This is a genomic window from Mucilaginibacter aquatilis, from assembly GCF_009755275.1.
GTDB lineage: Bacteria > Bacteroidota > Bacteroidia > Sphingobacteriales > Sphingobacteriaceae > Mucilaginibacter > Mucilaginibacter aquatilis.
Genome location: NZ_WQLA01000007.1, coordinates 173,015 through 230,685, shown reverse-complemented (window position 1 = coordinate 230,685; position 57,671 = coordinate 173,015). Strand labels below are relative to the sequence as shown.

The following is a 57,671-nucleotide window of genomic DNA, read 5'->3' as shown; positions in this document are numbered from 1 at the left end:
CTTAGGCTTCTGATTACTATCGAGCGCTTTTTTGTAGGCATCCTGAATATCAAAGCTCATTTGCAAACTTTTTGGAAACTTAGCCTTCAAATCAGCCGGTATAGGATGCGCTTCACTTTCTGTTTGCGCGTGCAGGCTTTCGGCAAAGGCTTCCGGGCGTTCAAAAATCAACTGCCAGTCCAAAGGCGTTTGCCACTGACCAAACCGGTCGGTGTTATTTCCCAAATCTATTATGGTAAATGTTTTTTTGTTGGGTAATCTACGAGCTCCACGCCCAATCATCTGGTGGTAAAGGGTTATTGATGTGGTGGCGCGGTTTAATATTACCGTTTGAACGGTAGGCTCATCAAAACCGGTGGTTAATATGGAAACAGATGTTAATATAGCTCCTTTAGTCTTTTTAAACCATTTTAAAATTTCTGCACGTTCAACAGCAGGAGTGTGGTTATCAAGATGCCTTATGTTATAGCCGGCTTCTTCAAAGTACTGGCAAACGTTTTTAGACGTGAAAATTCCGTTATTGAAGATCAGCGTTTTCTTGTTTTTGGAATGCGCCTCGTATGCATGCAACAGCAATTCGAGCATAGCAGGTGAGGAGTACAGCTCATCTGATGTGCTAATGGTAAAATCACCATTTATGCCGGTTTTTAAAGAATTTAGTTCAACATCATAACGCCAGTTGGCAGGTTTTGCCAAATACCCTTGAGCAATTAAATTCTGGATGCTTTCGCCTACAATAAGATGCTCATAGTTTTTGTACATGGGCATATCGGCGTTTGAGCTGAACGGAGTAGCTGTTACGCCAACAATATATGCGTTTGGAAACTTGCCCAGCAGTTTTTGAAACGAATTGTGATGCGCTTCATCAATAATTACCAAGCCAATATCAGACGTGTTCATCATGCCTTCTTTGATGCGGTTACGCAAGGTTTCAACCATGGCCACAAAGCACGAGCGGCAATCTTTAACTTTTAGTCGTTTAACGGTACTGTCAATTACCTTATTGGTTACCCCCAGTTTTTTTAAAGTATTAGAGGTTTGACTGCAGAGTTCTTTACGATGGGTAAGTACTACTACCCCTTGATTATAATCGGCAATAAAACGTTTAGCTATTTCGGAGAATATCCGGGTTTTGCCGCCGCCTGTTGGCAACTGATATAGTATTCTTTGCTTTTTATTAATCTGCAACATCTTTTCAAAGAGCTTGCTTAAATCTCTTTGCTGGTAAGGATATAAATCTGATGTGCTCTCTTCGTCGGTATTCAATATTGTACTGCTGATCATAAATATATAGTTAGATGTTGCTGTTACTGCTTTTTAAAATTCCAGGTTTTTAACTCCGGAATGCACTCATTAAAATTTTTTTTAAACTCCTCATCACTTTTAAAAGACAATTGCTTAATGGATCTGGCTTCGCATTGAACCGTGAATTGATCCTGTTCAAATGGCCAAGGATCAATTGTCAGATATTCTTTATCAACTGCTTTAAGTTTATGCAGGTTGCCATCAGGCCCTTTGCTAACTTCAAGTGAACGCCCTTCAGGCTGGCACTTTTGTGTGCATAGTAAAAGCGATAAAGCATCACACCATTCAAACAGCCGGTAATCATGTTCAAGATCGTTGTCTGTCATGCCTAGTAGTCCTATCCACTTTTTGCGTAAAGCCTTTTGTTCATTTAGGAATGCTTTTAAACTAGCGTCATCGTTTTGGTCTTTACACAAAAAGTTTAAATGGTAGGAGCAGAGCAGGGCTATGTAAATACTTTTGCTGCAGGCGCGGGTCATTGTTTCGCGGCAATGTGATAGTTCCATGCCACGCATTGCGAAATTAACAGGACCACCTTGAGGGGTAAGCAAATTATTTTGCTCCATCTCAAGTTGGGCATCATCATGCTCGGCAATGGCAATAAGCGTTTCTACCCAACGATGGCTTTGTACACTCTTATTCCAGTTGCTTGCTAATGCAGCGGCAAGTAATCCGTGCGCCCGCTGTGTTATAATTTCCCAACCACCTACGGTGTAGTTAACTATCATTTAATGTGCTGTTTTCCTTACAATGTTTATCAACAAAAAACGCCGCAATGCAAGGTTTACAGTGCGGTTTGAATGATTTAGCTTTTACCGGTTAAGGTATGCCAATGCTATGCCAAAAGCATTATTGACGAAATTTATAAGTCACGATTACTAAGTAAGACGATTTTCAGAAAAGCCTTAAAAAAAGAAAAGCCAGCTTTTCAGCTGGCATTTTCTCACTATATGATCAAAAAACAACACCTTTTAATATCCTGGGTTCTGTACCAATTTTGAATTGGTTTGAAAACCTGAAGTTGGGATAGGGAAAATACGACGGTAAGTGTCGGCATTGTTCTTACCTAAACCATAGGTATTTTCATATTTACCAAATCTGATCATGTCGTTACGGTGCCATCCTTCGTAAGCCATTTCTCTAGCACGCTCGGCGTATAGACCTTCTAAGTCAATAGTAGTTAAGGCAGCAGATGTTGTACGGTTAGATCTGATTTGATTTACCAATGATAACGCTGTTGCACCTAAAGTTGGCGCGCCACCACGTAAAATGGCTTCAGCTTTCATCAAAAGGATGTCTGAATAACGGAAAACAGGGAAATCATTGTTTTGATTACGGTTGATTGGGTTGGTGTTATCAGCCAGGAATTTATTGTTTCGGTAACCAGTGTTCCATGCAATCTCATCACGACCTAAATCATAATCAGAATTGGTACCGGCGCGCGGCCTGAAAGTTAATTGGCTTAACACCAACGGATAAACAACTTTACCACCTGGATCTGATCCTGTATAAAACTGATTATAACCGATATTGGTAGTACTTACCATAATTGGGCTACCATCTGGCCAGGTTTGCTGACCGGTTAACCATTGTTTGTTACGGATATCGTTTGGATCATTGAAGTAAGCGTAGTATTCAGCTGTGGTCATTGACGGTCCGCTCGGTCTGTTATTAACCAAGCCATTACCCGTGTTTTGGTTTATTACAGGATTTGTATATCCACCCGCGGTAGAACCTGAATAACCGTAACGTATACCTAAGTTACGATTGAGGTTATACCTTGCAAAGATTAGATTTCCCGAAGTGAGTGATGCGTCATACGGTATGGCGAAAATGAATTCTTTCTGCGTTGTTGGACCGTTGGTTGGATAAAACATTTGCAGGTAAGAAGCCATAGGCTCTACCGAGTATTTGTTGTCTCCTATAATTTTGTCACAGGCTGCAATACAATCATCGTAACGTTGCGTTCCGGTGTAAACGGCAGCGTTCAAGTACATTTTAGCTAATAAGGAGTATGCAAAGTACTTAGTTACTAAGCCATAAGTTGTAGGGTTAACGTCAGATTTAAGGTAAGGAATAGCAGCCTTAAGCTCACTTTCTACAAAATTAAAAACCTGCGCACGGGTAGATTGGGGTTGTGACTCCTTGGTTCCGTATAAGGTATCCAAAGGAATATTTCCAAAACTATCCATACCTATGTAATAAGCAAATGCACGAAGAGTTTTTAACTCGGCAACACTAGCTGATTTTGCCGCACTTGCGGGAGCTGATTTAAAAATAGATAAGGTTTGATTAGTAACCCCTATCATATTAGTATAATAGTACCAAACAGCATTAATACCAGAGTTATCTTTTGTCCAGGTATGGCGGTGTAATTCCATATACCTGTTTCCGTCAATCCAGTCAGGGCCGAATACAGCCAACAAATTTTCGTCGGTTGTATGGCTTTGCGAAAAAAAGTATGCACCGGTATAATCAGAACGTAATGCAACATACACTGAACCGGTTACAGCCTGGTATTGAGCTGGTGTCTGTGGAAATACATCTGGTGTTAGCTGAGTATTTACCTGAATATCTGTTTTATGACAAGATGAAAAAACTACAGCCATGCATGCGGCAGATGCGATAGTTAAAAATATATTTTTCATGTCTGTTGATGTTATAATGATACGTTTACGCCCAATAAGAATGTACGTGTTTTCGGATAAAAGTTATTGTAATCTATACCTGGCGACTGGCCACCTTGGTTAATCTCAGGATCAACACCTTTGTAACCTGTAATAACAAATAAGTTGTTGCCGGTTAAGTAAACGCGTATGTTGCTGATAGATTTAATTGGTTGTTTAATGTTATAACCTATTGTAGAGTTATCCAATCTTACGTAAGATCCACTTTCAATATACCTGTCTGAATAAAAATAGTTGCGGGTATCAGTAATTTTGTCGTCTGCAGCAGAACGTAAGATGTTGTTAGCATTCGCAGCAGCTACGTTTGATAAGTCTGCGCGGGTTGCGTTAAATATTTTACTACCAAATGTACCTCTTAAAAATATATTAAGGTCGAAGTTTTTGTATCGGAACGAGTTATTCCAACCCATTAATACTTTTGGCTGCGGGCTACCTGCATAAAAGTAGTCAACACCGGTAAGTGGCTGATTAGTAGTAGAACCATCGCGCTTGTAGAACAACGAGTTGCCATTAGCATCTTTGCCTGCATATTTGAAAGTAAAGAATTGTCCTAAAGGATAGCCTACTTTTAATATTTGCAAAGTAGAGCCCGATTGGCCCGGACCTTCCGGCGAGGTGTACAGGATTGAGTCTCCGTTAGCATAAACGCTCTTTAAACTAGTGATCTTATTTTTGTTATAAGCCGCGTTTATAGTACTCGACCAATTAAAGTCTTTTGTTGAGACTGGATTTGCTGTTAAGCTTACCTCAATACCCTTGTTGTTAATACTACCGCCGTTAGCAACTATATTACCTCCAGGTACCAAAGCTGATGATACGCGGTATCTGAATAACATATCGCGTGTATTTTTATTATACACATCTACCGAACCGGTAATTTTGTTATTAAACATCGCAAAGTCCACACCGATGTTGGTTGATGCTGTACGTTCCCACTTCAGATCAGGATTTTGTCCTTGTAATGGCGCTAATGCTTGAGCCAAGGCTCCACTGTTGTAATATCTATCGAAGCCTCCGTAAAGTAACTGAGCAGAGAAGGCACCTATACCAAACGAGTTACCTGTAACACCATAACTTGCACGTAACTTTAATTCACTAAATAAAGACTGGCTTTTCATGAAGTCTTCCTGAGTTATACGCCATGCAACACTTCCTGATGGGAAATATCCCCAGCGGTTGTTAACACCAAATACCGAGCTACCGTCTCTTCTAACAGAACCTTGTACCAGGTATTTGTCTTTATAGCTGTAATTAAACCTGAAGAAATCAGAAAGTAACAACGTTTTGCCATAAGTTTGGGAGTTACCGAAATCAATAATATAACTGCGAACTTCGTAAGGGTTAGACAATGCGAAATTATTGTAGCCAACGTTATCTGTTGGAAAGTTAATTGTTGATGCCTGAAGGCCATCGCCTACTACGTTATCCTGGTAAGAGTAACCTAATACAGCTGTCAAAGAATGCTCACCGAATTTCCTGTTCCAGGTAAGATAGGTTTCAACCGTTTTAACTGTATTTGATAGTTCACTACGATATGCTGTACCGTTTTTACCCAAGTTAATTAATGAGTGAGATACACCAATTGCCGGGTCAGGGTTATTATAAAAGCCACTTCCTGCGTAAAGGTTGTAATATGAACCATAATATTCACCATGTGACGCACTTGTTTTTTGATATGACAAGTTTACATTGTAAGTAAGTCCGAAAGGTAATTTTACTTCAGTAACAAATGAACCTAACAACACATTGTATTTGGTATTATCTTTTGCGTTATTGGCAATTGCCAATGGACTATAATAACCCAAATTGCTAAAGTTTTCAAAATAAGATCCATCGGCATTATATAGTGGATTTACAGGTAAATGCTTAGCTGCTTGTAATAAAACTACGTTTTGTAAGGGTACGTTATTAGAATTACTAGTAGAATTCGACAGGTTCAAGCTAAACTTTAACTTATCATTTAATGCATACTGATCAACCGCTAAACGGCCAATTACACGCTCTAATGAACTACCTTGTAATATACCGTTCTTTTTAAAATAATTTACACTTGCACTGTATGTCCCATGCTCTGATCCGCCGCTTAATGATATGTTATGATTTTGAGAAAATGCCGAAGAGCGCTCGATTGCTTTCATCCAATCGGTATTAGCACCTAAGTCATTACCGTTAGAAAAATTAGTATTATTTCTTGTTAAAAATGCACGTATTTCATCTGCATTCATCAAATCTAATTGATTACTTACTTTTTCAACACCTGCATAACCGCTGTAAGAAACTATTGAAGAGTTTTTCTTTCCTCTTTTGGTAGTTACCATAATTACACCGGCAGATGCACGGTTACCATAAATAGCGGTAGCAGCGGCATCTTTAAGTACGTCGATGGTAACAATGTCATTAGGAGCTACTGCAGCTATATCGGCACCCGGAATACCATCGATTACATAGAATGGAGAACCAGGGCTATTCACAGTAGAAGCACCACGTAATATTACAGATGCGGGTTTGTTTGGATCACCGCTTGCAGTAATATTTAATCCGGGTACCTTGCCTTGTAATAATTGGCCAACGTCGGCTATTGCTCCACGATTTAGGTCCTCTTGTTTTACTTGCGTAATAGCACTTGATATAGCTTTACGAGAACTTGTACCGTAGCCAATAACTACGGTTTCTTTAAGTGCCTGGCTTGATTCTGTTAATTCTATTCTGTAGGTTTTTTCAGAAGTTACGGTTACTTCTTTAGCGTTGGTGCCTATGTAAGTAAGTACTAAAACGTCACCTGCACCTGCGGTGATGCTGAATTTACCGTTAGCATCGGTTGATGTGGCTCTTGATTTGCCTTTAACGCTTACGGTTACTGCGGGTAAGGCTTCGCCCTTGGTATCAACAACCACACCTGTAATGCGGCCGTCTTGTGCAAAGAGGGGCTGAAAGCTAAAAATTAGTGCAAGAAGCAGCATTAGGATAACTGGCTTATCCTTGCAATTAAGGTTCAATCTCATAATTAGCGTAAATTTAAGTTCATATTTGGTTATTGTTTATTTGTTTAAAAACTCAGTGTTTGCGGGAGATACTTGGCAACCAAATTTTCATAATAAGGCTTCAATTCTTCCCAGCTTTTTTGATTTGGGTTTTTAGAGTACAAATCATAAGGGTTAAATAGGTTTACCCATTTAAACATGTCGCGGTCATGATCATTCATCAAATGGTCGTAAGCGTTTTCACGGTGTTGTGAGTAAAACGAGTGGTAGCGTAGCATGTATAACCCAGGCTCTGGAATAAAGTCTTTCATCATATGATAAACATACTCATCATGACCCCATGACATATGCACATTATCTAAGCCGCAATTAGGGCTGTAAATGCCATATTTTGTATTGTAACTTGAATTGTGGATATCCGGGTTATCTTTAAAAAACTCAGGGAAAACGATTTTGTCAGAAAAAGCACAACCTACCGGGAAGGTGTCGCCAACAACGGCCCACTGTGGCTCGCCAAAAAGGCAAAGTACTTTACCCATGTCGTGTATGAGCCCTACCAATACCATCCAATCCGGATGTCCGTCGTTTCGTATGGCTTCAGATGTTTGCAGTAAATGCTGCATCTGGTCAAGATCTGTGTCAGGGTCAGAATCATCTACCAGCTTATTCAGGAAGGTAAACGCATCCCAGATGGGCATTTTGTCTTTCGAGAAGCTTAAATATTTCTTTTTGTGCTCCAATACAAAATCAAATGTTTGATAGCGATGATTTAAACGGTAGAACTCACGTACCGAATCCTTTTCCGTTGCATTGTAATCTCTAAACGCCTCTTCATCTTTATCAGCATTTATTTTGGATGGATCAGGGTACCTGCGCACTACATCGTCCTCCCATTCATCCAGATTAGAAAGCGGAGCCGTTTGATCTACAGCAGGGATGCTATCTTTCAAATTCATATCGTTTGGTTTTAAAATATCACTTATGCGCCTGAGGCTCAGTAAGCCGTAAATAATTGGTTGCACTGATTTTGCAGTACTAAAGTGATACATTTCAGCATGAACTCGTAATGGTTGAACGATATTTATTTACGTAAACGATTAAGTAAATGTTAGAAAGTTATTAGAGAATTTTAACGTTGCTGAGCTGATTGAGAGAGGTACTTATTAAAAACATGGCGACAAAACTAATCAATTTTTAATTCAAATACATTGTAGGGTAAACCAAAGCTGTTCAATTCCTTTAAAAATGGTTATAAACACCAGAGTACTTTGTTGTTATTTAATTATTAAATTTTAAAAAAAAAGCCAATCTTTATTTCGGTATTTAGATGCAAAATGGAAACTGTTACTATCAAGTTACTTGCCGAACGACTTAAATTATCAACCGCTACAATATCAAAAGCTTTAGGCGATAGCCACGAGATTAGTGAAGTAACCAAAAAGCGGGTGTTTGACCTTGCCAAGGAGCTTAACTACGTACCAAATGCTTATGCAAGCAGTTTGCGCAAAAATAAAAGTAAGACGATAGCCGTACTCATACCCGAGGTGGCCGACAGTTTTTTTTCAATTGCGCTAAATGGTATTGAGGAAGTTGCCATCGAAAAAGGTTATCATACCCTAATATATCTTACTCATGAGAAGCTGGAACGCGAAAAGGCTATTTTAAGTGAGTTGCTATATGGCAGGGTAGATGGCGCACTGATGTCAGTAAGCTCGGAAACAGATTCATTTGAGCATATTGAAGATTTTGGAAAAAAGCTACCCGTTGTATTTTTTGACAGGGTTGCCAGCGCGCCCGCTACCGCAAAAATAACCACAAACGATTTTGAATGCGGCTACCTGGCCACCAAGCACCTTATTGAGGCGGGTTGCAAGCGCATTGTAATGCTGTCTATTTCAAAAAGCCTGTCAATAATATCAGAACGTAGCAGTGGCTTTCAAAAGGCGGTTGCTGATCATCAGCTTGATCCTGCAACCTGTGAAGTGGTTAACTGTATTGGTGAGGGCAAAACGGTACATACCACCCTTACCAGCATATTACAGGGAAACAACAGGCCCGACGGAATAATTGCAACAGTCGAAAGACTGACTACCGACATATATTTGGTGTGCCAGCAGTTAGGTTTGCAAATTCCCGATGATGTAAAGGTTGTTTGCTTTTCAAATCAGGCATCAGCCGTAATATTAAATCCAAGCCTTACAACCATTACCCAACCAGCATTTGAAATGGGTAGGGCTGCTGCTAAAGCCCTGCTTAAACGCCTTAAAAACCCTTACATTAATCTTGAAGAGGAAAGTGAAATAATTCCATCAGTACTTACCGTACGTAGTTCTACAGCTGGTAAAAATTCTACTTTTTAATGATAGCATCTAACTTATCAGGGAAAGCTGCTGTACCGTTGAAACCTGTAACTTTTACATCCTTTACGTTGTGGCTTTCAATAGCATGCTTGAAATAGTCGGGCCTGTTTGCGCCCCATATAACGGAGCTGTTTCTTACGGTTATATTGCCTGCGTTTTCAAAGTAAAAGCCCGATGTGGTGCCGGTAAGTAACCCGTCGACCTTGGCTGGCCTGCGGTCGTAAATGCCGCCGGTAATATTGCTTGTTTTGTTGATGTGAAGGTCAATTTGGTCAAAGTAAATTTCGTCAACCTTTTCGGGTGACTCAGCGCCTACGTAAACACCATTTTCACTACTTGCTTTGATGCCCGAAAAGAAAATTCTGCTTACTTTTCCTACTTTACCTTCCTTTACACCCTTTGGAAAGCGCCAGTTAGCATCTTTGTTGTTTGCACTGGCACGGGTATAGGCTGTTACGTAAATTGGTTCGGCTTTTCCCCACCATACGTCTGTAAATAAATGCGACTCAATAAGGATATTATTAAAATATACATCACTCACTGTTCCTTCGTCGCGGTTCTGAATGCCAATACCACGGTTGCTTGCACGTATTATACAATTGCTGATGATGACATGGTCAATCGAATCCATATTTTCTGAGCCAATCTTAATAGCGCATGATCTGGATGTCATGGTACAATTAGTTACCACAATGTTCTGGCAGGGACCGAACTCTTCATACTCACGTCTGTTTTTTAAACATATACAGTCATCGCCCGATTCAATGTAGCAATTGCTTATGCGTACATTTTTGCAATGGTCTAAGTCAATACCATCACTGTTTCTAACTTTCAAATCATTGAGTAAGGTGATATTATCAATAGTGACATCGTTGCAGCCTATAAGGTGAACCGTCCAGTATGCTGAATTACGTATGGTTACATCTTTTATCCTGATGTTGTGGCCGCCTGCAACTGTTAGTAAATGAGGGCGGGGGTCAAGCTTATCAAAAGGTTTAAGTATGTAAGAATCGGTTATTGGGGCACCCATAAAAGAAACGCCGTTGCCGTCAATAATGCCTGTACCGCTTATGGTAACGTTATTTAAGTTATTGCCTCCAATCCAAATGGTCCCCTCGCCAACGTTATCTTTAAATGCGCTTTTTTTGTAGATGCTTTCATTTGGGTTTGCAATAACACAGGCACCTGCTTCCACAACAAATTCAATGTTTGATTTCAAGTCGAAAGGTCCGCTCATAAAGCGTTTGCCCTTTGGAATAATAACGCGCCCGCCTCCGGCTTTTGCGCATGCATCAATAGTGCGCTGTATGGCAACTGCATTGTCTTTGCTGGCATCAGCTGTTGCACCATAATTGGTGATTACATAATCGGTTCTGTTAGCTGTTGTTGACTGTGCGTAAACTAAACCACTAAATAGCGAGCATAAAAGGCAACTAAAAGCCAGAAGGTTATATTTTTTCATGATATCAACGGGTAAGAGAAGCAGGTTTATGCTGTTTAGCAGTGCCCCACAATTTGTTGGGCGTACTTCGCAGGTATATGTCTAATTTGCCTCCCTGTGTAATAGTTTGGTGAGTTAAGTAGGTAAAGTTATAAGGCTTGCCGTTGTACGTTACATGGTCAATGTAAAATGCATCAGAAGTGCTTTTATGACACTTCACTTCAAAAACCCTATTTTGATTGAGTTGTATTTTGCAGCTGTTAAAAACCGGTGCCGTAATAAGGTATTGGTTTGCTGCCGGGTTAAGTGGGTAAAATCCCATGGCCGAAAAAACATACCATGCTGATACCTGGCCCGCATCATCATTGCCGCTTAAACCGCCAGGTCCGTCGCTATATTCTTCATCCATAGTGTTTTTAACCCAGTACTGCGTTTTCCATGGCGAAGCGGTGAAGTTATACATATAAGGTGTTTGCTGCCCCGGCTCATTGCCGTGCCAATACTCGCCTGTTTTAAAAAGCGTATCTAATTGTTGCTCCAAAACCACCTGGCCGCCCATAGCTTTTGCCAGGCCATTTACATCATGAGGTACGTAAAAGGTATATTGTTGCGGTGTTCCCTCTGTAATGTAAAATTCTTTATTTTTAGGATTATATGGTGAGTGCCAGCTGCCGTCACTTTTCTTAGCTCTAACCATTTTGCTGTTACCATCCAAAACGTTTAAGTAGTTTTTACTTCGGTTGAGTAAAACGTCTTTGTCCTTGTTCAAACCCAGCCCGGCGGCAACCATTGCAAGTGCATAATCATCAAATGCATACTCCAGCGTACGGCTTACCTGTTCTTTTTTATGGAATGCTTCAGGTACCGAATCTTCAACCGGGATATAGCCATAATTTAAATATGATTGGATGGCCCGGCGTCCTTTTCCGTCGCGGTATTCCTGCGGTGATGGAACTTCAAATGCATTACGCCGCATAAGGGCATAAGCTTTTTTTACATCATAGTTGCGTATGCCCCTAACATAGGCCGATGCTATAAATGCGGTTACATGATCGCCTATCATGGCCGCTGTATAGCTGTTCCAGCATGGAAAAATCGGTAACCAACCGCCCTGTTCACCTTTTAAAATCATTGATTTTACGCAGTCATTTACAAAGTCGGGCTTCAAAATCTCAAAAAGTGGCATTTGCGCCCGGTAAGTGTCCCACATTGAAAAATCATCGTAGTAGTTACCGTTGTTGAGTTTTTCGTTTTTATAGTAGCCGCCAAAGCGTGGATAAAGCCCATTTACATCATTAAAGCATCGCGGCTGTTGCATAGTATGGTAAAGGGCAGTGTAAAATATGCGTTTATGCTTTTCATTATTGCCGCTAACGCTTACGCGGCTTAATGCATTTTGCCATACTGTAAAGTTTGATTTTACCAGGCGTTCAAAATTCCAGTCTTTAATTTCGCTTTCAAGATTAAGCAGTGCGCCTGCAAAACTGGTAAAGGAAGTACCAACGCGCATCTGTAAATGCTCCCCGGCTTTAAGTTTAAATCCTATATAAGCACCTGCCTCGTGCTGATTTTTAATACTGTCTCCGGGCGTAACTCTATTATTTGTAAACAAGCCTGTAGTGGTCAAAGGCTGATTGAACTGAATGACAAAGTATCCGTTAAAGCCTGCTTTCTCGCCCCAACCCTGGTAAATTCGATGAACGGGATTGTACCCCCAGATAACTCCCCGCTGGCGGTCTACTTTAACAAAACCCTCATTGCGGTCGCTATTCGGCCGTATAGTAAAATAAACGCTATCTGCGCTTTGACTGGTAAACCTTAGCATTCCACACCGGGTAGTTGCTGTTATTTCGGTTGTTAAATTTCGTTCGGGTAGGTTTACTTTGTAATAATGCGGTGCTGTAATTTCGTCTCTATGCGAAAAAGGTGTGTATCCAGCCTCCGGAATTAAATTTAAACGCGAGCCGACAGGCGTAATAGTAACGCTTCCGTAGTCCTGAGTACACGAACCGCTTAACCAGTGCGACGCTCTGAAACCGCTGATTTTACTATCAGTATATCTGTAAGGGGGAACACATTTATTCTCCGATCGCTGCGTTTCGGGTGTCCACTGCGTCATTCCAAACGGCAACGTTACTGCAGGAATGGTGTTTGCATTAAGTTCGGTACCGCTTCCATGCTTTTTTGAGGATGGCGTAGTTGACGGAGCAGTGCCGGATAAAGGCTGAACATATCTTACAAGGTTTTGCGCTACACACAGATAAGGTAGTAAGCACAAAACTGAAGCAAACAGATTTAGTATAACTTTCTTCAAATGCTTAAGCAGGTTAAACTGTAATGGGGCAAAATTACAGCCTTTTTTGGTTTAAAAATTAAACGTCTAAGTTATTAAGTTGCATTAATTATAGGCTTAACAGCTAAACTTTAAATACGAAAACGATTAAGCAGATTATATTTGCTGGTAGGTTTATTACCAATAACTTCGGCTTGGTATATCCATCTCACCATACTGTCAAAAGTTAATTCATGAATTTCAGGTACTTTTTTTTCTTTGTTTTATTTGTTTCCCAATGGGCTGTTGCGTCGCACAGGGATACCAGCCGCAACACATCATTACCACCTGAAATTGAAAATCCGCAATGTATTGGTATTAATAAGGAAGCTGCGCATGCTGCCTTGATGCCTTATCAAAATATTCAGGCTGCACTAGCGGGCAAGCAAAATGCATCTGTGTATGCCATGAGTCTTAATGGCAACTGGAAATTTAACTGGGTTAACACGCCTGACAAACGGCCGCTTGACTTTTATAAAACCAATTTTAATGATGCTAAATGGGCAAGTATCAAAGTGCCATCTAACTGGCAAATGCAAGGCTATGGCATTCCCTTTTACCGTAACATGGGTTATACATTTAAAAAGGATTTTCCGCATGTAATGAGTACGCCGCCTGAAAATTATACTGCGTATACAGATCGCAACCCGGTAGGTAGTTACAGGAAAGAGTTTACGCTTCCGGCAACATGGCGGGGCGGGAAAATTTTCCTGAAGTTTGACGGCGTTGATGCCGGTTTTTTCCTTTGGGTGAATGGCAAAAAAGTTGGCTACAGTGTAAACAGTCGTAATGCAGCCGAATTTGACGTAACGCGGTATTTACAGTCTGGTAAAAATCTTATAGCCGCCGAGGTATATCAGTATACCGTTGGCAGTTATCTTGAAGATCAGGATATGTGGAGGATGAGTGGTATTTTTCGTGATGTAACACTTTGGCGTGCACCTACTCAGCACGTGCGCGATTTTTCTATTAAAACACAGCTCGATAAAAGTTATAAGAATGCAACACTAAAGGTGTCAACCAAAATTGCCAATTATGATAGTCAAACGGCAAAAAAGCTTACTGTTTCTGCATCGCTTTATAAGGGTAAACAGCTTATTAAACGTTCGGAAGCTCGTTCTGTACTTATCAATCCGTCATCAGAAAAAGCCGTAAATATTGAATTGCCGGTGCCTAACCCTGAAAAGTGGACCGCAGAAACACCTAATTTATATACCACCGTAATTACGCTTGAGCAAAATGGTAAGGCAATTGAGTATTTATCAAGCCGTACAGGTTTCAGGCAAATTGAAATTAAGGGCCGTAGCTTTTTAGTAAATGGTGTGCCTATAAAGTTAAAAGGCGTTAACCGGCATGAAAACTGGCCCAATGGTGGTCACGCCATTACCGAGGCGCAAATGTTACGTGATATTATGCTTATAAAGCAGGGAAATTGTAATCATGTGCGTACTTCTCACTATCCTGACATTTCACGCTGGTATGAGTTGTGTGACGAGTATGGCCTTTACGTATTATCAGAAGCTAACGTAGAATGCCATGGCTTAATGGATAGATTTAACAATGAACCGCTCATGAAATCGGCCATTATTGACAGAAATGTGGCTAACGTTGAGAACTTCAAAAACCATCCCTCAATCATAATCTGGTCGTTAGGTAATGAGTGCGGCTCTGGTGGCGAAAACTTCAGAGCGGCTTTAGCCAAAGTGAAAGAGCTGGACAACACCAGGCCTACACATTATGAGGGTTTTGGTATAGGCAAAGGTAACCCGGCAGACTTAGACAGCCGCATGTACTCGCCGCTAATACCCAACAACTGGCCGGGTGCCGATGCAAAACGTCGGGCACTGCGGCCGGTAGAAGAAACTGCAACCAACCCCGATTTAACCAAGCCTTTTTATTTATGCGAGTTTGCGCACGCTATGTTTAACTCCATGGGTTCGTTAAAGGAGTACGGTGAACTTTTTGACAAGTATCCTTCCATACTTGGCGGAGCAATATGGGAGTTTCAGGATCAGGGAGTGTGGAACAAACGCAACCCGGCTCGCCCAATATTAGCTTTTGGCGGCGGTTTTGGTGAATTTCCAAACGATCATTACTTTATTCATAAAGGTGTGGTGTTCTCTGACAGGTCACCCAAGCCCGGCTATTTTGAGATGAAGCGTATATACCAATGGCTTGATATAAACCCAGTTGAAGGTGAAAAGGGGGTATACACGCTCAGGAACAAGTACCAGTTTGTAAATCTTGATAAATTTGACCTATTTTGGACTGTTTTAAAAAATGGAGTGGCGGTTGATTCAGGTAAGCTTATCATGCCGTCAGTTAAACCGCTGTCTAATGGCTCTTTTAGCTTTAATTATAAGGGTAAAACAGATGTTGCGGAATACCACATAAACTTTTCTGTTAAACTTAAAGCCAATAGTAATTGGGCAAAAACAGGATTTGAAATTGCAGCTGCACAGTTTGCCTTACCAGTTGCAGTTGCCAAGCCTATGCAGCAAACAGTTGCTTATTCAGATTTAAGCTTATTTGAAAAAGACAGCAATGTTGTTATTACAGGTAAGGGGTTTGAGTTATTATTCAGTAAAGCTTCGGGCACAATAGCTAATATTCGTGTTCACTCCAAAGAACAGCTTAATAACGGTGGAGGGCCAAGGTTGCATTTGTGGAGAGCACCACATCAGCAGGATGATATATACGCTTACAAAGGGTGGGATAGCACCGGTATCACTTCTTTAAAGTGGGTAACCAAGCAGGTTTCAATTAAGCGGGTAGATGCAGGTAGTATAAACATAACTGCAAAGTTGCGCGGTTTAGGCAAAAACGGCTTTTGGGTCGATCATAAAGCGGTATACGACATTAAAGGCGACGGCAGCATAGTTTGCAAAAATGATATTAGTGCAAGCGATACCAACATTGTTATAGCCCGCATGGGGGTAAGGATGCTTTTAAATCAAAAACTGCAGAACCTTAATTATTTTGGCCGCGGACCAATGGAAAACTATCCAGACCGTAAAGCCGGGTTTAATGTAGCGGTTTACAATAGTACAGTGAAGGCGCAATTAACACCTTACGAAAAACCGATGGAGAGCGGAAATCATGAAGATATAAGATGGCTTAAGCTCACTGATGTACCGGGACAAGGGCTTGAGTTTAGAAGTGATGCATTATTTCAAATGTCGGCTTTGCCATATACTGATGAGGTGCTTAACGCAACCGAATATCGTATAGACTTACCCAAGCCAGCGTCAACGGTGCTCTGCATATCAAGCCGTACACTTGGTGTCGGCTCACATTCATGTGGTCCGATGCCGTTGCCTCAATATATGCCTCATTTAAGCAATAGCACTTTTAGTTATACAATAAACATGCTTAAATAATATGCTGTTAAAAAGGCCGCTGAGCCTAAAATGTAACTGTTGATGTTCAATTTTGATTGCTGTACCTATAGGTAGAACGCATTTTTTTAAACTCGTTAGAAAGAAGATACTTAGGGCAAAGTGTAACTATTGTGGAATAAGATGTCTTGAATGTATTTAAATGCAGTATTTAAGGCTATTTATACAAACATCTTATGCGTCATTTGGGTAAGGAACACTAAAATGAGGTGATAGCTTTTTTTACCTATGTTGGGCAGTACAATTAAATCTTTATAGGCCAGGCTAAGCAAGTCTTGTACGTTGTTAACCTTTTGCCGCTTTAAGGCTAATATTAATCGTTTTGGGAACATATCAATGTCCTCAATTTGTACTTTAAAATAACTTAACTCAGGCTGGCTCTTCCATTTGCCTGTTAACCTTTCGTGTAATTCTGCTTTCTTGGTATGTTCCAATAGCATCAAATCAACAGAATCCTCTGTAAACGACCGGATCATAATACTCGTAAAAATGTAAGTTTAATTTGGGGAAAGGGGAATAGTAATTAAGCTACTGCAGCATTCTTATGTACTAAGTAATGGCTTGTTCACTATCTTATTCAGGCCAATAATCGCTATCTTTTTATACGTTTTATTTAATAGCTGAATCTTTATTTACGAAAACGATTAAGTTTGAGCCCGCAAAACCCGCAAGGTTTTGAGTTAATAGGTTGCATCAAGCTTTAAGCCTGGTAATAGTTGCTGGTCGGAAAATTACAGATTATAGTCCATTATGGTCAAAGTATTAATTTTGAGTAGCTTTAAGTTTGAACAACCAATTTTTACACCTTGATATCTGTTCTGCATAATACGTACAGCGCAGACTAATTATTTTTTGATCGTAAATGAACCATTTAGAACTTACTGATTATATAGTCTTTCTTGTTTACTTTTTTATAGTTGCAGGCTATGGTTATTATATCTATCACAAGCGCAAAACTAAAGAACTTGATGCTAAAGAATACTTTCTGGCAGAAGGCTCGTTAACCTGGTGGGCCATAGGCGCATCACTCATCGCTTCTAATATATCGGCCGAGCATTTTATTGGAATGTCGGGTTCGGGTTTTGCTTTAGGGCTGGCCATATCCTCGTATGAGTGGATGTCGGCAGCAGCATTAATTATAGTTGCCGTGTACATTATACCGGTTTATTTAAAAAACCGCATTGTAACAATGCCGCAGTTTTTGTCGCGCAGGTATAATGACCAGGTTAGTACGGTAATGGCTGTATTTTGGCTGCTTGTGTATGTTTTCGTTAACTTAACATCCATCATATATTTAGGTGCGCTTGCTATTTCATCCATTTCCTCGCTCGATTTTGGCTGGTGTATAGTGGCCCTATGCGTTTTTGCCATGTTTGTAACACTTGGTGGCATGAAGGTTATTGGGTATACTGATGTTATACAGGTGGTAGTATTAATACTCGGCGGACTTGTAACTACGTACCTGGCGCTTAACTTACTTAGTGATACCTACAATACACACGGTATATTCCCCGCATTGAAACTATTAATGAAAGAAGCTCCGGAGCACTTCCACATGATATTTGGCCCTAAAGATCCGTATTATAAAGATTTACCCGGAACGTCGGTAATTATAGGGGGAATGCTGGTGAATAACCTGGCATACTGGGGGTGCAATCAATACATTGTTCAACGTGCGTTAGGCGCCGATTTAAAAACTGCACGTAAGGGTATACTGTTTGCAGCTGTGCTTAAGCTAATGGTGCCGCTTATAGCCGTATTGCCAGGTATAATAATGTATGTGCTGTACCACAATGGCATGTTTGCAAATGAAATGACGGTTAACGGTGTTTTAAAGCCCGATCATGCTTATCCAACGCTCATAAACTTGCTTCCAACCGGGCTTAAAGGTGTTGCTTTTGCGGCACTCACGGCGGCTATTGTAGCCTCACTTGCAGGTAAAGCAAACAGTATTTGTACCATATTTTCGCTTGATATCTATCAAAAATACATCAACAAAAACGCAAGTGAGCAAAAGCTGGTTAGAATTGGCAGGTGGGCGGTAGTAATTTCGTTAGCCATTGCAGCTGTGGTAACACCGGCGCTAAAGTCGTTAGATCAGGCTTATCAGTTTATTCAGGAATACGTTGGGTTTGTATCACCGGGTGTACTGGCTATTTTCCTGCTGGGTTTTTACTGGAAGCGTACTACAGCTTCAGCCGCTATGGCAGGTGCGTTAATTACCATACCACTATCAACAGTATTGAAGTTTTTACCGGTGTGGACCAACGGTAGTTTTCCTGATTTTCCTTTCTTAGATCGTATGGCAATTGACTTTGTAGTAATTGTAATTATTATGGTGTTGATGAGCTTGTTCGGTACGGCAAAATCAAAATCTGAAACAGAAGGCGAGATTATTGTTGAGCCGAGCATGTTTAAGGTTGATAGAGGTTTCCAAATCGGTACTGTCATCATACTGGGCATTCTGGCTGCCTTATACACAGTTTTCTGGTAGGCAAGTCTACTGAGGTCTTCTAAATTAACAAAGAATATTATGAATAAATATATACGTTGTTTAACACTGCTGCTTTGCGTGTGCTGTTATGGCGCATTTGCACAAAAGCAGGCACACACATTTGCTTTAGGCAATACTGATTTTTTGCTTGATGGGAAGCCTTTTCAAATGATTAGCGGGGAAATTCATTACCCACGTGTGCCACGCGAAGCCTGGAGATCAAGAATGAAGATGGCCAAAGCAATGGGTTTGAACACTATAGGAACTTATGTTTTCTGGAACGTACATGAGCCTCAAAAAGGTGTGTTTAATTTTACGGGGAACAACGACATAGTTGAGTTTGTGAACATTGCACGCCAGGAAGGCTTATGGGTAGTTTTAAGACCAAGCCCTTATGTATGCGCCGAGTGGGAGTTTGGCGGTTATCCGTATTGGTTACAAAATGAAAAAGGACTGGAAGTGCGAAGCAAGGAAGCGCAATACCTTAATGAATATCACACTTACATAAAGGAAGTGGGAAAAAGGTTAGCGCCATTACAGGTGAACCACGGCGGCAATATACTAATGGTTCAAATTGAAAACGAATACGGCTCTTATGGTAATGATAAAGACTATTTAGCCATTAACCAGCGTATTTTTAAAGAAGCAGGGTTTGATGGCATATTGTACACCTGTGATCCTGCTAATGATGTTAAAGATGGTCATTTGCCGGGCCTGATGCCTGCCGTTAACGGACTTGATAAACCGGCTAAAGTTAAAGAACTTGTTAATGCTTACCATAGCGGCAAAGGGCCGTATTATATTGCCGAATGGTACCCGGCTTGGTTTGACTGGTGGGGAACCAAACACCACACTATACCTGCGGAAGATTACGCCGGAAGGTTAGATTCGGTACTGGCAGCCGGAATGTCAATAAACATGTATATGTTTCATGGAGGCACCACCCGCGGCTTCATGAACGGTTCAAACTATAAAGATAAAACAGGTTTCGAGCCTCAAATAAGTAGTTATGATTACGATGCTCCGTTAGATGAAGCGGGTAACGCAACGCCCAAATTTGTAAAGTTCAGAGAGGTAATTAAAAAGTATTTGCCCAAGAATGTAAACCTGCCCGAGGTGCCCGCTGCCAAGCTAGCCATCACTATACCAACATTTAGTTTAAAAAGCTCGGCGGCGTTATTGAGTAACCTGCCTGTGCCGGTGACTAATAAAACACCACTTACATTTGAAGATTTAAAACAGGACTACGGTTATGTGCTTTATCGCACTAAAATGAAAGGCGGAACCAGTGGAATACTGGCGTTAAAAGAGCTGCGTGATTATGCTGTTATTATGGTCAATGGTAAAGCGATAGGTACCTTAGATCGTCGGCTGAAACAAGATAGCTTAAACGTAACCCTTCCGGCAGGCGAAGCTGTAATTGATATTTTGGTTGAAAACATGGGCCGTATAAACTTTGGTAAGTATTTATTGCAAAACAAAAAGGGCATTACCCAAAGTGTTACCTATGCAGGTAAGGAAGTAAACGGTTGGCAAATGTACAGCCTGCCTTTTACTGATACAAAGTCGTTTACAAAAACTACTTCTGCAGGCGTTACTTCGCCTGTAGTTCGCAAAGGAAGTTTCAAATTAAATAAGTTGGCCGATACCTACCTTGATATGCGCCGTTGGGGCAAAGGCGTGGTTTGGGTTAATGGTCATAACTTAGGAAAATACTGGAGCATTGGTCCGCAGCAAACGCTTTATTTGCCGGCAGAGTGGCTGAAAAAAGGGAACAACAGCATTGAGGTTTTAGAATTACTGAAGCCCGAAGTTGATATATTAAGTGCGTTAGATAAGCCGATTTTAGACGAGGTAAGAAAATAGCAAGTTGCTTTATAATCGCAGTTTTACCCTGTTGCGATAATTACTTCCATCAAATATAAAAGTCGGATTTTTACATATCGTGGTCAGTTATTATCAATGATTTTGTACGTGCTTCAACTAGTTTTGAAAAAGCCAATTGAGTAATCACTAATTGAATCAGCAAACCTCAAAAAAACGAGTACCCGATAATCGAAGCTTTGTTTTTGGTGCGCAATTTTGTTAAAGCATAGTTATTTATGAAGAGAAGAAGTTTGATTAAAGGCACGTTAACAGGTGCTGCATCCCTTTACCTTGCTAAGTTACAGGCGCAAACCATTGGTTCGGGCCTGGCCTATGATGGCATGGCAAAAGGACCTTTTTTACCGTCATGGAATTCATTGGAACAATACCAGGTTCCGGATTGGTTTCGTGATGCAAAATTTGGTTTATGGGCACACTGGGGTCCGCAATGCCAGCCGGAATATGGCGACTGGTACGCAAAGGGGATGTACGAGGAAGGTAGTTCGGCTTATAAATACCACCTTAAAACTTACGGCCACCCATCAAAATTTGGCTTTAAGGATGTGATTAACGAATGGAAGGCAGATAAGTGGGACCCGGCCGAACTGGTATCGTTATATAAAGAGGCTGGCGCAAAGTATTTTGTGGCGCTAGCCAATCACCATGATAATTTTGACCTATATCCTAATAAATACCAAAAGTGGAACTCAACCAACATTGGGCCTAAAAAGGACTTGATTAAAGGGTGGGAGAAAGCAGCACGTGATAATGGTTTGCGCTTTGGGGTAAGTGTTCATGCAGCTCACACCTGGACCTGGTATGAACCATCGCAAGGAGCAGATAAAACAGGCCCTATGGCTGGTGTACATTACGATGGTAATATTCAAAAAGCTGATGGTAAAGGCAAATGGTGGGAGGGATACGACCCACAAGAGCTTTACTCACAAAGGCATCCTTTAAGCGCGCCTTACAAAGACGGTTTGCAACAATGGGATTGGAAGGACGGTGCAAGCATTCCGTCAAAAGCTTATAATGAAAAGTTTTTGAAAAGGACGTTGGCTTTACTTGACAACTATGATCCTGATTTGGTGTATTTTGATGATACAGCGCTACCGCTATGGCCTGTTAGTGATGTGGGGTTGAAAATTGCTGCTCACATGTACAATAACAGCTTGAAAAAGCATGGTAAAATGGAGGCCGTAATTACCGGCAAAATACTTGACGAGCAGCAACGCAAATGTATAGTTTGGGATATTGAACGTGGGCATAGTAACCGTATTGAGCCTTTGCCTTGGCAAACCTGTACCTGCATTGGCAACTGGCATTATGATAAGCGTGTTTACGATGGCAACAAGTACAAATCGGCGGCTACCGTAGTTCATATGCTGGCCGATGTGGTGAGCAAAAACGGCAACTTGCTGCTTAGCGTACCGGTAAAAGGCAATGGTACCATTGATGTAAAGGAACGTGCAATTGTACAGCAAATTACTGCATGGACCAAGCAAAATGGTGAAGCCATTTATGGCACCAGGCCATGGAAAGTTTTTGGCGAAGGACCAGCAATGGAAAACGTTAAGCCATTAAAAGAACAAGGTTATAACGAAGGCACGGTTTATAAAGCCGGTGATATTAGGTTTACTACTAAAAACAATGCGTTGTATGCTATTTTATTGGGCTGGCCACAAGACGGCAACCAAATAAACATTAAAAGTGTTGGAGCCGGTGGTAAAGTTGAAAGGGTTACGCTTATAGCAAACGGCAGCAGCTTAAAATTTGAGCAAAGCGGTCAGGGGCTTAAAGTACAGTTACCTGCCGAGGCACCCGGGACTATGGCTTACGTACTTAAAATAGAAGGCGCAGTAGTTTAACTAAATAAGCAAAACAAAAAGGGCCGGTTAACTAAGTGTTAGCCGGCCCTTTTGTTTTTATAGAAATGCTCGGTTGAGCTTTAATCGTATTTTATATCAATGTGTGATCAGCTTTAGAAGCAAGCATTTGACAGTTAATTCCGCATCAAATGCTTGCTGGGTTTCATGTGGAAATTACAAAGCTTTTCGTATTAATTAGCCTTATTTATTGCCGACCAGTATTTACTGTGAAGTTGGGTTGCAACAGTTATGGTATTTTCTTTAGGCGTTGCCGGGTAATCTTTCCTTGCGTTTACCCACGCCCATTCCCAATCCTTAATTTTGCTGGTAAAGGCTTTGTAATCCATGCTTTTTTGTCCGCGTAGGTCTAAGGTAAGCTCATCAATAAATTGTTTCCACCGAGGCTTGTAAAAGTCGGATAGCAAGCCATTCCATTGCCTGCAGGCATACTCATTTAAAGGGCAATCCTTGTCTCCCCAAAGGGTAATGAGGTCTTTGGCATTTTGTTCGTACAATGCCTTTTCTTGTGGTGTAACGCCACAGGCACGTGCGGTGTTTATCCACTCGCCCAGCATAAACTCTTTACGTGTGCCAAGTAAACGGTCCATGTCATCTATTAGGCTTAAAAACTGAGCCGATTGGCGGTTGAATTCGGCTACATTTTTATTTTTATATGCCGTAACCATATCTCTTTGAACTGTTAAAGCATAGTTTGCCAGCACTTGTCTGGTTATGTCAACCAAATCATATTTAAAACCGTCACTCTTGCTGTATTTTGCTGAGGATTTAATTAACGCATCCCAGGCAGGTAGTAAATCTTTAGCGTTGTAGTTTAGTTTGGTTTTTGCCCAGCGCGTGGCGCTATCTAAGGTTGGGCGCGCCTGTATAATTGATTCCGCACCGTCACGTATATACTTGTCTTTAGGTACCGAATACACGGTGTTACGCAAAATATTCCATGCTTTTAAAGTTAATGGATCAGTTGCACCATAACGATTTCTGATGTAGCGTGGCAGCCACTTGTCTAGGTTGATAGCCTCGCTGGTCCAGGTATTGTCAGTAAACAGTTCATAAATTACCGGGTTTTGCTCTATACCTTCCATGGTTAGGCCTATGCCTGTAAGTTTACCACTGTTAGGGTCTTTTAAGGCCATTGAAGGTTTAATTGCAGCACTGTCTAACCGACCAAATAAGTTGGTGTTTCCACCAAAATTGTTAAGCATCGACCATATCCAGGGTTTACCGTAAAACGCTTTTGTTCTTTTCCAAATCGGTTCAATTTCTGTTGCTAAGTCCAAAATAATCATTTTATCGTCCGGAACAGCTTTAAGCAAAGCCTCAGTTTGCGGCGCACGCCAAAATTTTCTGTCGCTGTAAAACAGCCAGCCCTGCATCACCCAAACTGCCTTAGGATCGGCCTGACGCATGCCGTCGTAAACACGGGCACTTAATTTGCCAAGCTTTTCAGGATCATCATACGGTGGTTCGTTTTCATTAAACGTATCGGCCGAGTAGTAATGATCCGTGCCCAGTAACTTGGTTTGTTTTTCTAAGAAAAGTTTACCTATGCGGGCGAATAAAGGGTCTTCCGAATCAAGAATGTACGTGTCGGCAAAGCCGTTTTGCCAGTTAGTGGTTTTAAGCTTTGCATCCGGAAAACGATTTTTAAAAGCTGGAGGCACGTGACCCGTAAAGGCAGGTAGAACTGGTTTCATGCCCAACGCACGTTGCCGCTGTAAAATCTTTTTTTGCAGGTCAAAATGTGTACGCATCCAGTTGAGTGGCAGCGGTCCGCCCCATGCATCCATGTTGCCCATCCAAAACCATGAAAAGTAAGCTGGCCCTGTAAAGAATCCTTTCAAATCTTCATCAGTGAAGCCCATTTCCTTGTACACCAAATACCAGGTATATTCTTCGCCCGTAATAGCCAGGGGCATATTTATGCCATGCAGGGCCATCCAGTCAATCTCTTTTTCCCACCGTGCCCAGTCCCACCAGCTCATGCTGTAGTTGAAAGTGCAATAGTTAAGGTAATAGCGTAACTGGTAAGGCGATGATTTTTTTACCTTTTGCGGAACCTTTGGAAGAACGGCAGGCAGGTTAAGATTACTTGCATTCCATGTTACCTGGCAATGCGCATATTCAGTTAAATAATAATATAAAGCCGAAGCAATAGCTACACCATTGTTTCCTCCAAGCACAATTTTATTTCCGGCGCTTTCTACTTCGAAAGCGTCTTTATTAGTTGTGTTAATTTTTTTTACAACAAAACTTTTGGCATGGGCAGGCAGCAATCTTTTAATGAGTGCATAGCTTTCACTTTCTACCGTTTGTGCCATCGCCATGCAGGATATAAGCAGGCCGGTGAATGCAAAAAATACTTTTTTGAAACTGAAATTCATGTATGTAAAGTGCTTGTTGGTTGTATAATGATTGTTGTATTTGCTATAATTTTAAGAATATTTTCCTGTTTGATAGTTCACGCAAAAGCCATAGTTGTATGAGTAAGACACCTGTCCACAACACGGGCCGGTGCCAATCCGGATCTATGAACTTTAGTGCACCTCCTAAAAAAAACTCCGACGATGATACCAGGTTGAGCATGCCATGTGCAGTAAGGTATATAAGTATGGAATTCATACCAATCCAGGTAAATGGCTTACTCCAGGCAGCAAAGCCGGCAACATCAATTACACCATAAAAAAGTGCAAACAGCAGCAAGCTCCATCCACCTGCGTAAAGTACAAATGAGCTTGTCCATAAGGTTTTATTGATTGGTAACCAAATATTCCATAAGGAACCTAAACCTAGCAAAATCAAACCCGAAACCGTGAGGTATACCAGCTTACGTACAGGCGTTAAGTTATGTGCTTGCATGGAAAGTAGCGTGCCGGTAAATACACCAAGTAATGCCGTTGCTACTGCGGGGATAGTGCCTAAAATACCTTCGGGGTCGTAAACGGTGCGGTGTAGCTTGCCCGGTAAAAATAGCTGATCAATATAACTTGTTAAACTGCCCTCGGGGGTAAGTACATAAGCGCCGTGACCCGGTACGGGTATAAATAATAACATTGCCCAATAACCGGCTAACAGACCAATGAACCACGTTATTTGTGCTCTTAAGCTGAAATTTAAATAAATAAGTGCTGCAAAGAAACAGGAGAGGCCTATACGCCCTAGAACACTTGCAAAGCGGGTATGCTCATAACCTTTGAATTGGAGAGCACCATTTACCAATATGCCAAATAGTACAAGTAATAAGGTGCGCTTTATTAAACGGCTGTAAACCTGATGCTTTACCTGGCCATCGACAATAAATTGCGTTTTGTTTTTATAGGCAAATGGCATTGATATACCTGCTATAAATATAAAAAGCGGAAAAATAAGGTCATAAAAAGTAAAACCGTTCCATACGCTGTGATGTAACTGATTGCTTAAGCCCAGTATAAGGCGTTCAATGAATGATAAATTGGAGTTGGTGCTTATTTGCCAGTTAACCGGATTTCGGTATAAATGATATTTATGCTGAACAACCTCTGCCAATCCGTGAAATATTTCTTCGCCACTGATAATCCAAAACATATCAAAACCCCTGATGGCATCAAGAGAACGGAGCCTTTCGGGTTTTAACACAGATGATACCGGCGTAGACATGAGCGCATTTAAATTAAATTAGAGTTTAAAATTATTACAAAGTTGTAAAGCTTCTTGAAGGCAAAATAGGTTTATTGAAGCAGCAAGCCCTGGCCGGCTAATGCATGCTAATTTCTTACAATATACTGCAATAAACAATGCACACCCCGAGCTTTTTACTTAAACGATTAAGCCACATATTTTGAGCAATAGGTTAATTTTTGTAAACTAATGTAGTAACCGATCGCGGTTTGAGTTCAATTGCGTTTGCATCTACGGGCAGTTTGCCGGCCTTCAAATTATCACCCGACTCGGCCGATGTAACGTAGGAGCTAAGCTGCCTGTGTTTGTTAAAGTGTTGGATATCCAGTTTTACTTTTCTTGGCTGTTGCGTATAATTAATCAATACGGTAACCAACTGACCTTTGCCATCTTTGAAAGCTGAAATCATAATATCCTGGCCAGCCTTAACATCATCCATATCATCATTACGACTCACTTTTAATCTTTGCATTCCGGGCCTTACAAACCGGCTGTAGTTGCCCAATGCCCATAGGTTTTTTACGGGAGTAAAGTTTCCGTTTTTAAATCCTTTGTCAGGATGCAATGCTATCAGGAAATACCGCGTATCTATGTTAGCGGGGCCGGGTTCGTAAGCGTTCCAAAAGTGCCAGGCAGCAGCGTTTGCAATGGTTAAATCGCGGTTAATCACTTTGGCTAAAAACAAGGCGCAATCCATGGAGCTTCGTTTACCGGTTGCCGATTCACTAAAGCCATTATCAAGCATTGAATACTCCGACTGCCAGTATTCAATTCCATATCTGGCAGTAGTGTCGGCCAGTTGTTTTCTTATAGCAACCATCATGCTGTCGCCTTTTTCAGTAAAATAGCTATGCCCGGCTACAAAATTAGGTACATGGGTTAGGCCTTTAATATTTTGCGGACTACCGTCACCAAATAATTCCTGAATTTGCCTATATGAACCTTTACCTGTTTTATATAAATAGGTAAGCATAGCCGCTTCGGTTGTCATAATTGAAACGGGTAGTTTTTTCGCTTTAAGTACAGAGTCAAGCGCAACTATTTCATCGTGAATCTCTTTGTTTGTCCACGGACTACCTTCCTGGCTGCCTTCCCCAAACTTATTCGACCAATCCCACTGTGGCTCATTTATCGGGCTTATGTATTTAAAGTTGACTCCTTCTTTTTTAAAATGAATCAGCACATCGGCTAAAAATGAAGCAAAGGCGGTGTATTTGTCCGGCTTTAGGTTCGATATAAAATCTTTATCGGTTTTATAACCTAACCCGTTCTTTGTGAACCACACAGGTGGCGTGTTTGAGAAAGCAATTAAGTCTTCAACGCCGTACGTTTTAGCCTTTTTCAAAAACCATTGATAGCCTAACTGTTTGTTCCAGTCATAAGTACCATTACTGTTTAAAAAGCTCTCCACCCGTCTTAGCGGATCTTTGATGCCACTTTTTTCGCCTTGCTCTGCACTGCCACCTCCAATGTTAAAGCGCCATGCCGATAGGCCTATTCCTTCGGGGCTGCCATCCTTGGTTATGCCTTTGCTAAACAACAGCTTTGCAATTTCCTCTTTCTTAGCTTCAGGCCAGTGCATGCCAATAGGTTCTGAATACCAACAGCCCGATGCTCCGATATTATGAATGGTTTGTGCTGTTGCCCGGGCGTCAATTTTAAAAACTACGGTTTGTGCGCTTGCTTTATTAAGCGTCATGCAAGTTGCAGTTAGTAGCAGGTAGTGTTTGATAGAAGATGATAGACGCATTTTGAACGGTTATTTCAATTGGTTTATAAGCTTTGTTTGCTTAACCGGCTTATAATTTTTCAAATCTATTGCTTGTAAATTAACAATCATCAAACAACGTTTAAATAATTGCCTGTTTTGTCGTCATTGGGCAAAAGTAGGTCGGCTTTGTACAAGTTGTGGAAGTGCCGCATGTGAGTGGTGATGTGTAATTCCAAGGGTTACTATTAACCTCGTTTTTACAACAATCGGATTTGAGCAAAAAATGGTCTGATATTCTCAAACATACACTATATGCAGCTCAATACTTTTGTAAAAACCAACTAGCCTGCAACCAAGCCATTTATACACGCCAACATATTAATACTGCATTAAGTAATGAATAAAGCATTTAGCTGTGAGCAGCCCCAACACTTCATAGGTATTTGTGGTACAGATTTGCATGCTTACGAGAGCACGCAGCCTTATTTCAGTTATCCTCGAATATTAGGGTACAAACTATCTGATACCTTGAATAATGTTTACGGCAACCTTGATTTTTTTGGAAGCGAAAGGATAATCTTATTTCTTACTTCAATTGCGCGACGTAAGCAAAGCAATGGTTGAAATGATACCACTTGTCTCGCCTCCAATCAATAAACCAATTTATTAGCAACCAAATTATGAATAAGAAGAATACGCTACCGATTATTTTATTAACCACCTTGTTTTTTTTGTGGGGCTTTGCTCACAATTTAGATCCTATTCTTATTCCGCATTTAAAGCGTTCATTTACGTTAAGTAACGTACAGGCAACATTGGTTGATACCGCCGTTTACGCAGCCTATTTTGTAATGGCAATTCCGGCTGGTCTCATCATGAAGCGCTTTGGTTATAAATCGGCAATTGTAACAGGACTTGTTTTTTTCGCTATAGGTTGTTACCTGTTCATTCCCGCAGCCAATACTCAGCAGTATTCTTTTTTCCTGATAGCGCTTTTCATAATAGCCTGCGGGTTGGCAACGTTAGAAACGGTAGCTAATCCGTTTATGACGTTGCTTGGCTCACCCGAAACTGCGGCGCAGCGGTTAAACCTTGCCCAATCATTCAATGGTTTTGCTACCATGCTTGCACCTGCAATTGGCACCGAGCTTATATTAATACATTCAACACCTGATGAACAGCTAAAACTGATGCCTGCGGCCGCACGTAAAGCTGCTTTGGCTGCGGAGGCTGCATCTGTTAAAGGCCCTTATATGGCTTTGACTATTATATTGGTAATTATAGCAGTGGTGTTCTTATTTGTTAAACTTCCAAACGTTCAGGCCGCTGAAAATAAATCAACTTCCAAACGTGGTTTTTTAAGCATATTGCGTCATCGTCATTTATCATGGGGCATTGCTGCACAGTTCTTCTACGTTGGCGCCCAAACATGTATCATCAGCCTTTTTGTGCTTTATGCAGTAAGTGTAGCCAATTTAACTGATCGCGAAGCTGGTCACCTGGCAAGCATATGCGGGTTGGTATTTTTAGCTGGACGCTTTATTGGTACGTTTTTAATGAAGTATATTAGTTCAAACCGTTTGCTGGGTATATATGCCATTATTAACACTATACTGTGTTTTGGGGCAATCTATCTATCGGGTTCATATGCTATATACACAGTAATTGCCATATCCTTCTTTATGTCAATAATGTTCCCTACCATATTTGCACTTGGAATTAAAGATTTAGGACCTGAGCGCGAGCTGGGAAGCAGTCTGATCATCATGTCGATAGTGGGAGGGGCAATAGTGCCGCGTGCATTTGGTTACCTGAGCGATGCAAGTCATGATATAAGAATGGGTTACTACGTGCCTATGGTATGCTTTGTGATTATTGCGCTGTTTGCATTCAGAGGGCACCGGGTTGTAGTGCGAACCAATGAGCAAAGTGTAAACGCTATATATTAGTTATGAGCACCTGCGCATTACCGCCATTAATATACGGCACCAGCGTATTGGGCAATTTATACGAGGCTACATCAATCAATCATAAACTTGAAGTTGTTAAGGCTTGCATGCAGCATCAAAACGCACCGGTTTACTTTGATTCGGCCGGTAAGTACGGTGCGGGTCTGGCGCTTGAGTCGCTTGGGCAAAGCCTGGAGCATTTGCAGGTTAATCCAAATGATGTAGTCATCAGTAATAAGTTAGGTTGGTTTCGTAAATCATTAACATCTTCAGCGCCTACGTTTGAGCCCGGCGTTTGGAAGGATTTGAAACATGATGCCGAACAAAAAATTAGCTACCATGGTATATTAGCCTGCTACCTGCAAGGTAATATGCTATTGGGAAAGTATAAGGCAAAAATGGTTTCGGTTCATGATCCTGATGAGTACTTACAGGCCGCGGCCGATGTGAGTGAAAGGAAAAAACGGTACCGTGACATCATTGGAGCATACAAAGCACTGCTTGAGCTTAAGGCCAAAGGTGAGGTAGCATCAGTTGGCATAGGTGCAAAAGACTGGCGTACCATTGCCCGTATATGCCGCGATGTGCAGTTGGACTGGGTAATGCTTGCCAACAGCCTCACCATACACAGTCACCCACGAGAAGTGGTTGAATTTATGGAACACTTGAGAGACAACAATATAAGTATAATTAATGCGGCAGTTTTTAACGGAGGTTTTGTTGTTGGTGCCGATTATTATAACTACAGCTCAATTAACTCTAAACATAATAGTGCATTATACCAGTGGCGCAGCGCCTTTTTTAATATTTGCAGCAAGCATAATGTAACTCCGGCTCAGGCAGCTGCAGCCTTTGCATTCCGTGCACCGGGTGTAAACTCAATAGCCTTAAGCGCCGGCAACCCCGGCAATGTGCATGAAAACAGTATGTTATTGGGTGCTACCATTGCTGTAGATTTTTGGGCTACCCTTGTAAAAGCCGGGTTAATTGACGAACAATATTTTAAACGCTATTTGAAGAATAACTAATATGGAACGATTTTGCTACGCGCTTGATTTAAAAGATGATGAAGCGCTGATAAAAGAATATGAACGCTGGCACTCAAGTGAACATGGCTGGCCAGAAATAAAAAAAAGTATAAAAGATGCTTCGATAACATCAATGGAGATTTACCGTACCGGTAACCGTTTGTTTATGATTATGGAAGTGAATGAAAACTTTTCGGCTGAAAAGAAAGCGGCAATGGATGCGGAAAACCCTAAAGTACAGGAATGGGAAGAATTGATGTGGAAATTTCAGCAGCCTTTGCCCTGGGCAAAAGATGGCGAAAAATGGATTCTCATGAACCGCATATTTGACTTAAACGCTTAAATAAATACAAATTTTAACTAAGGCCTGTCATTAACGGTATTATAGCCCTACGCTAAACATCTGTTTTTTATAATCTTTTGGTGACAGGCCGGTAAAGCGTTTAAACGTTTTTGAAAAGTACGATAAATCTTCAAAGCCTATTTGCTTACTTATTTCTGAATAGGTCATGCGGCTTGTGGCCATTAGATATTGTGCGCGCTCAACACGTTTTTCGTTAATGTAATGTACCGGTCTGGTGCCTGTATAAAGTTTAAACTGCCTTGAAAAATAATCGGCGTTTTGGTTTAAACGCAAAGCCAGTTGTGCAACAGAAAGATCAGTGTGGAGATTTACCTGAATGTAATTTAAGGTTTCGGCAATTTTGTTGGGTATAACTTTTTTTAACGCAGGTTTAAAAAACTGGGGCGTTAAAAACCTTGATGTAAGTTGCAGTAATATACCCTGGGTTTCCATAAATACACTCAGGTTTTGTTGATTGTTCAACTGCTGGTATTCTTTATAAAAAACATCCTTTTCGTAAATTCTTGGATTATCTGACCGGTTAATTCCTCTTCCCGGATTTATTTCCAGCAGCCTGGCAAATATGCTCTGATCAAGGGCAGAGGCTTCTGCCTTCATTATTTTACGATGATCGGCAAATAGTGAATTGCCGTCGGCAGAATCTTCAAAAAACTGAACAAAGTACTGACCCATGTTTTGCTTGCAAAGCATATCACAAAGGGTAAAGCTCGGTACAATGTAAAGGTAACCGGCTTCAAGTTTATAGGTGCCGTATGAATCTGATAACTCACCCTCACCCTCATTAATATAATAAATGCGATTGTAAGGACTTATTACATTTTTGTAATTCCATTTCGGTCCAAGTTTTACATAATCAACGTTCAGTAGTGAAAATGTATGCTGAAAATTTCTTTTAATCATAACGGTACCGGAATGCTTAACAAAAATATAATATTAATGCATAGTTAGATACGTATTGTTTCGTGAAGTTTAGTACGTCAAATTGTATAATGGATTTAAATGCTGATGTATTGAGGCAGCACGGCATTTTTTTAATTAAAACAACTATCTAACTTTTTTTTAAAATGATGGTTCATTAGTTATACAGTAACAACAAATGAAAGTATTATTGGCAATAATGGCAGCTGTAGCTTTGAGTTTAACAGCGTGCACTACTGATAGTAATATAAAAGCCGATATAGCCGTAAAAGCACAAACTGAGGTGGCTTTTATGGGTGTGAATTACGCGGTTAAAGATAAAGTTGTTACGCTAACAGGTGTTTGCCCGTCATATAAATCAAAGCAGATTGTGTTGCAAACGGTAAAATCAATACACGTTATAAAAGGCGTTAATGAATCTATTGCAATAGGTCCGGTAACACTTACAAACGATTTGCCCATGAAGCAAAGTGTCGATAGTGTTTTGAGCCGGTACCCGCAGGTTTGGGCAAGCGTAATTAATGGAAAAGTTAGCTTAAAGGGAGCAGCTACAAAAGAGGATTTAAATAAACTTTTACCCGCCCTGGCTATGTTGAAACCCGCAGGTTTAGAAAATGCAGTTGTGGTACCAAGGTAACCTTACTAACATTTTGTGTTTTACTTATAATTTTATCGCTGGTTGAATATTTCGCAAAGTACTTCTATCTTACAACCATTAAATCATATCATATATCCATTGCGCAATTACCAGGCTATAATTATACATCCTGATGTCCCTGGCGGAAGATGTTCAGGCTCACTGCATATAGACACATTAGCGGCCGTATTCTCGTCTGATGCATTTACTTATAAAATACCCTTGTCGGCATTAAACATAAGTGCAGGCGGTGCGGGCAACCGTTTTATATTCCTTAAAAACGAAAGCCAAAGTCAAATTTCAATTTATACCTCTGATAAGGCTATACTAAAAGATCCGGTGTTACAGAGTGACAGCCAGTTTAGCCCACAAATAAATGAGGCCCGCAAAACCCTTGGTAGCTTGATTACAGGCAGTTTACTAGTTGTTGTATTGCTGTTGGGCTTAATTGGCGCTTTGTATTTGCTTAAAGATAAAATGGTAGAAGGCTTAGCATCAAGAGTCCCTGCATCATGGGAAAGAGCTGCCGGCGACAAACTTTTTAATGCGCTATCGCTGCAATACAAGTTTATTCAGAATGATTCGCTTAAAAAGGAATTCATGCGTGTAGGTGCGCCATTATTTAAGCAGGTTGAAAAAGAAGGCTATCCTGTTTCATTATACTTTGTTAAGGATCCGTCCATTAATGCATTTGCACTGCCTGGGGGTAAAGTAATTATACAAAGCGGCTTAATTGATAATGCCAAATCATGGGAAGAAGTGATGGGCGTACTCGGGCACGAGCTGGCACATGTTACCCGCCGTCATCATATAAGGGGGATAATTAATAATGTGGGTATTTATACCATACTTGCCGCAACCCTGGGCGATGTTAGCGCACTTGCAGGTACATTTGCCTCTTTTGGCGGCGATTTAGCTTCGTTATCTAACAGCCGCACTTTTGAGAACGAGGCTGATGAGACAGGTTGGGATTACCTGGTAAAAGCCCGTATTAACCCTAAGGGCTTAATCAGCTTTTTTGAAACACTTAAAAAAGATAATCAATCAAAAATGGACACGTTGGTAAACAAAAATGTCGATCTGTCATTTTTATCAACTCACCCAAATACTGATGATCGTATAGCTCATCTCAAAAAAAAGCAAAAGGAAACAAAGGGAAGTTTTAACCCGCTTCCTGATACGTTTGCCGATTTCAAAAAGAAATTACTCAACAAATACTAAGCAAATCATAAACCTCAACATGAACATTAAAATTGAAGGAAAACCTGTTTTTGCCCACGTTATAGTGGAGCTTGACCCGGGTGAAACCATCGTGGCCGAGTCAGACGCTATGTCAAGCATGGCTGCTGATTTGGATATGAAAGCCGCTTTAAACGGTGGTTTTTTTGGTGGACTTGCCCGTAAGTTTTTTGGTAAGGAAAGCATGTTTATAAACTATTTCAGCAATCCAACTAACCAGCCACTTACCATACATTTAACCCAGCCCACGCCTGGCGATATTGAGATAAAGGAGCTTAACGGCGAAAGTTATTGCCTGCAGCAAGGTGCCTATATAGCATCTGAGCCCGGGGTTAAGCTTGGTTTAAGATGGGCAGGTTTGGGCTCATTTATTGGTGGCGAAGGTTTATTTAAACTGGTAGTATCGGGCACCGGAAGGGTGATTTTTGGAGCCTATGGTGGTATAATTGAGCGCGAGATAAACGGCGAATACATTGTAGATTCAGGACATCTGGTTGGATATGGTCCAAATATGAAACTTAAACCTCAGCTTGCCGGCGGCATATTCAGCAGCATTTTTGGGGGCGAGGGTTTCGTAACCCGCGTTGAAGGAAACGGAAAAATTTATATGCAAACCCGAAACCTTGCCGGCCTGGCATCGTGGATTAACAGGCATTTAAGATAACCTATGGAACAGTACTTCACAACAAACGGCAATACGCTTGATGTAAATCTTCAATTGCAACCGGGTTCATCAGCGGCCGAAGTAAAGCTCAACCCGGGGCAGGAATTTACTGCAGAAGGGGGAGCCATGATAGCGATGAGCCCAGATATAACAATGGCTACCACAACTCATAAGAAAGGGTCGGGTAGTATTATGAAGGGTATAAAACGCATGCTTGGCGGCGAAAACTTTTTTCTTAATCATTACACCGCAGGTAAACAGGGCGGAACTGTATGGCTTGGCGCTGTGCATGCCGGCGATATGCTTGTTAAAGAACTTAACGGCGAAGGCTTAATTGTACAGGGTGGCTCCTACGTGGCCAGTACTCCGGGTATTGAAATTGATATGAACTGGCAGGGTTTCAAATCGTTGATATCAAAAGAAGGCTTGTTTTGGCTTGACGTGCGCGGAAAAGGAACCATAATTATAAATTCATTCGGAGCTATTTATCCTATAGATATTGATGGCGAATATATAGTTGACACCGGCCATATTGTTGCATTTGATGAAAGTTTAAACTTTTCACTTACAAAGGCAGGTAAAAGCTGGGTGAGCTCATTTTTGGGTGGCGAAGGCTTTGTTTGCAAATTCAGAGGCAAAGGCACCGTTTGGATACAATCACACAATACATCATCATTTGGATATAGTTTAGGTCCAAGATTAAAGCCAAGATAGTATGGAATTAACAGAAAAAAAAGGATTTGATTTCAGGATGGAATGCAAGCCCGATTATGGCTTTCTTTCAGTTACCGTTCCATCAGGGCATAAATTAAAGGTTGAAGCAGCGGCAATGGCTGCTATGGACACCAACCTGGAAATGAAGACCAAGCTAAAGGGCGGCTTCGCTCGTTTTTTAAGCGGAGAATCTATATTTATAAATGAATTTACTGCAAACAACGGTGATGCGGAGATTCAGATAGCGCCTGCCTGTCCGGGTGATGTTGAACATATTTATTTACAAAACGAGACCATTTACCTCCAAAATACCGCTTTTTTAGCCTCAGCCTATAATATTACGGTTGAAAGCAAATGGCAGGGTTTTACAAAGGGTTTCTTTTCGGGCGAAAGCTTTTTCCTCATCAAATGTTCGGGTACAGGCGATTTATGGTTCAACTCATACGGCGGCATTATACCTATTGATGTTGAAGAAGGTTATGTGATTGATACCGGTCATATTGTAGCTTTTACAGATGGACTTGCGTATGAAATAGCCAGAATAGGTGGCTATAAATCGTTATTCTTCTCGGGCGAAGGTTTGGTGTGCCGTTTTAAAGGTAAAGGCCGTGTTTGGATACAAACGCGTAAAATATCACCATTCATATCATGGGTAAATCCATTCAGGCCTGTAAAGTCAAATAACTAATGTTAACATATTAAGTTAGCGTTTCTCTGCTTGTACAGCTTTTTTATAATTGGCCAACGCTTTATTAAGTGGTTGGCCTTTTTCATGTATACACTCACAAAATACCAGGCAGCCCTTCGGTGATTCCCGTCTGTAGCATTGGCTTTTGCAATCTTTTAACGTGTTACGGGGCATTATAGAAAAAGAGTGTGTTATAGTAAATAGCACAGCCACTATAAGTGCAAAGCAGCCGGCAAAAAACTTAAACGGAAAGCGTTTATCAGTAGGTAGGGGAGCTACCGTTGGCGCTAAGGCTTTAAATGGGAGGATAAATTTCAGCTTATCGTAGTTCCAGCATAACAAATATAAATTGGCCAGTATCATAAGGGGGGCAGATAGTAGTGAGCCCTCAAATCTTACCGACAGTGACAGTATAAAGATGTTGAGTATTATAGGCAAATACAAAAGTGCGCCTAGTACAACTGTACGAGGTATAAGCAATAAAATTCCGGCCAGTATTTGTAAGATGCCTATAAACGTATAATAATACCCGGTATGGAATAGCGCTTCAAGATAGTGGCCCATTGGTTGGTTGTTATGCAGGTTTGTAAAACGTTCACCAGTTATTTTGGGCCAACCTGCAAGTATGAAGCCTGCTGCTAATGAAACCCTGTTAAAAACCGAAAAATATTGCAGCCAAATGTTTGCCTTTGCCTTAGAAAACAGGTTGTCAAGTTTAGATTGGATATTCATTTTTAAAAGTACTTTGTAATGCAAAGCTAATCACAAAGTTTTGAAAAAACAAAAGCCTTCCGTTTATTTCGGAAGGCTTTGCTGAATTTATTTAATCGTTGGTAACTTACTGTTTCCAGCCGCCACCAAGTGCCTGATACAAGTTTACAATAGCCTGCAGCTCCTGTAATCTGTCGTTCACGCTGCTAAGCTTAGCAGTTAAAAGACTTTGTTCAGAGGTTAATACATCGGTATAGTTTGTAGATGAACTATAGCGAAGTAGCTCTTTAGTATAGTCAACCGCTTTTTCTAATGCTTTAAGCTGATTAGCGCGACTGCCTTGTTTGTCAACTGCGGCCTGGTAAGCATATAAAGCGTTCGACACCTCGCCACCGGCAGTAAGTAATGACTGCTGGAAAGTGTAGTAGGCCGATTGCTGGCGTGCCTGTGCGGTACGCAAGCGTGCTTTGTTTTCGCCGCGGCTAAATATAGGTTGCGTTAAACCGCCAATTACACTATAAAAAATGGAATTATCAAAAAGGTTCCTGATTCTTAATGTAGAAACGCCACCTTGTCCTGTAATGGTCAACTGCGGATAAAAGTAGGTACGCGCAAGGTTGGTATTTTCAAACGCCATTCTGAAACCTAATTCGGCCTGTTGCACATCCGGGCGGTTTTTAAGTAATTGCGAAGCCACACCCACCTGTAAATCATGATAAGGCTTTTGCTCATCTAATGAACTGCGTTTAATTGCACCAGGACTGCGTGCAAGCAATATGCTCAACGCATTTTCGGCCTCACGTATGCTGCGTTTCAAATCGGGGATGGTTACCTCTGCCGCATAACGGTTAGCTTCACTCTGTACAACGGCTGCGCCTGTAACAACTGCACTTTCTTTAAGTGCTTTCATGGTTTCAACGTCGGCTACACGGTTTTTAAGCGTTTGTTCGGTAATGCGCAACTGTTGATCTAAGGCCAGTAAGTTGTAATAACTATTGGCAATGTTGGCAATCAACTGAGTTTGAACAGCGCGCTTAGCAGCATCACTTTGTAATAAGCCAGCCAATGCTGAGCGTTTGGCGCTGCTTAGTTTACCCCAAATATCAGCTTCCCAGCTGGTGCTTAATCCCAACTGCGAAATAGTAGTTACCAATGGAAAGGCACCAACAAACTCGGGCGGAAAGTTTAATGCCGCTAATGATTGTTTGTTACGTGTTGCCTGCGCTACACCACTAAGACTTGGCAAAAAAGCGGCCTTACTTTGGCGCAAAGTTGCACTGGCTTCGTTTATACGCTGCACGGCTGTTTTTAAATCATAGTTTTCCTGTAAACCTTCGTTTATAAGGTTTTGAAGAACGGTATCATTGAATAGTTGCTTATAAGGCAGGTTGGCTATAGATGCTGTATCGGTTATGCTGGTATCGCGGTAAACGCTCCCTTTAACATCTAGGCCGGGTGCCTGATACTTTTTAGTAACACACGCCGAAATGCTTAACACTGCTGCCAGTGCCAATAAGGTGTGCGTTTTATATTTGTTAATCATTTTAATGATGTTTCAAAAATGGTAAATGAATAAGGTTAATGAGCTTGAGCCAAAGTTTGGTTTTGGTCATCAGCCGGTTCCGGCTTTTTACCAATGCGCTCCTGTAAATTTTGGAATATGATGAACAGTACCGGAATAACAAATACCCCGAAAATAGTACCGATTAACATACCCCCAACAGCACCTGTACCAATTGAACGGTTACCTTCGGCACCGGCACCGCTTGCCAGCATTAATGGCACCAAGCCCAAAATAAAAGCAAAGGATGTCATTAAAATTGGGCGCAAACGGGCTACAGCACCATCAATTGCGGCTTGAACGATGCTCATACCACCTTTACGACGCATGGCGGCAAATTCTACAATCAAAATGGCATTTTTGGCTAATAAACCAATAAGCATAATGAGCGTAATTTGAAGGTAAATGTTGTTTTCAACATTAAACAGCTTAGCAAATATGAACGCGCCGGCTAAACCTACAGGCAGTGATAATAACACCGCAAAAGGTATAATGTAGCTTTCGTATTGTGCACTCAACAGGAAGTATACAAACACTAAACACAGCATAAATATAAATACTGTTTGGCTACCGCTTGAAATTTCCTCACGGCTTAAGCCCGAAAATTCATAGCCATAACCGGCAGGCAGTGTTTGTGCTGCAACTTCCTGAATGGCTTTGATAGCGTCACCCGTACTGTAACCCGGCTTAGGCGCACCTGTAACCGATATTGAAGTGAACAGGTTAAAGCGGTTAATTGACTCAGGACCGTAAACGCGTTTTAACGTAACAAACTCCGAAACGGGTGCCATTACATTATTATTGGTACGTACATAAATGCTGTTTAAACTACCAATGTTGCCCCGGTAAATAGCATCGGCCTGTATCATTACACGGTATTGTTTACCAAACTCGTTGAAGTTTGAGGCATACAATCCACCAAAATAACCTTGCAGTGTGCTCAATACCGAGTTTACACCAACGTTAGCTTCCTTACATTTGGCTACGTTAACATCAACCTGGTATTGCGGAAAGTTAGTGTTGAAGAACGTAGTAGCGTATTGAATTTCAGGACGCTGGTTTAGCGCTCCTAAAAATTTGCCGTTTACCTCTACAAATTTGCTAATATCGCCACCGGTTTTATCCTGCACCTGAAACTCAAAGCCACTGCTGTTACCAAAACCCTGCAGAGTAGGAGGAGCAAAGAAAATTACGTTGGCACCTTTAATGCCGGCGGTCATTCCAAATAGCTTTCCGGTTACAGCATTAACGTCATGCTCTTTGCCTTCGCGCTGGCTCCAGTGTTTCAGCTTCATAAACAATATACCGTATGAGCCACCTGCGCCACTCAGCAAACCGGTACCACCAATCCGGGTAACCGATTCAACCTCGGGCAGGCTGCGTGCAATGGCGGCAACCTGATCGGCTATTTGCTCAGTACGCTCCAGTGATGATGCAGGGGGTAAACTTACATCGGCCATAATAAAGCTTTGATCTTCGTTAGGCACAAAACCGCTTGGTGTTGTCTTCAACAAATACCAAAACAACCCGGCAAACAAAGCAATACCCAGCATGGCCAACCATTTTTTGGCCGACAGGAACTGAACTGAGCTTTTATATTTGTTGGTCATGCTATCAAACCCGGCATTGAATGCGCTGTAAAAGCGTTGCATAAAACCCTTAGGTTGATGGTCATGATCATTATGAGGTTTCAACAGTAAGGCACAAAGCGCCGGACTCAACGTTAAGGCGTTCACCGCCGATATAATAATAGAGATAGCAAGCGTTAAACCAAACTGCTTGTAAAATACACCTGTTGATCCGGTAATAAATGTTACCGGTATAAATACAGCTGCCATTACCAATGTAATTGATATTACAGCACCGCTGATTTCGCTCATTGCTTCGAGCGTGGCACCTTTTGCACTTTTAGCGCCGTTGCCCAACTTTGCATGCACGGCTTCAACAACTACAATGGCGTCATCCACCACAATCCCAATGGCCAGTACCAACGCAAACAGGGTAAGCAGGTTTATGGTAAAGCCAAACAGTTGCAAAAAGAAGAACGTACCAACAATGGCCACCGGCACTGCAATGGCCGGAATAAGCGTTGAACGGAAATCCTGCAAAAAGATAAACACCACAATAAACACCAGAACGAAGGCTTCAATCAGCGTGTGAATTACTTTTTCAATAGACACATCGAGGAACTCATTTGCGCTGAAGATTGGCATGGCTTTGATACCCGGAGGAAAAGTTTTTTGAGCGGCCTCAATAGTCTTTTCCACCTCCTTGATCATCTCGTGCGCATTTGATCCTGCCGATTGGTAAACCGCAATGGCAATTGATGGTAATGCGTTGGTACTTGAGGTGGTAGAATAATCTAACGAGCCCAGCTCAATACGGGCAACATCTTTTAAGCGCAATATCTGCTCGTTTTTAGCCGAACGGATAACAATGTTTTCGTATTCAACAGGCTTTTTTAACCGTCCTTTGTATTTCAATACATATTGGAATGACTGATGGCTGTTTTCGCCCACCTTACCCGGTGCTGCTTCCACGTTTTGCTCGGCCAGGGCTGCATTGATATCATCAGGTACCAAACCGTAGGTAGCCATCACGTCAGGCTTAAGCCAAATACGCATTGAATACTCCTGCGTACCAAAGGCTGTTGCCTCACCTACACCGTTTATACGTTTAATTTGCGGCAGCAGGTTAATGTTGGCGTAGTTTTGCAAAAAGGTACTGTTAAATGATTTGTTTTCGCTGGTTAGAGCAAAAACCATTACCATACTGCTTTGCTGCTTGCTGGTAGTAACACCGGCCTTGGTAACCTCGGCCGGTAGTAAAGGTGTAGCTTTTGATACCCTGTTCTGTACGTTTACCGCAGCCAGATCGGGGTCAGTGCCTAATTTAAAATATACGGTAATTTTTCCCGAACCATCATTACTGGCGGTTGAGGTCATATAGGTCATGTTTTCAACACCGTTAATTTGTTCCTCTAACGGAACAATAACGCTGTTCATAACCACATCGGCGTTGGCGCCCTGGTACGATGCTGATACCTGTACAGTTGGCGGGGCAATTTCGGGATATTGTGATATGGGCAGCGATGTAAGGCCCAGAATACCGAGTATAACTAAAATGACCGATATAACGGTAGAGAGTACCGGCCGTTCAATGAATGTTTTTAACATAATGGATTTATGTGCTGGTTGATAGATTGCGAAGCGTAGCGCTTCTTGTCAGCTAATATTATTTTACGTCCTGGTAAACCTTATCGGCAGGCTGTACTTCGGCTTTTACCTGGGTGCCATCCTGCAAGGTGGATGTGCCTTCAAGTATCACAGTGTCGCCAGCTTTTAAACCTGAGGTTACTACAAAATTTTGACCGGCAGTAGTGCTCATTACGTTAATTTCGGTGCTTTTAACTTTGCCGGCGGCATCAACTACGTAAACAAAACGTTTACCCTGTAACTCATAAGTCGATTTTTGCGGAACCAAGATGGTGCTTTTTAAATTTTGCGGAATGCTAACCTTAGCGCTACCGCCACTACGAATAAGTCCAACCGGGTTAGGGAATGTTGCTCTGAAACTTGCTGAACCGGTCTCGGTATTAATTAAGCCGCTTACCGTTTCTACTTTACCTTTTTCAGGATAGTTGCTGCCGTCAGATAATATAAGTGATACAGCCGGAAGCTTATTGAGTTTAGCAGCCAAAGTACTGCCTTCAAAAGTGCGGGAGAAGTCGAGCAACTGTTTTTCGTTCATTGAAAAGTAAGCATATACTTTGCCAATGTTTGATATTGTTGTTAAAGGCTCCGTAGTAGTGCTGCTAACCAAACTACCCAGCTTATGAGGAATATTACCTGCAACACCATTAACCGGACTGGTTATGGCAGTATAACCTAGGTTTGTGCGGGCAGTTGCTAAGTTAGCTTTTGCCTGCGCTAAAGCAGCTCTGCGCGCCTGCAGCGTATATTGTGCCGATTCCAGATCGTAATGGCTGATTATATCTTTTTCAACCAACGGTTTTACCTTATTAACCTGCAATTGAGCCGCGCTAACATCGGCTTCGGCACTGCTGATAGCCGCCTGAGCGTTGTTTACACTTTGCTGGTACTGCGGAGCGCTTATGCGGAAAAGCAGCTGGCCCTTTTTAACAACAGCACCTTCATCAATGTAAATTTTCTCAATGTAGCCGTCAATTTTAGGGCGAATTTCAATGTTTTGCTGACCTTGTAATGTGGCTGGGTATTCGTTGCTTAAGGTGGCATCCTGTTGCTCTATTTTAAAAGCCGGATAAGCTTGCACAGGTGGTGGCCCACCGGCTGCCGCGCTTGCCTGCTGCTGTTTGTTTCCGCATGAAGATAAGATCAGCAAACTTGCGCTGATACTTAAAAGGAGATGCGATGTTTTTCTGAAAAGTGGCATAGTGTTAACGTATTGTGAAGTGTTTGTTATGTTTATATTTACTTTTAAGTTTGACAATTTTGTAAAATTCAAGATAAAAAAAATCAGAAGAGCAAATCCATAATTATTTGCTTTCGTGCCTTGATCAGCTTGTTATACCGGCTATCGGTAAGTGCGAACATTTGTTTGTGCAACGGAGCCATCAACAATGGGTAAGTAAGCAGCGAAAAAAGATTAATAGCAAACTGCAAAGGATCCATGCTCTTAATAGTCCCTGCATCCATCTCATCTTTTATATCCTTTAAAAATTTTTTGATCTTCTTTGACTCATCTTCATCGTGATATTTAGATGGATCGAGAATCATTTCAGTCACCAAAAATGTCTCCTGGTATGGAAACTCAGTAACCTCGGCCAAGTAAACTTCAATTAAGCGTTCAATTTTGTCTTTAAACAAAAAATCAGATCCCATTACAGCATCAAACCTTGCGGTAAGTTCCTGCATCGCTTCTCTGAATACCTTTTCAATTAAAATATCTCTTGACCTGAAATAGTAGTGCAGTAAAGTACGGGTGACACCTGCTGCGTCAGCAATATCCTGCGTGGTAGCATGAAGTTTACCTTCGGCAAAAAAGACACGTTTGGCAGTGTCCTTTATTAGTTGTTCGGTTCCTGTATCTCTTGCACCCATTTGTTTGACAAAAATGTCAAACATTTTTGGAAAGAATACGGCGCATTTTTAAATATGAGAAAAAGATGATAAAGGACATTAACCTTGAAAGTACATTAAATACAAAATGGCAGCAAGCGCCGCCTTTTATATTTAAGCTAATTTTGTGTTATAAACGCTGTGTCGTAAAAAATCGCTACCAAAACGGTAGGTAAGTTTTATTTCATAAGATGCACCGCCTAAACTAGTTAAATAACTTGCTCAATTATTTGAAATTCTGAAAATAACCTTTAATCAATTAGAAATTTGTTTCTTGATTTACTTTGAGTACTTTTGTTACTCAAAGTACAAACATCAATGCTAGACGCGCTGATTACATCTAAAACAAGATTAAAGTTGCTGATGAAGTTTTTTCTTAACGGCGACAACAAATCTTATTTGCGCGGTTTGGAAACGGAGTTCGGTGAGTCGAGCAATGCGATAAGGGTTGAACTTAATCGCTTCGAAGATGCTGGGTTATTAATATCAGCGGTAGACGGTAATAAAAAGATATATCAGGCTAACAAAAAGCATTCGGTTTATAAAGACATTTATAACCTGCTTATAAAGTTTGTTGGTATTGATGAAATAATTGAAAAGGTATTACGCCGTGTAGGGGAGTTGCACTCAGCTTATATAATAGGCGACTTTGCAAGAGGTATTGATAATAAGATAATAGACCTGATGCTCGTAGGTAATAACCTTGACAAAATGTATGTTTACGGGCAGGTTGAAAAGGTGGAGCGTTTAATTGGAAGGAAAGTGCGTACGCTGATTGTATCAAATGAGGAGGCGGATAGTTTCATAGAAAACAACCCTCACTTGTTAATATGGAATTGTGACACTGATACGGGCGTTAAAGCCTGATTTATATTAGTTAAATGTTAAATTATAGAACAGCTGTATGGCTTTAAACTTAAAACACTCGCCGTTTGGGTATTTCAGATACTTTTATGACACGTTGGGTAACCAGTTGCTGTTTAATATAGTTCTTTCGGTGTTTCTTGGCCTGCTTGATGGTCTTGGTTTAGCTCTTTTTATTCCTCTGCTGCAATTTGTAAATGATGGCAGTAACGCAGCCTCAACAAATACCATGGGAGGCATGTCTTTTGTAATCCATGCTTTTGGTTGGGTTGGTTTACCTGTAAATTTATTTACTGTATTGGCATTTATGGTGCTGGTATTTGTGGTAAAAGGACTTGTAAATTATTGGCTGTCCATGGAGCAGGTTGATTTGCGTCAGCGTTATATGATTGCGTTACGTATGAAGCAAATAGTTGACTTGGATAACCTTAGCTATCAGGGCTTTTTAAAACTTGACGCCGGACGTATACAAAATGCCGTAACCGCCGAGGTTGGCAAAAATATACAGGCGATGATTCAGTTTTTGGGAACGTTGAAATCTATCCTTGTTTTAATTGCTTACATTGTTTTGGCTTTTATAGCCAATTGGCAATTTGCATTCTTCATTATTGCAGGCGGTGCACTCTCAAATTTTCTTTACAAGCAAATAACTGAAAGCGTTAAAGCTACATCTATCGAAATCTCTAAAAGAGGTAATTTATTCAGTGGCTTTATTATACAAGCAATACAATCTTTTAAGTACTTAAAAGCAACGAACTATTTTCTGGGCTTCTCGGGTAAGTTGAAGGATGTTATCGACGAGGTTGTTAGGCTTAACCGCAAAATAGGCAGGTGGCAATCAGTAACGGCCAGCACCCGCGAGCCTGTAATTATTTTGATTGTAGCCGTTGTTATTATTGTTCAGGTGAACTTTATGGGTAGTTCATTAGGATCAATACTTTTAAGCTTATTACTTTTCTACAGAGCACTTAACGGTTTAGTGCTGGTACAAATGTCATGGCAAGGCTTTATGCAAAACCTTGGCGGCCTGCAAACCATTGCCGATTTAAAAGTTCTTATGCATGAGGAGCGCGAAGTTCAGCCTGAAACAAGCTTCGCTAAGTTTGAAAAAAGTATCGAGCTCCGGAATTTGACCTTTTGCTACAACAGCAAACCTGCCTTAAGTAACATCAACATGGTTATTCCAAAAAACCATACCGTTGCATTTATTGGCGAAAGTGGATCAGGTAAATCAACTTTAGCTAACGTTATAACCACATTATTAAAAACCTCCGATGGTGAGTTTTTGGTTGACGGAAAAAATATTTACGATTACAACCTTGATAGTTTCAGAGGTCATATTGGTTATATCTCTCAGGAACCGGTGATATTCTCTGATGACGTTTACAACAACGTTACCTTTTGGGCGCCACGCACTCCTGAAAACGAGGAAAGATTTTGGAGCGTAATTAAGAAGGTATCGCTGGTGGAGTTTGTTGATAACTTGGAAGATAAGGAAAATACTACGCTGGGCGATAATGGTATATTAATGTCGGGTGGGCAAAAGCAACGAATATCTATAGCCCGCGAATTGTTCAAGCAGGTTGATATATTGATTCTAGATGAAGCAACCTCAGCTCTTGATTCGCAAACAGAAAGATTTATTCAAGATAGTATTGATGAGCTACAGGGCGAGTATACAATGATTGTAATAGCTCACCGGTTATCAACTATAAAAAATGCGGATACCATCTACTTATTAGATAAAGGACAACTGCTTGCATCGGGCAACTATAATGAGTTGCTTGGCATTTCAGAGCGGTTTCAAAAAATGGTATCATTACAACACGTTTAATCTCAATTAACCATACCAATAACCAAACATTCTATAATATGAAATCCAACTTAAAAGCACATATACAGGGCGGCCAAACACCATCGGGTAAAGTGCGTGTTAGTGGGGCTAAAAATGCCAGTACACGTTTGCTTAGTGCTGCTTTGATTGCCGATGAAACTGTTACCCTCAACAACTTCCCTACCGAACTGGTTGATGCGCGCTATAAAATGGATTTCATTGAAAAGTGTGGCGGTAAGGTTACGGTAGATGAAAAATTAGAATCAGTTACGGTTAACCCGGCCGAGTATAAAGACATTGAACTGGGCGATTATAATTACCCAATCCGTACTACTTATTTACTGGTAGCCGGATTAATAAAAAGATCGGGTATTGCACGCATACCATATCCTGGTGGCTGTAAAATTGGCGACAGGGGTTACGATTTGCACATGATGGTATGGCAACAGCTTGGTGCAACCGTTACTGAAAAGCCTGACTATATTGAAGTTAGTGCGCCAAACGGCTTCCAGCCTGGCGAAATTAACTTCCCAATATCAACTATTGGAGGTACAGAGAATGCTCTGATCTCAGCCTCTATTGTTGACGGCGAAACCATTATTAAAAATGCTTACATCAGCCCTGAGGTTGATAGCCTTATTCAGTTTTTACGCACATTAGGTGCTAAAATTGATGTGGTAGGTAACAGCTTTATCCGAGTAGTAGGCGCAAAATATCTGCGTGGCTCTATTTTTCAAGTAATGCCAGATCGTATTGAGGCAATTACCTGGATTGTTTACGGCATCATATCTGGTGGTCGTATAACTGTTGAAGACGTACCTTTCGATACCATGGAAATTCCGCTTATTCATCTTAAGCACATGGGTATTGATTTATACAGGAACGATAAAAACGTTATAGTATCTCCGGAGTGTTTAACTAACGGACAAATTCAACCATTTGAACTAGCCTGTGGTACTCACCCTGGTATCATATCTGACATGCAGCCGTTTTACACTATGTTAGGCCTGCATGCAAACGGAAAAAGCCGAATTTTTGACTACCGTTATCCGGAACGTTTAAAATATTGTGGCGAACTGAATAAATTTTACGATAACGCCCTTACCTGGACACCCGGTGCAATAACCGTTGAAGGTGGAAAAGGCATAACCGGTGCAGATGCGCAATCAACAGATTTGCGTGGTAGTATGGCTGTAGTAATTGCAGGCTTATTGGCACAGGGAAATTCAACTATACACAATGTTGAAATGGCCTTGCGCGGTTACAACAACATGGAACAAAAGTTGCGCAACTTAGGTGTTACCATCACTGTTGAATAAGCACAGTCAATCCGCTGTTTACCTATGAAAGCATTTAGTAATTTTAATTTACGGGAATACAACTCATACCGTTTGAGTGCTGTATGCCGCAATGCCTACTTCCCCGAGTGTGACGAGGATATCAGAACGTTGTTTTCTGATCCGAATGCTAAGAAAATTGTACTCGGAGGCGGGTACAACATTATTCTTTCGCAAGATTACTATGATGCCGATTTTGTAGTTTTTTCAGGCACTTACAACAATATCTCGCTTGTGGGCGAGGATAAAGTATTGTGCCAGGCCGGTGTTGACATGAAAGAGCTTAGTGAGTTTGCTTTAGCAAATGAGCTTACCGGCTTAGAAATTTACTACGATATCCCCAGTTCATTAGGTGGCGCAGTTGTGATGAATGCCGGTGCAGGTGGCGAAGATATTAAGGCGCTGCTCATTGAGGTTTATTATTACGACCCTAACACTGATACTTTTAATACCATCAGCGTTAGCGATATAAACTTCGAATACCGGAACAGTTTTTTCCAAAAGAACCCTGAAATGATTGTCTGTCGTGCTCTGTTGCAACTGAAAACGGGCAACGCAGATGAGATTAAAGCCAAAATGGACAAGACCAAGGAGGCTCGCTGGGCAAAACAACCACGCGAATTTCCAAACGCAGGCAGCGTTTTCAAGCGTCCGCCCGGAAGGTTTGTTGGTCCTATGATTGATGAACTTGGTCTTAAAGGTTTTGCAGTTGGCGGGGCAAAAGTATCTGAAAAGCATAGCGGTTTCATCATTAACTATGCCGATGCGAAAGGTTCTGATATACTTTCACTTATCAGTAGTGTTAAGGCAAAGGTACAGGACGCGTTTGGTGTTGATTTAGAAGTTGAACAAAGGGTAATATAGATTACTATATGAGCAATGTTGCTTTTTATTTTTCCTCTGTTGTTGGTATAAATACCGGTAAAGGCGGCGCTTATTATAGCTTGCTCACGTATCGCAATGAATTACAGCGCGAGTATGGTACTCAGGTTATACATTATAACGAACTGAGCCATCCTACGGTTATTGATGCGGAAACAGACGTTTTGCTAAAACCAGCGCAATCATTTACAGAGAAATATAACGAACTCTGGAAATACTTTAAAGAGTACAGGCCTGAGGCAATATTTTCCTTCTCTCAAAAGTCGCTTACTTTATTGTTGAGGTGGTTTTGCCTTATTTATGGATGTAAATTTATTTACGTTCGTGCGGGCGGGGGTAATTACAAGCTTACCCAGTTCTTTAATAATATCATCTTCTACTCCAACGAAAACATGGAGTTTTGTAAAGGCAAACAGGTGAAAAACTCGTATTTGGTTAGTAACAGGGTGGAGGTACCTCAACCTAATAACCAAAGAGTTTCACAATTTACCACCGCAAATCCTGCTGAGGCTGATAGCTTGAAGATACTTAGGGTGTCGCGTATTAACTTTAAATACCTGCAAACGTTTATATCGGCCATTAACCAGCATAAACGCTTTAAAGAAATGGGTATAAATGTTGTTACCCACCTAATAGGATATGAAGAGGACGCTAAGGCTGCTGAAGAAATAAAAAAGCAAATTGAAGGCGTTGAAGGAATAAAGCTGTTTACTGATGCCGAACACACCAGTAACACCCAAGAACTGATACCTTATTATGATATAGTAATAGGAATTGGCCGTGGTTTTTGGGAAGCGGTAGCATACGGTAAGCTAGTTTTGGGTTTTGCCTCTAACTCGGAAGTGCCGGTATTAGTTACCCCTCAAAATATTGATACTTTTATTAAATACAATTTTTCGGACAGGGTAAAGCTTGATAGCTTCGAAACATTTGTAGATGCCTATCCAAAATTCAACAGCAACGAATTTACAGATAGTTATATAAATGATCTCCGAACTGTTTTTGATGAGCATTATTCATCTGCATTTTTGGTTCAGAAACTTAAAAAGGTGATTGCCGATAGCCATAAAGAAGACTTTATGAGCTTAGCAAATTCCTGCATGGTAATCGATAACCGCGTAGAATTTAAACAGGGCATCAAAAAAATAATAAAGGGAACGAAACCAAGTGTCAAATAAGATAACTTATAAATCTGCATAGTTTTAAATGATATCTGTTATTATACCATGTTATAATTCTGCCGGGTTCCTGCACAGAGCTGTAGATAGCGTTATTGCGCAAACATACGGCGATTGGGAGTTGATACTGGTAAATAACAATAGTAAGGATGATACGCAGACAGTTATTGAAAAATATGTACAGCAATACCCTGACAAAATAATCGGAGTAAATGAATTGGGGCCAGGATCGGCAGCAGCGCGTAATTGCGGATTAGCACTGGCAAAAGGCGAGTGGCTACAGTTTTTAGATGCAGATGATGAGCTAAAACCAAACAGGTTTGAGCTACTGGTGAATATTGATGTTGTGCATGAAGACGATATTATAACAACTGCTTACAACTATATTGAAGATGGAGTTGTGAAAAATGCAAATGCACTCCATCAAGATGAAGATGTTTGGTTAAGATTAATCAACTCACAACTGGGCCGCACCAGTGCCGTACTATGGAAAAAGCAGGCTGTTGTAGCCGCTGGCGGATGGGACAATGACAAAACATCATCGCAGGAGTATAACCTGATATTTAAGATGCTGAAGAACGGAGCTCGTTTAACATCATTTGCCGATAGAACGGTTAACATTCATGCAACCGCTAATTCAATCTCCAGATCAGTAGATAAAACTAAGAGGTTGAAAATTGTTAATAATTATATTCGACTGAGAGAAAATATAAGGGCGTATTTGAAGCAAATTGGTGAATTGACAAAAAGAAGGCAAGAAGCAATAGACAGCCTTATTTTCGATAATACGATTCAGTATTTTGATTTGGCTCCTTTAAAAATGTTTCTCAAATCAATAGCCTGTAAGTCAATTGCTTTAAAGCACAGGCTTAAGTGTTATAAAGCAGCGTTGAGCCAGCTAAAAAGCTAAATGGTTGTTTTGCAAACAATAAATTAAGTTTAAGTGAAAGTATTACACGTAAATACCGTAGATTTTGGTGGTGCTGCTACAGCATGTTTACGCATACACAAAGGTTTGCTTAAACATGGCATCGATTCAAAAGTTCTGTTTTTACAACGTACAAAAAATAATGCCGAAACTTATGAATTTATCGGTCCGCAAAAAGGTAAATTAGGTAAGATAGCAGATAGAGTTACAGGTAAAGTAAAATATTTGCGTAACCGTGCTAAGGTAGTTGCTTTGCAAAGCAAGCTTAAGCCTGGCATGATTTACTCTGAGCCTACGTCTGAATATGATATTACACAAAGCCCGTTATACCAGGAGGCCGATATTATTCAGCTGAACTGGGTGCGAGGCCTTGTTGATGAACCATCTTTTTTTGCTAAAAATACTAAGCCGGTGGTTTGGCGCATGCCCGATTTGTATACCTGCGGCGGCGGTTATCATTATGAGCTGGGATTTCCGTTTAAAGCGCTTGAACCGGAGCTTACCACCAACGAAAAGGTAAGAAAGGAAGCTCTTAAGGGGGCTGATTTGACCATGGTCCCCATATCAAATTGGGTTAAGGAAAAGGCCGATAAAAGCGATATCATAGGTAGGTTTAATAAAAGGGTTATCCATAACGGAATTGATAGCGAGGTTTTCAGACCACATGATGCTGTTTTTGCTCGCAAGGTTTTCAATCTTCCGTTAGATAAAACTATACTTCTTTTTGGTTCAGACATTCCACATGATGAACGTAAAGGCTACGGGTTACTGCTGGAAGCATTGAAACAAATAGATAACTCAAGCCTGTGTATTTGCGTGTTTGGAAGCGGGGTGGTCCCCGAAGCAGCTAATGTTTACCAGGTTGGGCATATCAATGATGATCGTTTATTGAGCGTCCTGTATTCTGCGGCTGATTACTTTGTAATGCCATCAGTTGAAGAAGCTTTTGGGCAGGTAACCATTGAGTCGGCTGCTTGTGGAACTCCGGTAGTAAGTTTCCCTAACGGAGGAAGTAAGGATATAATAATTGAGGGCCTTAATGGTTGTTTAGCTACCAACTTTACGGCTGATGCATTAGCTATAGCCCTTAAAAAAGCGCTAAGCACAAATTTCAACCGCGAAGCCATCATTGCTGATACGCTTAAGCGCTTTAATATTAACGATAAAATAAACGAATACATATCACTTTATAAATCACTGTTAAGCACAAGTAGTTAATGAAGCTTTCTGTAATCACTATAAATTTTAATAACGCTGCCGGCTTGCAAAAAACTATGCAATCGGTAACCAGCCAAACTTTTAACGATTATGAATACATTGTTATTGATGGCGGATCGACCGATGAAAGTGTTGATGTTATTAAAAAATATGAATCAGGCCTTACTTATTGGGTAAGCGAGAAGGATAAGGGTATTTGGAATGCTATGAACAAGGGTATAGCAGTTGCCAAAGGTGATTACTGCATATTCATGAATTCAGGCGATTACTTAGTAGCTCCTGATATATTGCAAAAGGCATCAGCTTACTTAAACGGTAAAGAAATAATATACGGTGATGTATATTTCATTTTTGGTAATGGCTCGGTTACAACGCCTGTGCACGAGCCCGATATGGACTTGTTTAAACTTACCTATACCAATTTACCCCACCAGGCAACTTTTATTAAAACCACTTTGCTTAATAAGTTAGGGGGCTATAAGGAGGAATACAAGGTAGCGTCAGACTGGTTTTTTCTGGTTCAGTCGTTAATTGAGCATCATGCTCAGTTTGAAAAGATTCCTCTCATTATAAGCTATTTTGACAAAACCGGTGTGTCGAGCACTACCGATTCAGGACATGAGGGAATTGATGCAATAAGGCAGCATTACCCATTTTTACTTCCTCAAATTGAGCGCAATAATGAGTTGCGATATTACCAGCTTTCCAAACCACATCAGTTGCTTAAAAAGCTGTTGTTTAAAATTAAAGGTAAGTAATGAATACAACCAGTTCAGTACAACCCAAAGTTGCTTTCGTTATTCCTTATTACGGAAAGTTTCCGGCGTACTTCAGCCTGTTTTTTGATTCTGTCAAAAATCTTCCGATTGATCTTATCATGTTTGCCGAACAGCAGCCTGCAATGGCCTTACCGGCAAATGTTAAGATTATACTTAAGCCCTACGCGCAAATACAAGAGCTTTTCAATAGTAAGTTAGGTATAAAGGTAGCTTTCAATAAACCTTATAAGTTTTGCGATCTTAAACCGACATACGGTTACATTTTTGAGGAGTATTTAACAGGTTATGATTTCTGGGGATCTGTAGATACCGATCTTATTTTGGGCAACTTTAGTAAGTTCATTAGCACGGAGTTACTTAACAGTATAGATTTTTACAGTGGCATAAAGGAATACGTTTCAGGCTCATTCTTTTTGCTCAGAAACACAGAGCGCTGCAATAAACTTTTCATGAAAAGCCGCGATTGGCAAAAAAGCTTTCAGGAAATTGAGTATACGGGTTTTGACGAATGCGGAGGTAGCTTTTTTAAGCAATTAAAAGACGGCGCAAACATTAAAGATTTAAACACCAATATACAAAGCTTTACCGAGCTTGTATTTGATGAGCGTAAATTGGGTTTACGATGTCATTTTGAAGATACATTGCTTGAGCCGCAAGGCGAAGAGCCGGTGACGGTAAATCAAAATCAAATTTTGTACAGAGGCGAAGAGTATTTACTGGTCCACTTCATATATTTTAAAGCCACCTACTATTTTTATATAAATACACAGCTTAAGCCGCCGTATTACATCAATAGTTTAGGAACTTTTAAGAAATTTCCCTCCAAGGTGAATATGCTCTTATCAGCAAATTTTGTTAACGCCTGCCGCAACAAAGTAAACATCAATTTAAGGAAGATAGACAAACGCTTAAAAATCTAATGATTAAAAAAATCGTATTCAGGGTAGAACGCTGGTTTTTAAAGTTGAAAAGTGAGCGGATAAAAGGAGACTTTAAGCGTTGTGGAACTAACGTTTCGGTTGATGCTACCTGCCAGGTAATTTACCCGCAAAACTTTGCAATTGGCGACAATTCCCTCATAGCACCTTATACAACCATCTACGCCGCTTTTGGGGTTACTGTAGGTAAAAATTGCTTAATATCAAGTAATTGTGGAATTTCTTCAATAAATCATGTTATAAACTCTGATGATCGTCATCGCGATGATCAGGACAATATCAAATATTCGAAACCTGTAGTTATTGACGATAACGTATGGATTGGTATGAATGTATGCATTCTTCCCGGCGTAACAATAGGCAAAAATTCAATTATAGGATCTGGTAGCGTGGTTACCAAAAGTGTTCCGCCTAACGAAATATGGGTGGGTAACCCTGCAAGGTTTATCAAAAAACTCGAATTAAACGCATAAACGTACAGCAATGATATTAGAAAGAATTGTAACGCTTGCTAACGAGCATTCCAAAGTTCGATTTTTAGCAATGGAGCGGTCTTTAAGGGCTACTGGTTGTACGTTGCCGCTTTACGTAATTCCGTATGATGACAATAAGTTCGAATTACCTGAGAACGCAACATGGTGGGAAATGCCCGAAATTACGGGCTGGATTGATAAGAATAAGCTATGGCCTGCTTTTCGCAAAATTCAATGCCTAACCTTACCTAATTACCAATTTGTAGACAGCGACGTTATTTTCTTCAAAAATCCTGAAGATACACTTGAGCCGCTTAGCGGCTTCATTACCTCATGCACGCATTGGATGGCGCCCGAACATACTTTCACGGACGAAACATTGCGGTATATAAAAGCTAAAACAACTACCTGGACCAGATTGGTTTTTAACAGCGGCCAATTTGCCTGCGATAAGGTGCTCTACCAGGCAGACGAATTAATGCGCTTTTGTGAGACTAATTTTACCGAGACGTTATTTCATAAAAATTACTTATACAAAGATCAGCCTGGTATAAACATTTTGGTTAACTGTGCCGATGTAGAAATAAGTAATGTGACCATGCCTCCTGTATCAATGGCATCTACATGGGCTGGTGATTATACAGACGAAGCTTCTTTTGAACGTTTTGAAAAACACGATAAACCTTATTTTATACATTGGGCCGGTGTGCCGTTAACCAGCCGCAATTATATACATCAATACTTTTTTAAGTTTTTAACCGCAGAAGAAAACGCTGCATTTAAGTTGGAGGGTGTAAAAAAACTTAAATTTAAAGACCGGATGAGGATTAAAATAAAGGCTATCCTTAACATCCTAAATAACTAAGTGCTGTAAAGCATAACTACTTTTAATAATGCTTAAAGAATTAGACGGTTTCAGAGCACTGGCGGTGACATTGGTTGTTCTGTTCCACGTAGGTTTTTATATTAATGCCATACCCGGTTTCAATGAGATTATTGGAACAGGTTATTTAGGCGTTCAGGTGTTTTTTATTTTAAGCAGCTTGTTACTTTCAAGACAGTATTTGCTTTACTACCCTCAAACTACCGATAAGAAGCAATACACTATAAGTTTTTTCAGAAAGCGGCTTCTAAGAATAGTGCCCCTTTATTTAGTCTCATCGGCGGTACTTGCCATACTCAACTACCAAAACTTAACATTCTCACTCTGGAACATCATCAAATATGTTTTATTTATAAGTGATGACTTGCACATAAACGTTGTTACATGGTCGTTGTTGGTGGAGGTGCGCTTTTACCTGCTACTGCCGGTAATAATGGAGATTCTCTTTTATTTAAAGCAGCGTAATGTAAGCGTATTTGTAGTGCCTGTTGTTATCATATTGTACTCCTATACATATCGCTATGTGCAGCTTACGTATTTTAATGACAAAGACATGCTTGAAAGGCTATACTCGTCATTATCATCTAATATTGATTGCCTTGGCTGGGGAATAATCGCAGCTATCATATTTGAAAAATACAAGGCGGTATCGCTCAGACAAAACCTTACCGTGCCTGTAATACTTATACTGCTGATTGCTATTTACGCAATTATGCACGTAAGATATCACCATTATTTTCCCGGCTTACAGAAGCTCATTGTGCCCGTAAACAATATGCTGTGGACATCACTTATTACCTTAATAATGCTCGCAAAAACAACTATATTCAACAAAGCATTATCAGCCCAGGTTGCCGTATATATATCAATGCTATCTTACAGTATTTACCTTTGGCATTTGCCAATAAGGGTTTACATTGATACGTTGCTTAATAAAATGATGACTGGTGGCTTGGCTAAGTACATGATGCTGACCGAGCTTGCCTTGGTAATTGTTGTAACCATGATAGTATCAGCTTTAAGCTATCGTTTCATTGAAAAACCTTTTTTGAAGAAGAAGGTAGCCTGATATTGATTTTGCATTAAATAACCGGACATGAATTTCTCAATAGTCATTCCCACCTGTAACCGTAACAAACTGCTTGGTATTTGCCTGGAGAAGCTCTTGCCTGGCGTACAAACGGGTAATCATAATTACGAAATTATTGTAACCGATGATAGCACCGGTAACATTGCTAAAAGCTTTATTGAAGAGCACTATCCTCATGTGAGATGGGTAGCGGGCCCTAAATGCGGACCTGCGGCGAACCGTAATAACGGCGCAAAACAGGCACAAAACGAGTGGCTGATATTTTTGGATGATGACTGTGAGCCGGATAATAATCTTATTGATAACTATGCTGCTCATATTCAAACCAACCCTGAAATTCAGGTAATGGAAGGGGCGATATATTCTGATGATGTAATTGATCCGCTGTTCACTGCTCCAATAAACATAACAGGCGGCCACCTATGGTCATGCAATTTTGCAATTGCTAAGCAACTTTTTGATAAAATTGGGGGCTTTGATGAAAACTACAAATTTCCAAATTTAGAAGATAACGATTTAAATAAGCGCGTAAGATTGGCCGGTAATAAAGTACCTTTTGTAAGTTCGGCAAGGGTTTACCATCCTCCTCGTCCAATTGCATCTCCGCAAAAATTTGCCCGTTACCACGAAAGTTGGATGTACTACCATGCTAAGTTTGGTGAGCCAAAAACCTTAAAAGATTTACTGGTAACCATATCAAGAGCGCGGTTAACTACTATCAAGAACGCTCCTAAAGGTTTAGGTTCTGCAAAAGCACTCTATAATTACTTTGTTGAAATTATTTTAACGGTTAACAACAGCCGTAAATGGAAAAAAGTGTAATGCTCATCTCACAAGCCTCAGTTTAAACATGTCTTTAAAATCTGCCGTAAAACAAGCTTTATTAAAATTCAGATTACGTGGTGTAAACTATCGTAACCTGATTGATCCATACACCTACATTGGTAAGTTCACTACGCTTAAAACAGCTGATGACAGAAGCATCATAAACTTTAATCAGCATGTTGATCTGCATAACTATGTGTCATTAATAGCCGAAGATGGTGGTGAGATAACATTCGGTAAGCGCGTGTCTATAGGCGACTACTCTACCTTAAGGGCAAGCCGCGCTAAAATCAGCATTGGCAATAACACTATGCTTGGGCAAGGCGTGAAGCTTATTTCAACCAACCACGCCTATAAAGATAAAAGTCGCCTTATTCATGACCAAGACATTGATACCGAGAAAATTGGTATAACCATTGGTGCCGACTGCTGGCTGGGAGCAGGTTGTGTTGTTTTACCAGGTGTTAAAATTGCCGATGGTGTAGTAGTAGGTGCAAACGCTGTTGTTACCAAAGATGTGCCCGAATATGCTATAGTGGTAGGTATTCCAGCCAAAATCATCAGTTACAGGTCTTAAATTATGGAAAATAAAATCATAGTTCATGTTTCGCAAATAGACATCTCGCCCGAAACAGGTATGGGCCGGGTTGAATATTTTTGGAAAGATGCATTTGAAAGAGCTGGTTACCAGTTTATTCATATAGGGCCTGCTCAGGTAGGTCCGCTGAAACATACGGCTTTGTTTCCGCGCA

Annotated in this window: 45 protein-coding genes (2 of these 45 running past the window's edge); 28 read left to right on the top strand and 17 right to left on the bottom strand. The window is 40.8% G+C overall.

Annotated elements, in window-relative coordinates; genetic code table 11:
• The 5 genes from GO816_RS16925 to GO816_RS16905 all read right to left on the bottom strand — a co-directional run.
• Positions 1 to 1,284, bottom strand: the 5' portion of a protein-coding gene (locus tag GO816_RS16925) for a DEAD/DEAH box helicase (protein ID WP_157543134.1). It extends 261 nt beyond the left edge of the window; only the first 1,284 of its 1,545 coding nucleotides appear in the window; it begins with the start codon at positions 1,282 to 1,284; its stop codon lies off the left edge, out of view.
• A gap of 23 nt (positions 1,285 to 1,307) precedes the next feature.
• Positions 1,308 to 2,033: a DUF3891 family protein gene (locus tag GO816_RS16920; RefSeq protein ID WP_157543133.1), complete on the bottom strand. Its 726-nt coding sequence runs from the start codon at positions 2,031 to 2,033 to the stop codon at positions 1,308 to 1,310.
• Between the two features lie 243 nt (positions 2,034 to 2,276).
• Complete coding sequence (locus GO816_RS16915; protein ID WP_157543132.1) at positions 2,277 to 3,953, bottom strand: RagB/SusD family nutrient uptake outer membrane protein; 1,677 nt, start codon at positions 3,951 to 3,953, stop codon at positions 2,277 to 2,279.
• A gap of 11 nt (positions 3,954 to 3,964) precedes the next feature.
• On the bottom strand, positions 3,965 to 6,994 hold the full coding sequence (locus GO816_RS16910) for a SusC/RagA family TonB-linked outer membrane protein (protein ID WP_232336607.1): 3,030 nt from the start codon (positions 6,992 to 6,994) through the stop codon (positions 3,965 to 3,967).
• A gap of 44 nt (positions 6,995 to 7,038) precedes the next feature.
• Positions 7,039 to 7,929, bottom strand: coding sequence for an inositol oxygenase family protein (locus tag GO816_RS16905; protein WP_157543131.1), 891 nt, complete (start codon positions 7,927 to 7,929; stop codon positions 7,039 to 7,041).
• Positions 7,930 to 8,307: 378 nt separating this feature from the next.
• Between GO816_RS16905 and GO816_RS16900 the strand changes: the two genes are divergently transcribed.
• Positions 8,308 to 9,333, top strand: coding sequence for a LacI family DNA-binding transcriptional regulator (locus GO816_RS16900; protein ID WP_157543130.1), 1,026 nt, complete (start codon positions 8,308 to 8,310; stop codon positions 9,331 to 9,333).
• Here the strand turns inward: GO816_RS16900 and GO816_RS16895 are convergent.
• Both GO816_RS16895 and GO816_RS16890 read right to left on the bottom strand, forming a co-directional pair.
• Complete coding sequence (locus GO816_RS16895) at positions 9,323 to 10,795, bottom strand: glycoside hydrolase family 28 protein (RefSeq protein ID WP_157543129.1); 1,473 nt, start codon at positions 10,793 to 10,795, stop codon at positions 9,323 to 9,325. The genes GO816_RS16900 and GO816_RS16895 overlap by 11 nt on opposite strands.
• A gap of 4 nt (positions 10,796 to 10,799) precedes the next feature.
• A complete protein-coding gene (locus tag GO816_RS16890; protein WP_232336606.1) occupies positions 10,800 to 13,088 on the bottom strand; it encodes a GH92 family glycosyl hydrolase in 2,289 nt (762 codons plus the stop codon).
• 212 nt (positions 13,089 to 13,300) lie between these two features.
• On the opposite strand from GO816_RS16890, the gene GO816_RS16885 reads away from it, so the two are divergent.
• On the top strand, positions 13,301 to 16,486 hold the full coding sequence (locus tag GO816_RS16885; protein WP_157543128.1) for a glycoside hydrolase family 2 TIM barrel-domain containing protein: 3,186 nt from the start codon (positions 13,301 to 13,303) through the stop codon (positions 16,484 to 16,486).
• 179 nt (positions 16,487 to 16,665) lie between these two features.
• Here the strand turns inward: GO816_RS16885 and GO816_RS16880 are convergent, their stop codons facing one another.
• Complete coding sequence (locus GO816_RS16880) at positions 16,666 to 16,980, bottom strand: DNA-directed RNA polymerase subunit alpha C-terminal domain-containing protein (RefSeq protein WP_157543127.1); 315 nt, start codon at positions 16,978 to 16,980, stop codon at positions 16,666 to 16,668.
• Positions 16,981 to 17,366: 386 nt separating this feature from the next.
• On the opposite strand from GO816_RS16880, the gene GO816_RS16875 reads away from it, so the two are divergent.
• From GO816_RS16875 to GO816_RS16865, 3 genes are all read left to right on the top strand, one after another.
• Positions 17,367 to 18,998, top strand: coding sequence for a sodium/sugar symporter (locus tag GO816_RS16875; protein ID WP_157543126.1), 1,632 nt, complete (start codon positions 17,367 to 17,369; stop codon positions 18,996 to 18,998).
• A 39-nt stretch (positions 18,999 to 19,037) separates the two neighbouring features.
• Positions 19,038 to 20,864 carry a glycoside hydrolase family 35 protein gene (locus GO816_RS16870; RefSeq protein ID WP_157543125.1) on the top strand — a complete coding sequence of 609 codons (1,827 nt, stop codon included), beginning with the start codon at positions 19,038 to 19,040 and terminating at the stop codon, positions 20,862 to 20,864.
• 236 nt (positions 20,865 to 21,100) lie between these two features.
• Positions 21,101 to 22,732, top strand: coding sequence for an alpha-L-fucosidase (locus tag GO816_RS16865; protein WP_157543124.1), 1,632 nt, complete (start codon positions 21,101 to 21,103; stop codon positions 22,730 to 22,732).
• Between the two features lie 191 nt (positions 22,733 to 22,923).
• On the opposite strand, the gene GO816_RS16860 is transcribed toward GO816_RS16865, so the two are convergent.
• From GO816_RS16860 to GO816_RS16850, 3 genes are all read right to left on the bottom strand, one after another.
• Positions 22,924 to 25,134, bottom strand: a complete 2,211-nt coding sequence (locus tag GO816_RS16860) for an alpha-N-acetylglucosaminidase (protein ID WP_157543123.1) — start codon at positions 25,132 to 25,134, stop codon at positions 22,924 to 22,926.
• Positions 25,135 to 25,177: 43 nt separating this feature from the next.
• Positions 25,178 to 26,386: an acyltransferase family protein gene (locus GO816_RS16855; protein ID WP_157543122.1), complete on the bottom strand. Its 1,209-nt coding sequence runs from the start codon at positions 26,384 to 26,386 to the stop codon at positions 25,178 to 25,180.
• Positions 26,387 to 26,579: 193 nt separating this feature from the next.
• The gene (locus GO816_RS16850; protein ID WP_198171551.1) at positions 26,580 to 28,106 is read right to left on the bottom strand and encodes a glycoside hydrolase; all 1,527 of its coding nucleotides are present in this window, start codon (positions 28,104 to 28,106) and stop codon (positions 26,580 to 26,582) included.
• 692 nt (positions 28,107 to 28,798) lie between these two features.
• On the opposite strand from GO816_RS16850, the gene fucP reads away from it, so the two are divergent.
• Genes fucP through GO816_RS16835 form a run of 3 tightly spaced genes read left to right on the top strand, consistent with a single transcriptional unit; the run spans position 28,799 to position 31,438 of the window.
• Positions 28,799 to 30,067 carry an L-fucose:H+ symporter permease gene (fucP, locus tag GO816_RS16845; protein WP_157543120.1) on the top strand — a complete coding sequence of 423 codons (1,269 nt, stop codon included), beginning with the start codon at positions 28,799 to 28,801 and terminating at the stop codon, positions 30,065 to 30,067.
• A 2-nt stretch (positions 30,068 to 30,069) separates the two neighbouring features.
• Positions 30,070 to 31,095 (top strand): aldo/keto reductase, encoded by a 1,026-nt coding sequence (locus tag GO816_RS16840; protein WP_157543119.1) that lies wholly within the window; start codon positions 30,070 to 30,072, stop codon positions 31,093 to 31,095.
• A 1-nt stretch (position 31,096) separates the two neighbouring features.
• Positions 31,097 to 31,438 (top strand): L-rhamnose mutarotase, encoded by a 342-nt coding sequence (locus tag GO816_RS16835; protein ID WP_157543118.1) that lies wholly within the window; start codon positions 31,097 to 31,099, stop codon positions 31,436 to 31,438.
• 39 nt (positions 31,439 to 31,477) lie between these two features.
• On the opposite strand, the gene GO816_RS16830 is transcribed toward GO816_RS16835, so the two are convergent.
• Positions 31,478 to 32,359, bottom strand: a complete 882-nt coding sequence (locus tag GO816_RS16830; protein ID WP_157543117.1) for a helix-turn-helix domain-containing protein — start codon at positions 32,357 to 32,359, stop codon at positions 31,478 to 31,480.
• A 196-nt stretch (positions 32,360 to 32,555) separates the two neighbouring features.
• Here GO816_RS16830 and GO816_RS16825 point away from each other — a divergent pair, with 196 nt between their 5' ends.
• Genes GO816_RS16825 through GO816_RS16805 form a run of 5 tightly spaced genes read left to right on the top strand, consistent with a single transcriptional unit; the run spans position 32,556 to position 36,319 of the window.
• Positions 32,556 to 33,014 (top strand): BON domain-containing protein, encoded by a 459-nt coding sequence (locus GO816_RS16825; protein ID WP_157543116.1) that lies wholly within the window; start codon positions 32,556 to 32,558, stop codon positions 33,012 to 33,014.
• A 42-nt stretch (positions 33,015 to 33,056) separates the two neighbouring features.
• Positions 33,057 to 34,235 (top strand): M48 family metallopeptidase, encoded by a 1,179-nt coding sequence (locus GO816_RS16820; protein ID WP_157543115.1) that lies wholly within the window; start codon positions 33,057 to 33,059, stop codon positions 34,233 to 34,235.
• A gap of 19 nt (positions 34,236 to 34,254) precedes the next feature.
• Entirely contained in the window at positions 34,255 to 34,917 is a 663-nt protein-coding gene (locus GO816_RS16815; protein ID WP_157543114.1) for a TIGR00266 family protein, read from the top strand.
• Between the two features lie 3 nt (positions 34,918 to 34,920).
• The gene (locus GO816_RS16810) at positions 34,921 to 35,631 is read left to right on the top strand and encodes a TIGR00266 family protein (RefSeq protein WP_157543113.1); all 711 of its coding nucleotides are present in this window, start codon (positions 34,921 to 34,923) and stop codon (positions 35,629 to 35,631) included.
• 1 nt (position 35,632) lies between these two features.
• Positions 35,633 to 36,319 (top strand): TIGR00266 family protein, encoded by a 687-nt coding sequence (locus tag GO816_RS16805; RefSeq protein ID WP_157543112.1) that lies wholly within the window; start codon positions 35,633 to 35,635, stop codon positions 36,317 to 36,319.
• Between the two features lie 15 nt (positions 36,320 to 36,334).
• On the opposite strand, the gene GO816_RS16800 is transcribed toward GO816_RS16805, so the two are convergent.
• The 5 genes from GO816_RS16800 to GO816_RS16780 all read right to left on the bottom strand — a co-directional run bounded on the left by GO816_RS16800 (position 36,335) and on the right by GO816_RS16780 (position 43,696).
• Complete coding sequence (locus GO816_RS16800; RefSeq protein ID WP_157543111.1) at positions 36,335 to 37,051, bottom strand: DoxX family protein; 717 nt, start codon at positions 37,049 to 37,051, stop codon at positions 36,335 to 36,337.
• Positions 37,052 to 37,157: 106 nt separating this feature from the next.
• Positions 37,158 to 38,573 carry an efflux transporter outer membrane subunit gene (locus GO816_RS16795; RefSeq protein WP_157543110.1) on the bottom strand — a complete coding sequence of 472 codons (1,416 nt, stop codon included), beginning with the start codon at positions 38,571 to 38,573 and terminating at the stop codon, positions 37,158 to 37,160.
• Between the two features lie 35 nt (positions 38,574 to 38,608).
• Positions 38,609 to 41,767 (bottom strand): efflux RND transporter permease subunit, encoded by a 3,159-nt coding sequence (locus tag GO816_RS16790; RefSeq protein ID WP_157543109.1) that lies wholly within the window; start codon positions 41,765 to 41,767, stop codon positions 38,609 to 38,611.
• 58 nt (positions 41,768 to 41,825) lie between these two features.
• Complete coding sequence (locus tag GO816_RS16785) at positions 41,826 to 43,004, bottom strand: efflux RND transporter periplasmic adaptor subunit (protein WP_157543108.1); 1,179 nt, start codon at positions 43,002 to 43,004, stop codon at positions 41,826 to 41,828.
• A gap of 83 nt (positions 43,005 to 43,087) precedes the next feature.
• Complete coding sequence (locus tag GO816_RS16780; RefSeq protein ID WP_232336605.1) at positions 43,088 to 43,696, bottom strand: TetR/AcrR family transcriptional regulator; 609 nt, start codon at positions 43,694 to 43,696, stop codon at positions 43,088 to 43,090.
• Positions 43,697 to 44,053: 357 nt separating this feature from the next.
• Here GO816_RS16780 and GO816_RS16775 point away from each other — a divergent pair, with 357 nt between their 5' ends.
• The 15 genes in view from GO816_RS16775 to GO816_RS16705 are tightly spaced (at most 38 nt apart) and all read left to right on the top strand, a layout consistent with a single transcriptional unit that may run on beyond the window.
• The gene (locus tag GO816_RS16775; protein ID WP_198171550.1) at positions 44,054 to 44,557 is read left to right on the top strand and encodes an ArsR family transcriptional regulator; all 504 of its coding nucleotides are present in this window, start codon (positions 44,054 to 44,056) and stop codon (positions 44,555 to 44,557) included.
• Positions 44,558 to 44,594: 37 nt separating this feature from the next.
• On the top strand, positions 44,595 to 46,388 hold the full coding sequence (locus GO816_RS16770) for an ABC transporter ATP-binding protein (protein WP_157543105.1): 1,794 nt from the start codon (positions 44,595 to 44,597) through the stop codon (positions 46,386 to 46,388).
• 38 nt (positions 46,389 to 46,426) lie between these two features.
• Positions 46,427 to 47,707 (top strand): UDP-N-acetylglucosamine 1-carboxyvinyltransferase, encoded by a 1,281-nt coding sequence (locus GO816_RS16765; RefSeq protein WP_157543104.1) that lies wholly within the window; start codon positions 46,427 to 46,429, stop codon positions 47,705 to 47,707.
• A 24-nt stretch (positions 47,708 to 47,731) separates the two neighbouring features.
• Entirely contained in the window at positions 47,732 to 48,589 is an 858-nt protein-coding gene (murB, locus tag GO816_RS16760; RefSeq protein WP_157543103.1) for a UDP-N-acetylmuramate dehydrogenase, read from the top strand.
• A gap of 8 nt (positions 48,590 to 48,597) precedes the next feature.
• Complete coding sequence (locus GO816_RS16755; RefSeq protein ID WP_157543102.1) at positions 48,598 to 49,785, top strand: glycosyltransferase family protein; 1,188 nt, start codon at positions 48,598 to 48,600, stop codon at positions 49,783 to 49,785.
• A gap of 28 nt (positions 49,786 to 49,813) precedes the next feature.
• On the top strand, positions 49,814 to 50,695 hold the full coding sequence (locus GO816_RS16750) for a glycosyltransferase family 2 protein (protein ID WP_157543101.1): 882 nt from the start codon (positions 49,814 to 49,816) through the stop codon (positions 50,693 to 50,695).
• Between the two features lie 33 nt (positions 50,696 to 50,728).
• Positions 50,729 to 51,931 carry a glycosyltransferase gene (locus GO816_RS18995; RefSeq protein ID WP_157543100.1) on the top strand — a complete coding sequence of 401 codons (1,203 nt, stop codon included), beginning with the start codon at positions 50,729 to 50,731 and terminating at the stop codon, positions 51,929 to 51,931.
• Positions 51,931 to 52,689 carry a glycosyltransferase family 2 protein gene (locus tag GO816_RS16740; protein WP_157543099.1) on the top strand — a complete coding sequence of 253 codons (759 nt, stop codon included), beginning with the start codon at positions 51,931 to 51,933 and terminating at the stop codon, positions 52,687 to 52,689. Before GO816_RS18995 ends, GO816_RS16740 begins: the two co-directional genes overlap by 1 nt.
• On the top strand, positions 52,689 to 53,630 hold the full coding sequence (locus tag GO816_RS16735) for a DUF6625 family protein (protein ID WP_157543098.1): 942 nt from the start codon (positions 52,689 to 52,691) through the stop codon (positions 53,628 to 53,630). The genes GO816_RS16740 and GO816_RS16735 overlap by 1 nt, the downstream gene beginning before the upstream one ends.
• A complete protein-coding gene (locus GO816_RS16730; protein ID WP_157543097.1) occupies positions 53,630 to 54,121 on the top strand; it encodes an acyltransferase in 492 nt (163 codons plus the stop codon). Before GO816_RS16735 ends, GO816_RS16730 begins: the two co-directional genes overlap by 1 nt.
• A gap of 10 nt (positions 54,122 to 54,131) precedes the next feature.
• Entirely contained in the window at positions 54,132 to 54,986 is an 855-nt protein-coding gene (locus tag GO816_RS16725) for a hypothetical protein (protein ID WP_157543096.1), read from the top strand.
• 28 nt (positions 54,987 to 55,014) lie between these two features.
• Entirely contained in the window at positions 55,015 to 56,073 is a 1,059-nt protein-coding gene (locus GO816_RS16720) for an acyltransferase family protein (protein ID WP_157543095.1), read from the top strand.
• Between the two features lie 27 nt (positions 56,074 to 56,100).
• Positions 56,101 to 56,916: a glycosyltransferase family 2 protein gene (locus GO816_RS16715; RefSeq protein ID WP_157543094.1), complete on the top strand. Its 816-nt coding sequence runs from the start codon at positions 56,101 to 56,103 to the stop codon at positions 56,914 to 56,916.
• Positions 56,917 to 56,944: 28 nt separating this feature from the next.
• Positions 56,945 to 57,496, top strand: a complete 552-nt coding sequence (locus GO816_RS16710; protein ID WP_157543093.1) for an acyltransferase — start codon at positions 56,945 to 56,947, stop codon at positions 57,494 to 57,496.
• Positions 57,497 to 57,499: 3 nt separating this feature from the next.
• A protein-coding gene (locus GO816_RS16705; RefSeq protein WP_157543092.1) for a glycosyltransferase family 4 protein crosses the window boundary here: on the top strand, positions 57,500 to 57,671 show its 5' end (the start). It continues 923 nt past the right edge of the window; the window shows 172 of its 1,095 coding nt (coding positions 1-172); its start codon is at positions 57,500 to 57,502; the stop codon falls past the right edge of the window.

Excerpts from the sequence above, each read along its gene's own strand:
- GO816_RS16920 (WP_157543133.1), bottom strand. The coding sequence starts at position 2,033 with ATGATAGTTAACTACACCGTAGGTGGTTGGGAAATTATAACACAGCGG.
- GO816_RS16915 (WP_157543132.1), bottom strand. The coding sequence starts at position 3,953 with ATGAAAAATATATTTTTAACTATCGCATCTGCCGCATGCATGGCTGTA.
- GO816_RS16910 (WP_232336607.1), bottom strand. The coding sequence starts at position 6,994 with ATGAGATTGAACCTTAATTGCAAGGATAAGCCAGTTATCCTAATGCTG.
- GO816_RS16905 (WP_157543131.1), bottom strand. The coding sequence starts at position 7,929 with ATGAATTTGAAAGATAGCATCCCTGCTGTAGATCAAACGGCTCCGCTT.
- GO816_RS16900 (WP_157543130.1), top strand. The coding sequence starts at position 8,308 with ATGGAAACTGTTACTATCAAGTTACTTGCCGAACGACTTAAATTATCA.
- GO816_RS16895 (WP_157543129.1), bottom strand. The coding sequence starts at position 10,795 with ATGAAAAAATATAACCTTCTGGCTTTTAGTTGCCTTTTATGCTCGCTA.
- GO816_RS16885 (WP_157543128.1), top strand. The coding sequence starts at position 13,301 with ATGAATTTCAGGTACTTTTTTTTCTTTGTTTTATTTGTTTCCCAATGG.
- GO816_RS16880 (WP_157543127.1), bottom strand. The coding sequence starts at position 16,980 with ATGATCCGGTCGTTTACAGAGGATTCTGTTGATTTGATGCTATTGGAA.
- GO816_RS16875 (WP_157543126.1), top strand. The coding sequence starts at position 17,367 with ATGAACCATTTAGAACTTACTGATTATATAGTCTTTCTTGTTTACTTT.
- GO816_RS16870 (WP_157543125.1), top strand. The coding sequence starts at position 19,038 with ATGAATAAATATATACGTTGTTTAACACTGCTGCTTTGCGTGTGCTGT.
- GO816_RS16865 (WP_157543124.1), top strand. The coding sequence starts at position 21,101 with ATGAAGAGAAGAAGTTTGATTAAAGGCACGTTAACAGGTGCTGCATCC.
- GO816_RS16860 (WP_157543123.1), bottom strand. The coding sequence starts at position 25,134 with ATGAATTTCAGTTTCAAAAAAGTATTTTTTGCATTCACCGGCCTGCTT.
- GO816_RS16855 (WP_157543122.1), bottom strand. The coding sequence starts at position 26,386 with ATGTCTACGCCGGTATCATCTGTGTTAAAACCCGAAAGGCTCCGTTCT.
- GO816_RS16850 (WP_198171551.1), bottom strand. The coding sequence starts at position 28,106 with ATGACGCTTAATAAAGCAAGCGCACAAACCGTAGTTTTTAAAATTGAC.
- fucP (WP_157543120.1), top strand. The coding sequence starts at position 28,799 with ATGAATAAGAAGAATACGCTACCGATTATTTTATTAACCACCTTGTTT.
- GO816_RS16840 (WP_157543119.1), top strand. The coding sequence starts at position 30,070 with ATGAGCACCTGCGCATTACCGCCATTAATATACGGCACCAGCGTATTG.
- GO816_RS16835 (WP_157543118.1), top strand. The coding sequence starts at position 31,097 with ATGGAACGATTTTGCTACGCGCTTGATTTAAAAGATGATGAAGCGCTG.
- GO816_RS16830 (WP_157543117.1), bottom strand. The coding sequence starts at position 32,359 with ATGATTAAAAGAAATTTTCAGCATACATTTTCACTACTGAACGTTGAT.
- GO816_RS16825 (WP_157543116.1), top strand. The coding sequence starts at position 32,556 with ATGAAAGTATTATTGGCAATAATGGCAGCTGTAGCTTTGAGTTTAACA.
- GO816_RS16815 (WP_157543114.1), top strand. The coding sequence starts at position 34,255 with ATGAACATTAAAATTGAAGGAAAACCTGTTTTTGCCCACGTTATAGTG.
- GO816_RS16810 (WP_157543113.1), top strand. The coding sequence starts at position 34,921 with ATGGAACAGTACTTCACAACAAACGGCAATACGCTTGATGTAAATCTT.
- GO816_RS16805 (WP_157543112.1), top strand. The coding sequence starts at position 35,633 with ATGGAATTAACAGAAAAAAAAGGATTTGATTTCAGGATGGAATGCAAG.
- GO816_RS16800 (WP_157543111.1), bottom strand. The coding sequence starts at position 37,051 with ATGAATATCCAATCTAAACTTGACAACCTGTTTTCTAAGGCAAAGGCA.
- GO816_RS16795 (WP_157543110.1), bottom strand. The coding sequence starts at position 38,573 with ATGATTAACAAATATAAAACGCACACCTTATTGGCACTGGCAGCAGTG.
- GO816_RS16790 (WP_157543109.1), bottom strand. The coding sequence starts at position 41,767 with ATGTTAAAAACATTCATTGAACGGCCGGTACTCTCTACCGTTATATCG.
- GO816_RS16785 (WP_157543108.1), bottom strand. The coding sequence starts at position 43,004 with ATGCCACTTTTCAGAAAAACATCGCATCTCCTTTTAAGTATCAGCGCA.
- GO816_RS16780 (WP_232336605.1), bottom strand. The coding sequence starts at position 43,696 with ATGTTTGACATTTTTGTCAAACAAATGGGTGCAAGAGATACAGGAACC.
- GO816_RS16775 (WP_198171550.1), top strand. The coding sequence starts at position 44,054 with ATGAAGTTTTTTCTTAACGGCGACAACAAATCTTATTTGCGCGGTTTG.
- GO816_RS16770 (WP_157543105.1), top strand. The coding sequence starts at position 44,595 with ATGGCTTTAAACTTAAAACACTCGCCGTTTGGGTATTTCAGATACTTT.
- GO816_RS16765 (WP_157543104.1), top strand. The coding sequence starts at position 46,427 with ATGAAATCCAACTTAAAAGCACATATACAGGGCGGCCAAACACCATCG.
- murB (WP_157543103.1), top strand. The coding sequence starts at position 47,732 with ATGAAAGCATTTAGTAATTTTAATTTACGGGAATACAACTCATACCGT.
- GO816_RS16755 (WP_157543102.1), top strand. The coding sequence starts at position 48,598 with ATGAGCAATGTTGCTTTTTATTTTTCCTCTGTTGTTGGTATAAATACC.
- GO816_RS16750 (WP_157543101.1), top strand. The coding sequence starts at position 49,814 with ATGATATCTGTTATTATACCATGTTATAATTCTGCCGGGTTCCTGCAC.
- GO816_RS16740 (WP_157543099.1), top strand. The coding sequence starts at position 51,931 with ATGAAGCTTTCTGTAATCACTATAAATTTTAATAACGCTGCCGGCTTG.
- GO816_RS16735 (WP_157543098.1), top strand. The coding sequence starts at position 52,689 with ATGAATACAACCAGTTCAGTACAACCCAAAGTTGCTTTCGTTATTCCT.
- GO816_RS16730 (WP_157543097.1), top strand. The coding sequence starts at position 53,630 with ATGATTAAAAAAATCGTATTCAGGGTAGAACGCTGGTTTTTAAAGTTG.
- GO816_RS16725 (WP_157543096.1), top strand. The coding sequence starts at position 54,132 with ATGATATTAGAAAGAATTGTAACGCTTGCTAACGAGCATTCCAAAGTT.
- GO816_RS16720 (WP_157543095.1), top strand. The coding sequence starts at position 55,015 with ATGCTTAAAGAATTAGACGGTTTCAGAGCACTGGCGGTGACATTGGTT.
- GO816_RS16715 (WP_157543094.1), top strand. The coding sequence starts at position 56,101 with ATGAATTTCTCAATAGTCATTCCCACCTGTAACCGTAACAAACTGCTT.
- GO816_RS16710 (WP_157543093.1), top strand. The coding sequence starts at position 56,945 with ATGTCTTTAAAATCTGCCGTAAAACAAGCTTTATTAAAATTCAGATTA.